Source organism: Acinetobacter oleivorans DR1, assembly GCF_000196795.1.
GTDB classification, from domain to species: Bacteria; Pseudomonadota; Gammaproteobacteria; order Pseudomonadales; family Moraxellaceae; genus Acinetobacter; species Acinetobacter oleivorans.
The window spans coordinates 1,268,775-1,326,445 of sequence record NC_014259.1 but is presented as its reverse complement, the minus strand read 5'-3'; the positions used below and the strand labels follow the sequence as shown (position 1 = coordinate 1,326,445).

General features: G+C 38.0%; 53 protein-coding genes and 4 tRNA genes (2 of these 57 cut by a window edge). 20 read left to right on the top strand and 37 right to left on the bottom strand.

The window, feature by feature from the left end; translation table 11 throughout:
- From AOLE_RS06215 to AOLE_RS06170, 10 genes are all read right to left on the bottom strand, one after another.
- On the bottom strand, positions 1 to 1,037 hold the 5' portion of the coding sequence (locus tag AOLE_RS06215; RefSeq protein WP_013197298.1) for a sensor histidine kinase. The gene continues 292 nt to the left of window position 1, outside the view; the window shows 1,037 of its 1,329 coding nt (coding positions 1-1,037); the start codon lies at positions 1,035 to 1,037; its stop codon lies off the left edge, out of view.
- A 29-nt stretch (positions 1,038 to 1,066) separates the two neighbouring features.
- Complete coding sequence (locus AOLE_RS06210; protein ID WP_013197297.1) at positions 1,067 to 2,116, bottom strand: SAM-dependent methyltransferase; 1,050 nt, start codon at positions 2,114 to 2,116, stop codon at positions 1,067 to 1,069.
- Positions 2,117 to 2,124: 8 nt separating this feature from the next.
- On the bottom strand, positions 2,125 to 2,904 hold the full coding sequence (locus AOLE_RS06205) for a DUF1295 domain-containing protein (protein WP_013197296.1): 780 nt from the start codon (positions 2,902 to 2,904) through the stop codon (positions 2,125 to 2,127).
- A 29-nt stretch (positions 2,905 to 2,933) separates the two neighbouring features.
- Entirely contained in the window at positions 2,934 to 4,133 is a 1,200-nt protein-coding gene (locus AOLE_RS06200; protein ID WP_013197295.1) for an SAM-dependent methyltransferase, read from the bottom strand.
- Positions 4,130 to 4,921 (bottom strand): DUF1365 domain-containing protein, encoded by a 792-nt coding sequence (locus tag AOLE_RS06195; RefSeq protein ID WP_013197294.1) that lies wholly within the window; start codon positions 4,919 to 4,921, stop codon positions 4,130 to 4,132. Before AOLE_RS06195 ends, AOLE_RS06200 begins: the two co-directional genes overlap by 4 nt.
- A gap of 21 nt (positions 4,922 to 4,942) precedes the next feature.
- The gene (locus tag AOLE_RS06190) at positions 4,943 to 6,205 is read right to left on the bottom strand and encodes an NAD(P)/FAD-dependent oxidoreductase (RefSeq protein WP_013197293.1); all 1,263 of its coding nucleotides are present in this window, start codon (positions 6,203 to 6,205) and stop codon (positions 4,943 to 4,945) included.
- Positions 6,202 to 7,173 carry an acyl-CoA desaturase gene (locus AOLE_RS06185; RefSeq protein ID WP_013197292.1) on the bottom strand — a complete coding sequence of 324 codons (972 nt, stop codon included), beginning with the start codon at positions 7,171 to 7,173 and terminating at the stop codon, positions 6,202 to 6,204. The genes AOLE_RS06190 and AOLE_RS06185 overlap by 4 nt, the downstream gene beginning before the upstream one ends.
- A 119-nt stretch (positions 7,174 to 7,292) precedes the next feature.
- Positions 7,293 to 7,856 (bottom strand): lipocalin family protein, encoded by a 564-nt coding sequence (locus AOLE_RS06180; protein ID WP_013197291.1) that lies wholly within the window; start codon positions 7,854 to 7,856, stop codon positions 7,293 to 7,295.
- Between the two features lie 96 nt (positions 7,857 to 7,952).
- On the bottom strand, positions 7,953 to 9,356 hold the full coding sequence (locus AOLE_RS06175; protein WP_013197290.1) for a heavy metal sensor histidine kinase: 1,404 nt from the start codon (positions 9,354 to 9,356) through the stop codon (positions 7,953 to 7,955).
- Positions 9,353 to 10,024 carry a heavy metal response regulator transcription factor gene (locus tag AOLE_RS06170; protein ID WP_013197289.1) on the bottom strand — a complete coding sequence of 224 codons (672 nt, stop codon included), beginning with the start codon at positions 10,022 to 10,024 and terminating at the stop codon, positions 9,353 to 9,355. Before AOLE_RS06170 ends, AOLE_RS06175 begins: the two co-directional genes overlap by 4 nt.
- A gap of 125 nt (positions 10,025 to 10,149) precedes the next feature.
- Here AOLE_RS06170 and AOLE_RS06165 point away from each other — a divergent pair, with 125 nt between their 5' ends.
- Positions 10,150 to 10,617, top strand: coding sequence for a GlcG/HbpS family heme-binding protein (locus AOLE_RS06165; protein WP_081399285.1), 468 nt, complete (start codon positions 10,150 to 10,152; stop codon positions 10,615 to 10,617).
- 11 nt (positions 10,618 to 10,628) lie between these two features.
- Complete coding sequence (gene uraH / locus AOLE_RS06160) at positions 10,629 to 11,030, top strand: hydroxyisourate hydrolase (protein ID WP_005306885.1); 402 nt, start codon at positions 10,629 to 10,631, stop codon at positions 11,028 to 11,030.
- 60 nt (positions 11,031 to 11,090) lie between these two features.
- Here uraH and AOLE_RS06155 read toward each other — a convergent pair whose 3' ends face one another.
- From AOLE_RS06155 to AOLE_RS06140, 4 genes are read right to left on the bottom strand one after another with little or no spacing between them, the layout of a single operon-like run.
- Positions 11,091 to 11,798, bottom strand: a complete 708-nt coding sequence (locus AOLE_RS06155; protein WP_023274172.1) for a PqiC family protein — start codon at positions 11,796 to 11,798, stop codon at positions 11,091 to 11,093.
- Complete coding sequence (locus tag AOLE_RS06150) at positions 11,788 to 13,455, bottom strand: PqiB family protein (protein ID WP_035331522.1); 1,668 nt, start codon at positions 13,453 to 13,455, stop codon at positions 11,788 to 11,790. Before AOLE_RS06150 ends, AOLE_RS06155 begins: the two co-directional genes overlap by 11 nt.
- A 7-nt stretch (positions 13,456 to 13,462) precedes the next feature.
- Positions 13,463 to 14,272 carry a paraquat-inducible protein A gene (locus tag AOLE_RS06145; protein ID WP_013197285.1) on the bottom strand — a complete coding sequence of 270 codons (810 nt, stop codon included), beginning with the start codon at positions 14,270 to 14,272 and terminating at the stop codon, positions 13,463 to 13,465.
- Positions 14,269 to 14,877 carry a paraquat-inducible protein A gene (locus AOLE_RS06140; RefSeq protein WP_005306899.1) on the bottom strand — a complete coding sequence of 203 codons (609 nt, stop codon included), beginning with the start codon at positions 14,875 to 14,877 and terminating at the stop codon, positions 14,269 to 14,271. The genes AOLE_RS06145 and AOLE_RS06140 overlap by 4 nt, the downstream gene beginning before the upstream one ends.
- A gap of 1,065 nt (positions 14,878 to 15,942) precedes the next feature.
- On the opposite strand from AOLE_RS06140, the gene aspT reads away from it, so the two are divergent.
- Together aspT and AOLE_RS06130 are read left to right on the top strand one after the other, a co-directional pair.
- Entirely contained in the window at positions 15,943 to 17,628 is a 1,686-nt protein-coding gene (gene aspT, locus AOLE_RS06135) for an aspartate-alanine antiporter (protein WP_013197284.1), read from the top strand.
- A gap of 56 nt (positions 17,629 to 17,684) precedes the next feature.
- A complete protein-coding gene (locus tag AOLE_RS06130; RefSeq protein WP_013197283.1) occupies positions 17,685 to 19,283 on the top strand; it encodes a bifunctional aspartate transaminase/aspartate 4-decarboxylase in 1,599 nt (532 codons plus the stop codon).
- A gap of 83 nt (positions 19,284 to 19,366) precedes the next feature.
- Here AOLE_RS06130 and AOLE_RS06125 read toward each other — a convergent pair whose 3' ends face one another.
- Both AOLE_RS06125 and AOLE_RS06120 read right to left on the bottom strand, forming a co-directional pair.
- On the bottom strand, positions 19,367 to 19,921 hold the full coding sequence (locus tag AOLE_RS06125; protein ID WP_013197282.1) for a TetR/AcrR family transcriptional regulator: 555 nt from the start codon (positions 19,919 to 19,921) through the stop codon (positions 19,367 to 19,369).
- Positions 19,922 to 20,588: 667 nt separating this feature from the next.
- Positions 20,589 to 21,107: a hypothetical protein gene (locus AOLE_RS06120; RefSeq protein WP_013197281.1), complete on the bottom strand. Its 519-nt coding sequence runs from the start codon at positions 21,105 to 21,107 to the stop codon at positions 20,589 to 20,591.
- Between the two features lie 197 nt (positions 21,108 to 21,304).
- On the opposite strand from AOLE_RS06120, the gene AOLE_RS06115 reads away from it, so the two are divergent.
- Both AOLE_RS06115 and AOLE_RS06110 read left to right on the top strand, forming a co-directional pair.
- Complete coding sequence (locus tag AOLE_RS06115; RefSeq protein WP_013197280.1) at positions 21,305 to 21,682, top strand: DoxX-like family protein; 378 nt, start codon at positions 21,305 to 21,307, stop codon at positions 21,680 to 21,682.
- A gap of 50 nt (positions 21,683 to 21,732) precedes the next feature.
- Positions 21,733 to 22,566, top strand: coding sequence for an SDR family NAD(P)-dependent oxidoreductase (locus AOLE_RS06110; RefSeq protein ID WP_013197279.1), 834 nt, complete (start codon positions 21,733 to 21,735; stop codon positions 22,564 to 22,566).
- Between the two features lie 85 nt (positions 22,567 to 22,651).
- Here AOLE_RS06110 and AOLE_RS06105 read toward each other — a convergent pair whose 3' ends face one another.
- Complete coding sequence (locus AOLE_RS06105) at positions 22,652 to 24,481, bottom strand: monovalent cation:proton antiporter-2 (CPA2) family protein (protein WP_013197278.1); 1,830 nt, start codon at positions 24,479 to 24,481, stop codon at positions 22,652 to 22,654.
- Positions 24,482 to 24,690: 209 nt separating this feature from the next.
- Positions 24,691 to 25,926: a sodium/glutamate symporter gene (gene gltS / locus AOLE_RS06100; protein WP_013197277.1), complete on the bottom strand. Its 1,236-nt coding sequence runs from the start codon at positions 25,924 to 25,926 to the stop codon at positions 24,691 to 24,693.
- A gap of 359 nt (positions 25,927 to 26,285) precedes the next feature.
- Here gltS and AOLE_RS06095 point away from each other — a divergent pair, with 359 nt between their 5' ends.
- Positions 26,286 to 27,437 carry an alpha/beta fold hydrolase gene (locus AOLE_RS06095; RefSeq protein WP_013197276.1) on the top strand — a complete coding sequence of 384 codons (1,152 nt, stop codon included), beginning with the start codon at positions 26,286 to 26,288 and terminating at the stop codon, positions 27,435 to 27,437.
- Between the two features lie 114 nt (positions 27,438 to 27,551).
- Here AOLE_RS06095 and AOLE_RS06090 read toward each other — a convergent pair whose 3' ends face one another.
- On the bottom strand, positions 27,552 to 29,792 hold the full coding sequence (locus AOLE_RS06090; RefSeq protein WP_013197275.1) for a fatty acid desaturase: 2,241 nt from the start codon (positions 29,790 to 29,792) through the stop codon (positions 27,552 to 27,554).
- 107 nt (positions 29,793 to 29,899) lie between these two features.
- On the opposite strand from AOLE_RS06090, the gene AOLE_RS06085 reads away from it, so the two are divergent.
- Positions 29,900 to 30,919 (top strand): AraC family transcriptional regulator, encoded by a 1,020-nt coding sequence (locus AOLE_RS06085; protein ID WP_023274169.1) that lies wholly within the window; start codon positions 29,900 to 29,902, stop codon positions 30,917 to 30,919.
- Positions 30,920 to 30,935: 16 nt separating this feature from the next.
- Here the strand turns inward: AOLE_RS06085 and AOLE_RS06080 are convergent, their stop codons facing one another.
- On the bottom strand, positions 30,936 to 31,559 hold the full coding sequence (locus AOLE_RS06080) for a TetR/AcrR family transcriptional regulator (protein ID WP_013197273.1): 624 nt from the start codon (positions 31,557 to 31,559) through the stop codon (positions 30,936 to 30,938).
- A 242-nt stretch (positions 31,560 to 31,801) separates the two neighbouring features.
- Between AOLE_RS06080 and AOLE_RS06075 the strand changes: the two genes are divergently transcribed.
- Positions 31,802 to 32,887, top strand: a complete 1,086-nt coding sequence (locus tag AOLE_RS06075; protein ID WP_013197272.1) for a hypothetical protein — start codon at positions 31,802 to 31,804, stop codon at positions 32,885 to 32,887.
- A gap of 118 nt (positions 32,888 to 33,005) precedes the next feature.
- Positions 33,006 to 33,479 carry a hypothetical protein gene (locus AOLE_RS06070; protein WP_013197271.1) on the top strand — a complete coding sequence of 158 codons (474 nt, stop codon included), beginning with the start codon at positions 33,006 to 33,008 and terminating at the stop codon, positions 33,477 to 33,479.
- A 124-nt stretch (positions 33,480 to 33,603) separates the two neighbouring features.
- On the opposite strand, the gene AOLE_RS06065 is transcribed toward AOLE_RS06070, so the two are convergent.
- Positions 33,604 to 34,353 (bottom strand): NADPH-dependent F420 reductase, encoded by a 750-nt coding sequence (locus tag AOLE_RS06065; RefSeq protein WP_013197270.1) that lies wholly within the window; start codon positions 34,351 to 34,353, stop codon positions 33,604 to 33,606.
- 109 nt (positions 34,354 to 34,462) lie between these two features.
- Here AOLE_RS06065 and AOLE_RS06060 point away from each other — a divergent pair, with 109 nt between their 5' ends.
- Positions 34,463 to 34,837 carry a winged helix-turn-helix transcriptional regulator gene (locus tag AOLE_RS06060; protein ID WP_013197269.1) on the top strand — a complete coding sequence of 125 codons (375 nt, stop codon included), beginning with the start codon at positions 34,463 to 34,465 and terminating at the stop codon, positions 34,835 to 34,837.
- A gap of 58 nt (positions 34,838 to 34,895) precedes the next feature.
- On the opposite strand, the gene AOLE_RS06055 is transcribed toward AOLE_RS06060, so the two are convergent.
- The 4 genes from AOLE_RS06055 to AOLE_RS06040 form a co-directional block, all read right to left on the bottom strand.
- On the bottom strand, positions 34,896 to 35,702 hold the full coding sequence (locus AOLE_RS06055) for an oxidoreductase (protein ID WP_013197268.1): 807 nt from the start codon (positions 35,700 to 35,702) through the stop codon (positions 34,896 to 34,898).
- 39 nt (positions 35,703 to 35,741) lie between these two features.
- Positions 35,742 to 38,807, bottom strand: a complete 3,066-nt coding sequence (locus AOLE_RS06050; RefSeq protein WP_013197267.1) for an efflux RND transporter permease subunit — start codon at positions 38,805 to 38,807, stop codon at positions 35,742 to 35,744.
- Complete coding sequence (locus AOLE_RS06045) at positions 38,804 to 39,928, bottom strand: efflux RND transporter periplasmic adaptor subunit (protein WP_013197266.1); 1,125 nt, start codon at positions 39,926 to 39,928, stop codon at positions 38,804 to 38,806. The genes AOLE_RS06050 and AOLE_RS06045 overlap by 4 nt, the downstream gene beginning before the upstream one ends.
- A gap of 82 nt (positions 39,929 to 40,010) precedes the next feature.
- Complete coding sequence (locus tag AOLE_RS06040) at positions 40,011 to 40,631, bottom strand: TetR/AcrR family transcriptional regulator (RefSeq protein WP_013197265.1); 621 nt, start codon at positions 40,629 to 40,631, stop codon at positions 40,011 to 40,013.
- Positions 40,632 to 40,758: 127 nt separating this feature from the next.
- Between AOLE_RS06040 and AOLE_RS06035 the strand changes: the two genes are divergently transcribed.
- From AOLE_RS06035 to AOLE_RS20255, 5 genes are all read left to right on the top strand, one after another.
- A complete protein-coding gene (locus AOLE_RS06035) occupies positions 40,759 to 42,195 on the top strand; it encodes an efflux transporter outer membrane subunit (protein ID WP_013197264.1) in 1,437 nt (478 codons plus the stop codon).
- Between the two features lie 49 nt (positions 42,196 to 42,244).
- Positions 42,245 to 43,606: an MATE family efflux transporter gene (locus AOLE_RS06030; protein WP_013197263.1), complete on the top strand. Its 1,362-nt coding sequence runs from the start codon at positions 42,245 to 42,247 to the stop codon at positions 43,604 to 43,606.
- Between the two features lie 124 nt (positions 43,607 to 43,730).
- The gene (locus AOLE_RS06025) at positions 43,731 to 44,564 is read left to right on the top strand and encodes an AraC family transcriptional regulator (RefSeq protein WP_013197262.1); all 834 of its coding nucleotides are present in this window, start codon (positions 43,731 to 43,733) and stop codon (positions 44,562 to 44,564) included.
- A gap of 50 nt (positions 44,565 to 44,614) precedes the next feature.
- Positions 44,615 to 45,220 carry a LysE family translocator gene (locus AOLE_RS06020; protein ID WP_013197261.1) on the top strand — a complete coding sequence of 202 codons (606 nt, stop codon included), beginning with the start codon at positions 44,615 to 44,617 and terminating at the stop codon, positions 45,218 to 45,220.
- 534 nt (positions 45,221 to 45,754) lie between these two features.
- On the top strand, positions 45,755 to 46,096 hold the full coding sequence (locus tag AOLE_RS20255; protein ID WP_013197260.1) for a hypothetical protein: 342 nt from the start codon (positions 45,755 to 45,757) through the stop codon (positions 46,094 to 46,096).
- On the opposite strand, the gene AOLE_RS06010 is transcribed toward AOLE_RS20255, so the two are convergent.
- The 8 genes from AOLE_RS06010 to AOLE_RS05975 all read right to left on the bottom strand — a co-directional run bounded on the left by AOLE_RS06010 (position 46,071) and on the right by AOLE_RS05975 (position 50,360).
- Positions 46,071 to 46,541 (bottom strand): AnBLUF65 family BLUF photoreceptors, encoded by a 471-nt coding sequence (locus tag AOLE_RS06010; protein ID WP_013197259.1) that lies wholly within the window; start codon positions 46,539 to 46,541, stop codon positions 46,071 to 46,073. The genes AOLE_RS20255 and AOLE_RS06010 overlap by 26 nt on opposite strands.
- A gap of 280 nt (positions 46,542 to 46,821) precedes the next feature.
- The gene (locus AOLE_RS06005) at positions 46,822 to 47,031 is read right to left on the bottom strand and encodes a cold-shock protein (RefSeq protein ID WP_003650775.1); all 210 of its coding nucleotides are present in this window, start codon (positions 47,029 to 47,031) and stop codon (positions 46,822 to 46,824) included.
- Between the two features lie 459 nt (positions 47,032 to 47,490).
- Positions 47,491 to 47,564 (bottom strand) — tRNA-Trp (locus AOLE_RS06000).
- A 68-nt stretch (positions 47,565 to 47,632) separates the two neighbouring features.
- Positions 47,633 to 47,717, bottom strand: a tRNA-Leu gene (locus tag AOLE_RS05995).
- Between the two features lie 27 nt (positions 47,718 to 47,744).
- Positions 47,745 to 47,818 (bottom strand) — tRNA-Trp (locus AOLE_RS05990).
- Positions 47,819 to 47,871: 53 nt separating this feature from the next.
- A tRNA-Leu gene (locus AOLE_RS05985) sits at positions 47,872 to 47,956 on the bottom strand.
- 102 nt (positions 47,957 to 48,058) lie between these two features.
- On the bottom strand, positions 48,059 to 48,865 hold the full coding sequence (locus AOLE_RS05980) for a protein kinase domain-containing protein (RefSeq protein WP_013197258.1): 807 nt from the start codon (positions 48,863 to 48,865) through the stop codon (positions 48,059 to 48,061).
- Positions 48,852 to 50,360 carry a DUF3336 domain-containing protein gene (locus AOLE_RS05975; protein ID WP_005306944.1) on the bottom strand — a complete coding sequence of 503 codons (1,509 nt, stop codon included), beginning with the start codon at positions 50,358 to 50,360 and terminating at the stop codon, positions 48,852 to 48,854. The genes AOLE_RS05980 and AOLE_RS05975 overlap by 14 nt, the downstream gene beginning before the upstream one ends.
- Positions 50,361 to 50,538: 178 nt before the next feature.
- Here AOLE_RS05975 and AOLE_RS05970 point away from each other — a divergent pair, with 178 nt between their 5' ends.
- Positions 50,539 to 51,420, top strand: coding sequence for an ATP-binding protein (locus tag AOLE_RS05970; protein ID WP_013197257.1), 882 nt, complete (start codon positions 50,539 to 50,541; stop codon positions 51,418 to 51,420).
- Positions 51,421 to 51,528: 108 nt separating this feature from the next.
- A complete protein-coding gene (locus tag AOLE_RS05965) occupies positions 51,529 to 52,632 on the top strand; it encodes a DUF6670 family protein (protein ID WP_013197256.1) in 1,104 nt (367 codons plus the stop codon).
- 2 nt (positions 52,633 to 52,634) lie between these two features.
- On the opposite strand, the gene tsaD is transcribed toward AOLE_RS05965, so the two are convergent.
- Positions 52,635 to 53,645, bottom strand: a complete 1,011-nt coding sequence (tsaD, locus tag AOLE_RS05960) for a tRNA (adenosine(37)-N6)-threonylcarbamoyltransferase complex transferase subunit TsaD (RefSeq protein ID WP_005306952.1) — start codon at positions 53,643 to 53,645, stop codon at positions 52,635 to 52,637.
- Between the two features lie 145 nt (positions 53,646 to 53,790).
- Here tsaD and rpsU point away from each other — a divergent pair, with 145 nt between their 5' ends.
- Positions 53,791 to 54,006, top strand: coding sequence for a 30S ribosomal protein S21 (gene rpsU, locus AOLE_RS05955; protein ID WP_001136722.1), 216 nt, complete (start codon positions 53,791 to 53,793; stop codon positions 54,004 to 54,006).
- A gap of 25 nt (positions 54,007 to 54,031) precedes the next feature.
- Entirely contained in the window at positions 54,032 to 54,478 is a 447-nt protein-coding gene (locus tag AOLE_RS05950; protein WP_004791284.1) for a GatB/YqeY domain-containing protein, read from the top strand.
- Between the two features lie 89 nt (positions 54,479 to 54,567).
- On the opposite strand, the gene AOLE_RS05945 is transcribed toward AOLE_RS05950, so the two are convergent.
- The 3 genes from AOLE_RS05945 to AOLE_RS05935 all read right to left on the bottom strand — a co-directional run.
- Positions 54,568 to 55,995, bottom strand: coding sequence for a M48 family metalloprotease (locus tag AOLE_RS05945; protein WP_081399123.1), 1,428 nt, complete (start codon positions 55,993 to 55,995; stop codon positions 54,568 to 54,570).
- A 142-nt stretch (positions 55,996 to 56,137) separates the two neighbouring features.
- Complete coding sequence (locus tag AOLE_RS05940) at positions 56,138 to 57,103, bottom strand: 2-hydroxyacid dehydrogenase (RefSeq protein WP_013197255.1); 966 nt, start codon at positions 57,101 to 57,103, stop codon at positions 56,138 to 56,140.
- A gap of 11 nt (positions 57,104 to 57,114) precedes the next feature.
- Positions 57,115 to 57,671, bottom strand: the 3' portion of a protein-coding gene (locus tag AOLE_RS05935; protein WP_013197254.1) for a hypothetical protein. It continues 91 nt past the right edge of the window; 557 of the gene's 648 nt are visible here — the last part of the coding sequence; its start codon lies off the right edge, out of view; its stop codon occupies positions 57,115 to 57,117.

Genomic DNA, 57,671 nt, shown 5'->3' with positions numbered 1-57,671 from the left:
TTCAGCGCATTACGTAAAATATTGCTTAACACCATTTGTGTCATAGAGGGATATAACCAACGCGGCTGTTCAGAAAGATCGGGTTGAATATGAATATGTATCCCCTTACTCTCGCTGACCGCATCTAAACTTTCGACTAAATCTCTCACAATTCTGGATAAAAAATTCTTTTCAGACGGTAAGCTTTTTACTGTATTACGTGCGATTGCCAGCAAGGTGTCGACTAATAACTGCATATCTTCAATTGTATTATGAAGTCGAACTAGGGCTTTATCTTCTCCATACTTCGCCTGACAAAGTTGCACATTACCCTTTAAGATTGTGAGCGGAGTGCGTAACTCATGGCTCACATCTCCTGTAAATTCCCTTTCGCGTCGAATAAAATCACTTAAAACCTGATGATATTTTTCCAAGGCTTGTTTGAGATATTCTGCTTCCATATTGCCATTGGTATTAATATCTTTAAAAGGAGATGCTTGAGTATCTTGATGTGCCCAATCAATATTTTCTAAAGCATTCGCTAAACGCGTAATTGGGGAAAAATAGCGTCTTGCTCTTCGGTTTGACCACCACAAAAAGCTATATAGAACAGATAAACTGAACATGAGTGGAGCAAGGCCAAATAACCAGATCAGTTTATTGACATTACTTTCGCCAAATACCAATAGAACATGCTGACCGTTATGCTCACCATAGACTGTCATCCGTTCTTTACCATCAACAAATACTCGATGCACGCCACTTTCTAAACGCATGTCTTTAAAAGGTTGAGGTGCGACCTCTGTATTCCACCGATATCCATATAAATTTTTGGTATCAGGTAAATCTGCATTTGGGTTACGTTCGATACGTAACCAGTAATGTTCCATTTCCTGCTCTAAAGCAGTTTTAAGTAAAGAGCCTTTAATCACCCAAGCACTACACGCCAACCCGACCACGATCGATAATGCAATCAGACCAATCTGCAACCAATAATATCGATTGAACATTTGGGCTAATGGATGACTCGCTTTGCCATCGTTTCGAGTTCTTATCATATCTTTATCGCCGGGATAGGCTGTAGAAATTACAATGCTCTCTTTTTAAATAAAAAGTGACCAATGACCCATTCTTGTCCTTGCTCAAAACCGAATAGCTCAGCACAAGCCATGAAGAAAATACGCCAGCGTTGCCACCAAATATTGGCATCTTTTCCATAGATTTTTTTAAACAATGGTTTCAGTTCGACTTCTTGGTTATCCATATTCTCAAGCCAAGCGTTTGCTGTTCTCATATAGTGCTCACCCGACCATTGCCACTGTTGAGCCAACTCTAAATGCTCTTGAAAATGCAAAAAAGTGGAAGTCGACGGCATTAAACCGCCAGTAAAGAAATACTTGGACATCCAATCATAATCTGATTTTACTTCAAAAGGATAATGTAAAAAGCGATGGCAAAAAATATGACACCAAAGTAAGCCATCTGCCTTTAACCAGCCCTGAATTTTTTCAAAAAGACGTTGATAGTTACGAACGTGTTCAAACATTTCAACCGATACAACACGATCAAACTGGGCTTGGTCTAATTCAAGTACATTCACATCACAGGTGAGCACTTCAATATTGTTTAAACCTCTCAATTCTGCTTGCCCGAGAATATGCTTTTTCTGAGTGGCAGAATTTGAAACAGCTGTAATCTGTGAGCGTGGATAGTTTTCTGCCATCCACAAAGTTAAAGAACCCCAACCACAGCCTAATTCTAAAATGTGTTGACCATTTTTGAGTTGTGCTCTTTCACAATAAAGCTGAAGTGCGAGCTCTTCTGCCTGATCTAAAGTTGTCGTTTTAGTCGGAAAATAACAGGCACTATATTTGAGTCTTTTTCCAAGCACCGCCTGAAAAAACTCGGTCGGTAATTCATAGTGCTGCTCGTTTGCCTTGTCCGTTTCAACGGCGATTTCACTCCGTTTTAGCATATTAAGCACATCAATGTATCGCTGCGCCCCTTGTTCAGGGTCATAACGGCCTTCTTGAATTAAGCGTTTTTTGCTTAAAGCACGGATTGCAGTTCGAATTGCATGATCTGGAAGCACACCACTTTCAACAATTCTCAAAGACTGATGAACAATAAAATCCATATGCGCACCTATTTTTTGGGTTTTCGCGGAATAAACATTGATGTTTTTTGCTGATAATCACGATAATTTTGACCGCGACTTTTAATTGCTTGTTTTTCACTAAATGGAATACCCGTGACGTAATATAAAAACAGCCACATCAGTAACGGATAAATCCACAATAAATATTGGCCTGCCGCTAAACCAATAATTGGATAGGCAAACCAATGTAACCATTCAAAAAAATAATTAGGGTGACGTGAATAACGCCATAAACCCTGATCCATGGTTTTGCCATGATGATCTGGATTTAATTTAAACCGATATAACTGCTGATCAGCGAGCTGCTCTCCAATAAAGGCAATCGCCATGATGACGGCCGCAATCACTAAATTGACTTTATATCCACTACTCCATTCAGTTGCTTCTACATTGAGTAGCGTCCACATTGGTAAGAAGAACAAAAGCACTAAAAGTGTTTGAAAGATAAAAAATAAGAAGAAGCCAAAATGCTGAAACTTTCCCATCGACTTACGCATGTTCGCGTAACGGCCATCTTCTTTTTGTTCAGATTGATAACGTCTTAAGAGATGCCAAAATAATCTTAGAAACCATAAGCCGCTAAAAATACCAATAAACAGACGCACTTCAACAGGAGCAACTGAAATGAGTAAAGAAGACACAATAATGTTTACTGCCAGACAGAAACTCCATGCAGCATCTACAATTCCAGCTCGGCCATTTAGAGTGGCAAGTAGCCAGCTCAGCAACATGATCATTAAATCTAGAATCAGTAAATTCCAAAACATGAGCAGTCTCCTTGCTTGATGTGTTTGAGTTAGTAACTGGTACTTTCAAACAACAAGTGAACATTGCTTATCACTCCTTCTTTAAAACCACCCTCGCAATAACATAAATAGAAATCCCACATGCGAATGAAGTTTTCATCGAAACCCAGAGCCAATACTTCTTCTCGTGCGGTTAAAAACCGTGCTCGCCAGTGATGAATTGTTTGTGCATAACTTAAACCGATATCATTTAAATACTTTAGCCTTAAACCACTTTCAGAGGCGGTTTGAGTCAATACACTTATGCTAGGAATGAAGCTACCAGGGAAAATATAGCGCTTAATATAATCAACAGTATTTAATGCTTTTTTATAGCGGAAATCTTCAATGGTAATGGCTTGAATAAATGCCAAACCTTTTGGTTTTAATAGCGCTTTACACTGATCAAAGTATGTCGATAAATATTGCGCACCAACGGCCTCAACCATTTCAATTGAAACCAGCTTATCAAACTTACCTTCGAGCAAGCGATAGTCTTTCAGTTGCACATCAATTCGATGAGCTAAGCCTGCGTCATTTACACGAGTAACGGCTTCATCGTATTGAGCTTGTGAAATGGTAATGGTGGTCACTCTACAGCCGTAATGTTGAGCTGCATAAATGGCAAAACCGCCCCAACCACTTCCGATTTCAACCAAATGATCCATTGGTTTTAAATCTAACTTTTTACAGATCAGCTCTTTCTTAAAATCAGATGCGTCTTCGAGTGTCATATTTTCATTTTCAAAAACGGCACTCGAATACATTAAAGATGGATCTAGAAATAATTTAAAAAAGTCATTGCTTAAGTCGTAATGTTCAGCAATATTTTTACGGCTACCGCTTAAAGAATTCTTTCTATTTTTATACCAAGCTTTAAGAAAAAGCTGGCTTGCTTGTGCAATAACATTCTGGTTGAACTGGTCTAGTACATCTCGATTACGTGCCAAGATCTGCACCAACTCTACAAGTTGCTCGCTGCTCCAGTCACCACGGATATAGCCTTCCGCTGCCCCTAAAACCCCATTTTTTAAAATCAGATCCATCAACAAAGGATTGCGGACTTCAATCACAGCATGTAAGTCTGAAACCTCGCCAACCGTACCACTCCACGCGCCCTGAAAAGTAATCTGTCCATGACGTAGTTTAAGAAGACTCTTGAGCAGTAACGGTAGTGAGTCATCTTCACCATAAAGAAATGTTTTTATCATGTCTTATCTACCTTTATCTTTTTAGGATGGCGATAAAATGGAACTTTTTTTCGCCACAACTTAAATGCCTCTAAATATATTGAAAACAACATTTTAAAAGGCGCTAGGCTGTTTATAAGAGCATATCGATATTGCTGTGAAGGAAATGTGATGGGCACAAGTTCAAAGCACATAGTGGCATCAAAGAGTTGTTTTTGTTCTTCAAAGAGCTGCATATGAATGACATTTTGCTGATCTGAAAAACTAAACCGCCAGTGGTAAGTCAACTGCATAGGCATGAACGGCGAAACATGAAATGATTTTTCAAAATGAAAATCAAAACTCTGATAATCACCCATATTTCTTTGTTGTTTTGAGCAGTCGTGTATATAAACTTTTCGTTCATTCCACGGGGTATTGGTAATTTCACTGACAATAAATACGGGTTTTCCAGTTTTATTTAAAACAAAATAAAATACGACCGAATTAAACCTAAAACCCAAACTACGAGGCAAAGCCAAGACTCTGATTTGCCAATCTGGCCGAAGATGTGAGTTGTTATTTTGCAGTATCGCTTTCTCGACTCGATCCTTTATAGAACCGCGATACATGTTTAAAAAATCTTTTTCAGATAGTTTTAAAACATTCCAATGATCAGTCGACCACAGTGAGCAATCTTTTGTAATATCATCTAATTGATCTGGATCGAACCATAAATAATTTAAGGTCGATGTGAATTGATGCGGTTTCGGGCTATAGCGTCTGTGACGAATAAGTGCAGGAGCGATAGCTAGTTTATTTAATAACATTTGAAAGCTCCTTACCTATTTTTATAACGCTAAGAGTTGCTCTACAACACGTGATGCACTGCGGGCACCATCTTCATGAAACCCCCAGCCCCAATATGCTCCACAAAACGAAGTACGATTTTGTCCATTAATTTCTTGCCAACGAGATTGAGCTTGAATCGCTTTTGCATCAAACACAGGATGACGATATTTACGCTCAACCAAGATGTCTTGAGCTTTAATTTTCATATTCGGATTTAACGTAGAAAAAATCTGAGTAGCGCAGGATAAATTCTGCAAATTGTTCATCCAGTAGGTAAAACCATAATGTATGTCGGATACTTCGTTTTGAACTTGAGATTTTGGTGTTACATGTACATGCCAGCTTGCCCACTGCAAACGGCTTTTAGGCATAATTGAAAGATCACGGTGAACCACCATTCGATTATCTTGATAACCAAATTTGCTTAAGATTTCCCGTTCAAGCAAAGAACTATCTTTTAAGAGACTTAGGCTATCGTCAGCGTGGCTTGCAAAAATCACCCAGTCGTATTGGGTTTGTCCTTCAACAGTTTCGATCAACACAGTTTCTGGTGAACGGCTCACAGCTTTTACTTCTGCAAACTTCCACTCAATGGATGGGCAATGCTTTTGAATGGCACGAATGTAACTTGCTGAACCGTGTTTAACCGTTTGCCATTGTGGCCGCTCTTTTAGCTGTAACATGCGGTGATGTTGAAAAAAGCTCACCACAAATCGATATGGAATTTGGCCTACCTGCTCAACGGGAGCTGACCATAAGGCTCCGCACATCGGATAAAGATGCTCATAACGGAACTCATGACTATATTTATGGAGGTCCAAATACTCTTCAATCGATAAATTTGGATCAATATCTGCCACATCTATATCTTTATTATCATCATAAAAACGTAGCAAATCTGAGAGCATTTGCAGGAATTTACGGTTTAAAAAGTTCTGCGGACGGGCAAAGAGCGACCATTTTTTTGAAGGATTATATTGAAGTCCACTGACCAAATTATTCACCGAAAAACTCATATCGCTGCTTTGAGTTTCTACGCCTAATTTTTTAAGCATGTTGGTAAATAACGGATAGTTATAGTCATTAAACACAATAAAACCACTATCTACCGCGACTTTAGTGCCTTCTATCTCTAGCTCGTGAGTGTCAGTATGACCGCCAAAATAGTTATTTTTTTCATACACAGTGACCTGATGTTGTTCTGACAATCTCCAAGCTGCGTAAAGTCCAGATATACCTGAACCAATAATGGCAATTTTCATAACACTTCACCGTTTTCAATTTTTTCTATCGATAGGTTTTTAATCTTTTTATATTGATAAACCTTGTCTGGTACGGGCTTTAGTCCCCACACTAAACCAAATAAAGACATCATTTTGAGTACATAAAAGGTGATATCAACCTGCCACCAATAAAAACCTTGACGCACACTGCCAGCGTAAAAGTGATGGTTGTTGTGCCATCCCTCACCCAAGGTAATTAAAGAAAGTAGGAAGTTATTACGACTATCATCTGGGGTATTAAACTCACGTGAGCCATAACGATGAGCGAGTGAATTAATACACAAGGTTGCATGCGTTAATAGAACTGTGGAAATCACAAAACCCCACACCAAAAGCTGTAAGCCATTAGTACCTAACTCAGGAAAATGTTGTGCAAGCCATGAACCGAAACCATAAATTGCTAAAGCCGTCAAAATCACAATAGGTAAACTAAATCGGTCCAGCCAAATCAGCTCAGGATATTTCAACCAGTCTTTAATGACTTTTTTTCGAGTGGCAAAATTCTGCTCATTTAAAAACCAGCCTACATGGGAATACCAAAAGCCTGCTTTCGCTGAATGCGGGTCCTGATCGGTGTCGGTAAAATGATGGTGATAACGGTGATGTGCTGCCCACCATAAAGGTCCGCGCTGCGCACTCATGGTTCCGATCAGTACAAAAATGAATTGAACAATACGTGATGTCTGAAAAGTTTTATGCGAAAGATAGCGGTGGAAAAAAGCAGTAATTGCAAACATGCGAAGAAAATAAAACCCCAGCATGAAGAACACAGCGAACCAAGATACGCCCACCCAAAACGCTGCTAAACAAGCGATATGTAATAAAATAAAAGGAATAATTCTTAACCATTGAATGTTCTTTTCAATGACATATTCGCTAGAAGCACCCACTTGCGCATTTTCTGAATCTGACCAGCTATCGATCCAGCGCAGAAAAAATTTAGACATTGATTCTTCCTGATCTAAAGCATTTCTTTTGGTTCTAATTTAGAAAATGCGCAATGAATTTTATGTGAAGTTCACTCGGTTACGAGATAAATATATGCATCTACGCAACCAGCACTTCGCTATTTAGTCTGTGTGGTCTTAACGAGTTTAGAAACATCGTAGCCATAGCTTTTTGCGGTTTGCAGATAAGATTGATATGTCGCCTCATCAAGTTGAGGGCTACGAGAAAGAATCCATAAATATTTTTGGCTTGGGCCACCCACTAAAGCGACCTGATAATTTGGGTCAACTCTTAAAACCCAATAATCGCCTTTTGTAAAAGGAATCCATCTTAGTCCAGAAGGTAGAAAGCTCACCTTCAATTTACTGTTGCCTTCATTTTGCGAATAAGCAACGCCTTCAGATGAGATCGTTTCTCCATTTTTATTCGTACAGCTATTTAAAACACCAACGGTTTTGTCCGCGTTAATAGAATAGTTTGCAGTTGTATTGGCTACACAATTACGCTGAAAAAACATGGGTAAATGCGCAATTTCATACCACTTACCCGCGTATTTATTAATATCGATAGAATCAACAGCGACAGGTTTAGTATTTGTGTCGGCAAAGGTGCTCAAAGGAAGCATTAAGCTGACCGCTGTAAGACTGCTGCTCATGACCAGTGACTTAAATAATAATTTCATAACTACCCTCTTCTGTTTATTTCATATGATTAAACATACGTCAGAGGGCTGTGAACAAAGTGTGAATTTTAAAAATTAAGGAACATTAATAAGGATTTAATTGTATTTCTTTGCAGCATCTGCAACTGGAAAATTAAGCTCAAAGCACACACCCTCGACCGTGTTATAAACTCGATAAAGGCCATGATGTAGATCCATAATTGAAGCGACAATCGACAAACCTAATCCACCTGTCTGGTTCTCATCACTTCGACTTGAGTGGCATTGGTAGAATCTTTCAAAAAGATGCTCAAGTTGTTGTTCAGCAATTGAAACATCTCCCGTTACCACAGTCAGACTCACCCATTGCCTATGTTCAATCATTTTATGTTTAGTTGCGATATAAATAGTCCGCTTGTCACCACCGTGAACCAGCGCATTTAAAATCAGGTTATAAACAGCTCTTTGAAATAGCGCAGGATCTGCAAATAAAGTTTGAGCTTCTAAGTTAAAACTAAAATGACAGTCTTGATCTTCAGCTTGATATTCAAAAATCTGGCATAGGCCATCTATAACGTCTTGGACGTTTATTTCCTGTTTATTTACAAGCACCATTTTCTGATCGGCTCTTGCCAAGAAAAGCATGCTATCAATCATACGTTTTAATCTGTGGTAGTCCTCTAAATGAGACACCAGTAAATCTTCATATTGCTCAACCGAGCGATCGCCAGTTAAAGCAATCTCAGTTTGCCCAATCAGATTATTTAAAGGTGTGCGGAACTCATGAGCGATATCTTCAGAAAAACGGTTGAGCTGGGTATAGCCCTTTTCAATACGCTCAAGCATGTGGTTTATATCTTTTGAAAGCAGCTCAACTTCTAAAGGTGAATTAGATAGGTTTAATCTTTTCTGGAGCTGATTTACGTTAATAGAATGAGTTTGCTTACGAAGCTGTTGTAGCGACCGTAAACCTAAATGACACGCTAAAATACAAAGCACAAAGATTGCAAACACGCCCCCAACCACATACATCAAGAGACTTTCTTGAAAAGGTAAAAGAATATTGATGCGTTCCGACCACTGTTTACCTGCAATGAGCACATAAGGCTCGTTATTAATTTTTATGGTTTTCCAAGCAATGCGTGTTGGATATGAGTTGTTCGCTAAATCTTGAAATTGAAGACTGTTGCGCTGTGCAAGTTCAGGCAGTTGAATGTGAAGCGGATTGATATTAATTAAAGTTTTATCTTTATGAATAAGCAGAAACAAGTTGTCTTGATTGCCAAGCATGTTTTGATATAGCTTAGGACGCGCAATGATTTGCTCTACATTTTCGCTATCTTGCAGCAAAATTTCCAAACGGTTAATTCGCTCTGCTAAAGCTTTATCTTGCTGCTTTAATAAAATCTGGTTAATGCCTAAATAGGTCATAAAGCCGACGGAACATAAAATTAAGGCAGAACAAAGCGTGACCAATAATGTAATACGGACTTCAAGCGAACGCAGAAATTTAAAGTTCATAAGCTAACCGAAATTTTATAGCCCAAGCCACGTATGGTATGAATGAGTTTTAAGTCATAGCCCTCATCAATTTTGCTTCGTAAACGGCGTACAGCGACATCAATAAAGTTTGTATCAGTATCAAAGTTAATATTCCAAACTTCTGAACCAATTTGTCTGCGTGTCACAATTTGCTCTTTGTTGAGCAATAGATAGCGCAACAAATTAAATTCGGTTTTACTCAGCTCAATTAAGTTTCCATTACGCCATACTTTATGAGCAACCAAATCCATTTTTAAATCACTAATAGACAATTCGTTTTCTTGCAGATATTGCTGTCGTCTTAACAGACTTTTAATGCGTGCCAACAGTTCAATATAGGAAAATGGTTTAGCCAAGTAATCATCTGCACCCAACTCTAAACCTTTGACTCTATCCATCACCTGATCTTTGGCCGTTAAGAAAATCACTGGAATTTTTGAAAACTGGCGTAGGACCTGTAATACGCTCCAGCCGTCTATGTCCGGCAACATCACATCAAGAATAAGCAAGTCATATTGATCTCTCTTTAGCATTTCCAAACCTTGCATCCCTAAGTGAACACACTCCGCTTGATATCCAGACTCTTTCAATCCTTTGACCAAATAAGTGGCGATCTTGATCTCGTCTTCAATAATAAGGATACGCATTTTGTAGAGACTCATTTGAAAGATGACAACTTCGTAATGTGATTGTCACGCTTGAAGTTAAGCAATTTGTTTAAGATTTTCAAAGCGACATAGAGGCAATCAACATGAAAAAATTGAACTGGCTGATGTTAGCAGCCGTGCTATTCGGTAATAGTACTTTTGCACAGCCCCCTGCTTTGAATCAAGTTTATTCGTTAGATCTAAAAACTGCCCACCTGCTAGCCGACAGTGCAAAAGAGGCATGCAAAAAATTAAATCAAAATATTGCGGTTGTTGTTGTAGATCGCGGCGGTAATCCATTAACTGCCGAACGGCATGAGTTGGTGGGCCCGCATAACTTAATGGCTGCCGAGAAAAAAGCATATACCGCGTTATCTACCAAAACATCGACCTTAGTTTTAAGCCAAAATAGTAACCAAAACCCCGATGCAAAAAATTTAACCACACTGGCAAATTTATTGTTGTTAGGAGGCGGCGTACCTGTCCGTTTTGAGAACCAAGTGATCGGCGCGATTGGCGTTGCGGGTGCTGGCGGCGCACAAAATGACAATCAATGCGCAAGCAAAGCCATTGAAACCGTTTTTCATTCATAAGGAGCTTCAACATGCCTAAATCATTTATTGCTTTATCTTCGTTATTTATTGCTTCGGCTACATTTGCACAAACTAATCCGCTAAGTGTGCATGTGTTAAATCTAGAGACGGGTTTGCCCTCTTCTCAGGTTGAAGTGGTTTTAGAAAAAAACACCAATAACCAGTGGATTAAACTTAATCAGCAAGTGACCGATTCAAATGGACGTATTACTGCGCTCTATCCAGAAAATAAAAAATTAGAGCAAGGGGTTTATAAAGTTACTTTTAAAACTGAAGACTGGTTTAAAAAGAATAAACAACAAACTTTTTTTGCCGAAGTACCTGTAATTTTTAAAGTCGATGGAAGCGTAAACCACTACCATATTCCTTTATTACTCAGCCCTTACGGTTACTCAACCTATCGAGGCAACTAAAATAGAAAACCCCTTTATCTGTTGTACACAAATAAAGGGGTTGGTTAAAAGCGATATGTTTTACGAACAAACACCATTGCTAATCACCGATTTTTTGTTTGAATCTAATGCCACAATTGAAGAAGAAACCGTATTAATTATTTGAGTCATTGCCTCACTTGAAGCATTCACAATCGCATCCATCTTTTTAGCTTTTTGATCAATCGGCTGCTGAAAAGCAATTCGACAATTTAACTGAGATCCTGCATTCGTGATGACTTTTGCATTGTTTGACTCTAATTGACTAGGCGGTATTTGACGCTTCACCACCCAAGACACTGCAATATTAATATAGCTTTTATCTACAATATCAAAATGAGAAAAGTCTGTAGAAACTCGATATAAAGGCTGATTATTTCCAGCTAGGCCGCTGCTATAACTGTCAATTGCGCCTAATTTTTGTTGCAAACCCGCCGACAAAGTATCGCGTAATTGCGTACTCATGGTTGATGTCCAGCGCTCATTGTTTAACACCGTAGACTTGCCACTACTGTCTTGCAGCACCAAAGGCGCACGGTCTAAACGGTCAGGGAGTCCAACTGGTAAAACTTCAATGACTCGAATACTCGAGCTAACTGCCGGAGTAATTTTAGGGGAAATCGTATAATAGTTTGGCGTTGGCGAACTCGAACATGCCGTCATGGCAACTGCCGTTAAAAACAGGCCGCTCCCAAGCAGCCATTTGGCTGCTTTAGGATGTTGAAAAGATAGAGTGTTTTTATTTTTCATCATCGGCCTCTGGTGTCTTACCACGAATAATTGATTCGGGATGTTGCTCAATATAATCTGCCATTAACTGTAGTGAAGCTGCCGCACGTGTCATTTGCTGCAATGCTTTACGTACGTCTTGTTGTAACGGCGCATCGCTCGACAAAATAGACTCAGACGATCTTACAGTTTTACGAACATCATCTAAAGTTGCTTGTAAACCAGGTGCAACTTTTCCATCTAACTGTTTAACAAGTTTGTCTGTAGAGGCAATGGCGGTGTTCATATTATTGAGCGTTTTACGTACATCTTGCCCAATCTCAACTAACGGGAATTTCGTTAACTTATCAGCAATCTGAGAAACTTGAGCTTGTAAGCCACTCAGCTCGGTTGGTGTAGTCGGAATTACTACACGGTTATCACTCAAAATTTGTAATGTCGCTGGTTTCGCTTTAGGGAACTTATCTAGTGCAATGTAATTTTGACCCGTGAGCAGATTGCCTGTTCTCATTTGAGCACGCCAGCCATGTTCAACAAAATCTTTGAAAATTTCACTATTTGGATTAAGCGCTTGACCATTTTCAACACGTGAAGGATAGATAACCGCCTCAACACGCATACGAATCTGTTTATAGTGGTCATAAAACTCTGCATTAATCGATTTAACATTACCAATTTCAATACCCATGAAATCAATTGGCGCTCCAACAGAAAGCCCACGCAATGAATGATCAAAATACATAATCACACCACGAGGTTGTCCGTCAGGCTCTTTTAATGCTTCAGATTTTGAGTCCCAAAGATTAAAGCGACTCTGATTCGCTGCCATTGTGGCATGTGAACTTTCAGGGAATCCAAATGCAATACCACCTGCGACAATACTTGCCAAAGATTGAGTATCTAAATTAAAGCCTGAAGCGTTTAAGGTCACATCGATCCCGCTGGCCTGCCAAAAACGTGCATCGGTAGTGACAAACTTGTCATACGGCGCACGAATAAAAGTTTGCAGCTCTACAGATTTACCATCATCAGATAATTTATAGGCTGTAATTTGCCCTACATTAATTCGACGATAATAAATTGGAGAACCTATATCTAAAGATCCCAAATCATCTGCATTTAAGAAAAATACTTTTCCGGGAACATCTGAAGAAATCACTGGTGGTACTTCTAAGCCAGTAAATTCAAACTTATCCTCTTCTGATTTACCGCCATCCACTTCAATGTATGAACCTGACAATAAGGTGTCTATTCCTGAAACTCCACTCGTCCCAATACGCGGTCGCACGACCCAAAATCGTGAATCTTTTGCTGCAAAGTTACTGGCGCCTTTACGTAAATCAATTCTAGCAATAACATGTGAACGATCATCTGAAAGATCAATCTGCCTTACTACACCAATATCGACCTGCTTATAGCGAACTGTTGTTTTACCGGCAACCAACCCTTCAGCTGTGCGAAAAGACACATCAATGCTAGGACCATGAGACAGTAACGCCTTTATAGCCAACGAAAGCGCGATTAAAAGAGCAATTAATGGAATGAGCCAGATTAATAAAGGCTTCCATCGACTTTTCTTTTCTTGGGGTTCTGGCAAATCATTCATGTTATCCAGTTCAACTTCCGGATCACGATGATCTGAGTTACCAGTGGTTATTTCATTTTCAGACATACTCATTGTTCTTTTATTGACTGGGATTAATGGAATCATTATTCAACGGCGGATGTTCTGCGTGAATAATCTTTGGTTTTTCTGAAGCAAAAGAAGAAGGTTTATTTGTATTTTGAGATACGTAGAAATTATCCCAAATAATACGTGGGTCAAAACTTAACGATGCAAACATGGTTAACACCACGACCGCGCCAAAAGCAATCGAACCTGGCCCTGCTAAAATGGTAGCAAGCGATTGAATCTGAATGAGTGCTGTTAATAATGCCACAACAAATACATCAATCATTGACCAACGGCCAATAAACTCAACAATTCGATATAATTTTACGCACTGCTCGGGTAAAAATTTCCAACCTGCCGATTGTTGAAGATAGACCGCCACTAATAAAAAATACAAAATCAGTAGCTTCAACATGGGAATAAAAATACTGGCCATGAAAATAACCACTGAAACCAGATAGTCCCCACTTTGCCAAAAGTAAATGACCCCACTCATGATGGTATCTTGCTGACTTCCCAAAAGTGAGTCAGTCACCGTCATGGGAAGTACATTGGCCGGAATATAGAGAATAGTCGCAGCCACCACTAAAGCAAAAGTTCGATTTAAACTCGCTGGTTTACGTGAATGCAGCACGCTATTACATCGAATACAACGTAAAACTTGAGGGCTTTGCTTGAGTCCTCTTTTCTCATTTTGAGCAGAATTTACAACACCACAGCAGTGACACACAATTAATGAAAGATCTTTGGCTCTTGGATATTGCTTAAGCACTGACCCTTGCTGCGAGCTTCGGGTTTGGGTCACATTTTTTATCGTTTTCATGGCAGTGACCTATCAATTTCATTCCATATATCACTCACCTTTATGGAAGTAATATAGACCAACAATACACTTAAGATCGCAAACGCCCATAACGCAATCTCAGGAATCACCAAGACCATTCCCATTAACTTTACAAGCGTGACCAAAATTCCGATTAAAAACACCTCAACCATTCCCCACACTCTCATAAAAAAAAGTGTGCGTAAGGCAATCACCAAAAATGTTGGTCTTTTCTTCAATACGCTTACTGTACCCAATACATAAGAAAGTAAGAGAAGATAGGAAAGCGGCACAACAAAGGTAGTGATTAAGATGAGTACGCCAACGAATGCCCGATCATAATGAAACATCACCCAAACTGCTCCAAGTAAGGTGGTTTCAGATATGTTTCCCTGTAATTCAATTTTTACAATCGGAAAGCTATTGGCAATAACAAATACGATTAATGCCGTTAAGATCAAAGCCAATAATGTCGAAAAAGGTTTGGTGTGCCGATAGAGTTCAGCACCGCAGCATACGCAATAAGCTCTTTTTCCATAAGCAAGCGGGGTTCTACGATAGACAGTATCGCACTCCTCACAACCTGCTAATTCTTTAAGCTTCATAGTTATACTCTAAGGTTTATCGTTTTACTGTGTCACACAAAGCTCTTTTTATTACTAAGATAAATTAAAATATAAATCAATCTAAAAGCTATATCAGACAATGGAAATTACCATAAGTACTGTTCAATATATTGTTGAAACTGCTAAATAATCTGTACACATTCGGTGATCAAATAAAAATAGTTTTATAAAGTCATAAGCTTAAGCTCAGATAACACACTTTTTGCCCCAAGTAGCTGAGCGTCAAATGAGTAAACCCTAACTATTGCTTAACATCTTTCCCTATTGAAAAGTTCATGTTGCTCTAGATCACTTTTATCCCGTGAACGTCGCAACAAGAATCAGATTTAATGCAGCATGTGACAGAACAGTTCCTGCAAAAAATTTAGCATTCCTAAGCAGGATGTCATGTTTGTGATTGGGCAAAATAGAGCAGAAGATTGGTACTTTGGTCATGCAAACGAGTAAATGTTTTATTAAAAAAGTTAGTATCGATAAACTAGCTCTCAAATTCAAAATCACAATAAAGCTCTCTTTTTAATATGATAAATTTATTTAAATATAAAAATTAAATACCAACAAAACCTCACTTAAATATAAGCAGATTTAAAAACTTAAATATTATTATGAAGATTAAATTAAATATAAAAAATAAATTATGCGACACAATTAACAAAAATTTAATTTTAAGTAGATTATTTTTTAATTTTTTACAAATTAACATCCCCAATAACAATAAAAAAATAATTAATTATAAAAATCAATACTTTAATAAAAATTTTAAATCAAAAATTAGTATGTGTGCTCTTTTACATTATGAAACATTCTTTATATTATTGTAATTAAATTTTACTCCAAGTTAAAAACGAAAGTTGATTTAATCACTCAGAATTACCGATATATCTGGATCACAAGCATTTTAAATATATTATTTATACAATTAAACTTAAGAAATTCACCAGAATTGAAGGTTTGCTTAAGCAATTTTCATACTGTATTTTAAAAAAGGAAAAATAAATAATTTCATATATTAAAGATAGATCTAATAATAAAAGTGAGATCAAAATGATTGAATGGTTACAAAGTGTCTTAAAGCACAGCCCCGAAATATTATTGTTCTTATCACTCGCAATCGGCTTCTGGATTGGACAGTTCCAGTTTGGAAAATTTCAGTTTGGCGGAGTCGCAGGCTCCTTACTTGTCGCAGTTGTTTTAAGTCTTATTGGCGTACCTGTCGATAATGGCGTTAAAGCAATTTTATTTGCCCTTTTCATTTACGCGGTAGGCTTTGAAAGTGGCCCTCAGTTTTTTAAATCACTAGGACCACAGTCCATAAAAGAAATTCTTTTAGCAGTATTCATGGCGGTTTGTGGTTTAGTCACCGTCTTAGTAATGGCTAAAATTTTTCATCTCGATAAAGGCTTGGCCGCGGGTCTTGCTGCGGGTGGCATGACTCAATCAGCCATTATTGGGACTGCTGGAGATGCCATTTCCAGACTCGATCTCCCACTCGCAGAAATTCAAAGGCTTCAAGCCAATGTCGCGATTGGCTATGCAGTGACTTACATTTTCGGATCATTGGGAGCAATTATTGTCTGTGTGAATATTTTGCCTAAATTTATGGGTAAAGAAATTCACGACGATGCATTAAAAGCTCAAAGTGAACGACTCAAAGGTGCTTTTGAACTAGCACCGGGTCAGGAACTGGCAATGCCGGAAATTGTTGGCCGTATTTATAAAGTTAAACAAGCCAATGGACACACTATTGCGGAGATTGAAGCAAAAGAACCGAGTATTACGATTGAACGGTTAAAACGTAAAGATCAGTTTATTGATGTTGCTCCCGAACTGACTTTACAAACTGACGATGTCGTCTTGCTGGTTGGTCGCCGTGCCAATGTAGTTTCAGTTGCCGAGCAAATCGGTAGCGAATTACAGTCATCGCAAGGTATGGAAATGATTATGGATACCAGCGATGTCATCCTAAGAAACTCCAAATACATTAACCGTACCTTAGGAGATATTAAGGCCAATACGCCTGCGTATTTAAAGCACGGTATTTATGTACTTGCGATTAAGCATAACGATGAGCCACAACCTTTAAGTGACGACACTGTTTTACGACAAGGTGATGTAGTCACCGTCTACGGTACAAAAAGCGACCTCGATCGTTTAGTGAAAGAAGCTGGTAAAGCCTTACCTGAAAGCTTAAAAACAGACTGGATTTTCCATGGTGCAGGCCTTGTAGTCGGTTTAGTTATTGGTCTGTTTGTTATTCGTTTAGGTGATGTGCCCTTAACGCTTGGTGCGGGTGGCGGAGCTTTACTATCAGGACTGCTTTTTGGTTGGATTCGAAGTCGAAATCAGGTGCATGGCAATATGCCTCTAGCGGCTTCTCAGCTTCTGAAAGATTTGGGTCTGGCAGGTTTCGTTGCCGCCGTCGGCTTACAATCAGGATTACAAGCCATTCAAACCATTAAAGAAAGTGGCCTTTCACTCTTTATGATTGGGGTTGTGGTAACACTAGTTCCTCTGCTGCTTTCCATGCTCTTTGCTCGTTATGTTCTGCGTTATAACAACGTTGCAGTGATGGCAGGTGCACTATCTGGTTCACGCAGTGCAAACCCTGCATTTGGGGCAATCTTAGATAAAGCAGGAAACTCAATTCCGACCGTTCCATTTGCAATTACCTATGCCCTAGCAAATGTGTTCTTGACCTTACTCGGACCACTGATCGTAGGCTTGGCCTAACTTTGTACATTGAATTAGAAATTTTATTCATCTCACTATAATTAAGGAGACGTCCCATGGGGAAAGTCGATTATTCTAAATATGCAAAACTCAGCCCATTTGAACTAAAAGATAATTTAATAGAATTAGCTCAAAGCAGAACTGACCGAATGATGTTAAATGCTGGGCGTGGTAATCCGAACTTTCTTGCGACTATCCCACGTCGCGCATTCTTCCAACTGGGTCTATTTTCGGCGACCGAATCAGAGTTCTCGTTTTCATATATGCCAGAAGGTCTAGGTGGTTTCCCGCGCCCTGTTGGACTTCAGTCACGTTTTGATAACTTCATTTTGGAAAACCGCGACAAACCCGGTGTGGTCTTTTTAGGTAAAGCCGTGTCTTATGTTCGTGACCAGTTAGGTCTCGACCCAGATCTTTTTTTACTTGAAATGGTTGAAGGGATTTTAGGTTGTAACTACCCTGTGCCGGACCGAATGCTTAGAGTCAGTGAAACGATTATTAAAGAGTACGTCTTAAAAGAAATGGGCGTACAAGGCATGCAAAAAAGAGACTTAGATTTGTTCGCTGTTGAAGGCGGAACAGCAGCAATGGCCTACATTTTTAACTCATTAAAAGAAAATAAAATTATTAAAAACGGCGACCGTATTGCTATTGGTAGCCCAATTTTCACGCCATATCTGGAAATTCCAAAACTCAACGACTATCAGCTTGAAGAGGTACTCATTGAGGCAGACCCTAATCTCGGTTGGCAATATCCAGAATCGGAGCTTAGAAAGTTAGAAGATCCATCTATTAAAGCGTTCTTTTTAGTCAACCCAAGTAACCCCCCATCTGTAAAAATGAGTGATGAAGGGCTTGCGATTCTGGCAGATATCGTTAAAAAACGCCCTGATCTAATTATTTTGACCGATGACGTTTACGGTACGTTTGCAGATAACTTCAAATCGCTTTTTGCAATCTGTCCTGACAATACAATTTTGGTTTACTCATTCTCTAAATACTTCGGTGCGACTGGTTGGCGACTCGGTGTCATTGCACTTTCAAATAACAATGTGCTTGATAAACAAATTGCGAACTTATCAAAGAAAGAGAAGAAAGAGCTTGAAGAGCGCTACTCATCTTTAACTACCGACCCTGCAAGCATTAAGTTTATTGACCGCTTAGTTGCAGACAGCCGTAATGTTGCTTTAAACCACACTGCGGGTCTATCTACACCACAACAAGTTCAAATGGTTTTATTTGCCTTGTTTAATTTAATGGACTCACGCCAAAGCTACAAAAAAGCGGTTAAGTCTGTTGTGCGTGAACGCGATGCAGCACTTTATAGACAGCTTGGTGTCGAGGTTCCAACAGATCCAAATGCTGTGGACTACTACACCCTAGTCAACCTTGAAAACACATCACGTACTCTTTATGGAGATGAGTTTGCCGACTGGGTCATGAAAAATAAAAATCCGACAGAACTTTTATTTAGAGTAGCTGATGAAACAGGTGTGGTTTTATTACCGGGTTCTGGCTTCGGTGTGCAGCATCCTTCTGCTCGTGCATCTTTAGCTAACCTAAATGAATACCAATATGCTGCAATTGGTGATTCTCTAAGACGCTTTGCGGATGAAGCTTATGCAGAATATTTAAAAACCAAAAAAGGTAAATAAGCACCTATATAAAGTGAGGCTCTAGCAGCCTCACTTTTTCCTTTCTGCTCTTTAATTTTCTATTTCAATTTAATAAGTTCAACTTAATAAACCATATTTAAAAAGTAATCCAGTAACCTCTCAGGCTCTTCATTTTTACTTGAACTTAAACGCCCAAGAATTGCGCCATCAATCATAAATACAAAAATATCAGACTCCTCATACGAAACTGTTTTCTTATTTTCCATGAGCAGGCTGAAAATTTCATTTTTAAGCCATTGTCTATATCTCACCGCACTTTGATAAGCATTGGGATAAAGCTTTTCAATTTCAAAAATCGCTTTAAACAACAAATAATAAGCACTTTTTAAGTCAGCATGTAAAAGATAGATTTGTCTAAGCTTAAAAGACAAATCTGAATATTGGCAAGATTCACACACTGCTCTCACTTTTTCTTTTAGCTGGTCTTTTTGAAGGACCAGACACATTTCAATCAGCCTTTCTTTTGAGTGAAAGTAGTTGTAAAAGGTGGCTTTGGGAATTTTGGTCTCAATCATGATTCGGTCCACCCCGACCTTGTTGAAGCCATATTGTTTAAATAAGTCTGCTGCTATGTGAAGCGCTCGCGTCGCTCTAGATGAAGCCTCTAAATTTTTCATATGTACCGCATAAAATATTTTTTTGTTGTAAGTAAATGAGATAGAAATACCTTCACCAAAATATTAGGCGAGAAAACAGGCATGCCAAGGCAGCATAAAACCATGCCCTAGCGAATCTCAGACTTTATTGTTGCTATGAGTTTTTAGTCGTAACGAAGTACAGTTTAATCTACAAATATTTAAACCGTTTTAAAGACCAGTTAAGCGGTATGGATAGAGAGAGCTTGGCAAAGGCCAATAAATAAGAAAAATTAGTATGCATAGAGGACTCCTCATGTCTAAAGAAGTTCTACCGAATTACTGTCAAATAATTATGGTGGCAGAACGAGAGAAGGTTGACAGACTGGTTAGACGCCAGCACACCCGAAGGTGTCCCTCTCCCGTCCTACCGCAACGGGAGGAGACGAGAAGCTTACACACAAGAGTATTCCTCAGAAGGAATATTCTGATGCGGTCTAAAACAGCCTGTCAAAGCCGGCTGGCAATGTAGGCCAGCAGGCAAAGGATAATCCGCAGGGTTTAGAGTGTCAATGTATGGTTGAATAGAAAATGGTTAAATAATTATTGTTTTTCATTTAATTAGATACTTTAATTTAATATGTTAGCTAACTTTAAAAGCAAAATTATATATTTGTCCTTTATTATCCTAGATTTATTTTCCCCTAACTTAAAAATTGCTTTTTATAAGTTCTATTTCTTCAGTTGAGATATTAGTTAACTGTATTGATGATAGTTCATTGTTAGAGTTTACACCAAAATATATTCCTTCATTATCAAAGTAATACATTGATTTTTCAATATTTAAAAAAGTTAATTCTAAATAATCTAAACCTACAACCAATTGTAGTTCATAATTAAAATCATCTTTAAATATGCTTGAATAATCGTCATATATTACATTCCAACCTGAGATATCAAACTTAGGTAATAAATTTTCAACTGGAAATGAATTTTTAAAATTATAGGTAGTCTTCAATATATTATTAGAATTTATCGATACTAAAGTAATATTAATTACTTCCCCTTTATTACTTAGTCCTAGTTCAAATAAGGATGTTTGTCCATTTCCACATCGCCAATATATATCAGCCAACTTATTTTCATCAAAATCAATAGAAAAAGGAACATATTTATCGATACTAATCAATGCATGTTTAGGCTGTTGCTTATCAAGCATAACTAACATACTTCATCCTTATTGCTTTAATAGCTAATTTTTATCTCCAGATCTGTATAAAATATCATAAATTAAGCTGATATCTTTTTAAAATAATTAGAAAGTAGATTCCCTTTTATACCCCCTCTCTTGAAGAAATAAATAAACCTAAAGATAATAGTTCCAACCTAATCTAAAGAAAATTTTAAACTCTTAAAGTAATTTCAATGAAAAATCTTAATATCTTTAAATTTATAAACCTTGTGCTGGCCTTTTTATGGTTTTATCAAGGTCTCGTTCCAAAATTTCTATTTCTTAATTCTGATGAAATTTTTGTGTGGCAATGGGCAGGACTATCACTTGAACATGCAAAACTTGCAGGCCATGCAAGTGGTATTGCCGAAATGATTTTTGGTTTATGTTTTCTATTTACTGCACATAAATATATTCACTATTTAAGCATTTGGGGTTTGCTTGGCTTACTTCTTTTAATTGGTTTCTTAATACCTTCTACCCTGATCTTGCCCTATAACCCTATCGTAATGAATCTTTCAATGATAAGTTTATCTATTGTTTATCTCATCTTATTAAGTGAGCAAAATTAACTTACAACCATTCATTTAACTATTTTTAAAGATTTTATATAGAGCGTTCAATGAGTCTACCTAAAAGTGAAGTTTACTGTGTGGTTATTACAGGAAGTACAAAGGGTATTGGCTTAGCACTCGCCGAAGCTTTTTTAAAGCTGGAATGTTCAGTTGTGATTGCTGGACGTAACGCTGAGCACTTAAATCATGCCCTCACCCACTTAGAAACTCATTTCAATAAAGAAAAATTTATGGGTCTATGCTGCGATGTGACTCAAATTTCCGACGTACAAACCCTATGGAATAGTGCAATTGAGCGGTTTGGACATGTAAATATTTGGGTGAACAACGCAGGAAGCTGCCACCCAACCAAAGACTTTATTGACCTTCAACCTGATGAATTAAACGCAGCTGTTTCAACCAATATTTTAGGTACAATGCTAGGTTCGCAAGTCGCTTTAAAAGGCATGCTCAAACAAGGTTATGGCCAAATCTTTAATATGGAAGGTTGGGGAAGCAACGGCGAATGGAGTGCTGGCATGACTCCCTATGCAACCACCAAACGAGCAGTCAGTTACTTTAGTAAAGCACTTTATAAAGAGACAAAATCGACAGCAATTTTAACTGGCACACTAAGCCCAGGCATGGTGGCAACCGATTTATTAGTTTCGTCTTGGACCAATGGAAACGTCCAAAACTGGAAAAAAATGAAACGGTTATTTTTCTTTGTGATTGATTCACCAGAAGTCGTTTGTGCCTATTTAGCAAAGCAAATTATGCAAAACAAAAAAGCCAACCGACGCATCGCGTGGATCACGCCATGGAAGCTTTTTCTTAGATTTTTGCAACCTTATTACTGGCGCAGAAACCCAGTTAAAGGCACAGCATTAGAGCACTTATAGTCGAGCTTAGCACTTGAAGCTCTTTTCATCATAAAATTGTTCAGCAGAAGTTCTTCTAAAGAGAGCTTCTACTGAACTTTATATATTAAGAATCACTATCTGAGCTATCTTCTTTATTTAAAATCCGCCCTTCCCGTTTTGGTCGAATCAATGGAGCTGTCGGTCTTGGATGATGCGTATGTGTATATTGCATACCAACCCCTGCATTTACGTCATCTGCTGCGATTTCAGTTTCAAAACGCTCATTATCCAGATCTCGAATTTCCTCGGTAATTCGTTCTACTTCGTCTTCATCTACACCCAGTTCTTGCAAAATCACGCCACCAAACTTAATCGCCGATTCAAACGTTTCACGGATCATAAAGTCCACTTTTTGTTTAACTAAATGCAGTGAATGCTCACGGTCATATGAGCGCACTAATAATTTCGCTAAAGGAAATTCGTGAGTTACAAGTTCCACAATTCTATTTGTGGTTTCTTTACTGTCCACACACACCACAATCGCTTGTGCTGTTGCAGCACCAGAAGCATGTAAAATATCTAGGCGGCAGCCATCGCCATAATAAATTTTAAAACCAAATTTTTCCGCGTTTTGAATCATGTCCGTATTATTATCAATAATGGTGACATCGACACCTCTTGCCAACAATAATTGACTGGTGACCTGTCCAAAACGTCCGAATCCGATCATTAAAACACTACCGCTTAAACCCTCGGCAATATTGACGTTTTCTAATGAAACATCCGCTTTAGTTTGAGTAAAACGTTTAAAAATAATACCGACAATTGGGGTCAACACCATTGAAAGTACCACAATAGCAGTAAGATTAGATTTAACCGTACTATCAATAACTTGTGCACTTAGCGCGGCAGAGAAAAGTACAAAAGCAAATTCTCCACCCTGAGCCATGAGTAAGGCACGGTCCAACGCTTCAGTATGAGAGCTTTTCGTTACTCGGGCGACTATATAAATCATGAGCGCTTTGGCAAGCATCAGGGCAATTACCCCACTCACAATCAGTTGCCAATTCTGAGCGACAACTGATAAATCCAGTGACATGCCCACGCCAAGGAAAAACAGGCCTAACAAGATTCCTCGGAATGGTTCAATATCAGCTTCAATTTGATGTCTAAAGGTCGATTCAGATAAAAGTACACCCGCTAAGAAAGCACCCATTGCCATGGTCAAACCGCTGACTTGCATGAGTAACGCTGCCCCTAACACTACCAATAATGCCGCAGCAGTCATGACCTCTCGGGCTTTAGCGGCAGCCAAAAGCCTAAATAATGGGTTTAGCAACCAATACCCTGCTGCAATCAGACCTGCAATTGCGACTAATCCAATTCCTATATTTTCTAGGCGCACAGATGTGCTTTCGACCACATGATTTGGTGCCATAAAAGCAACAATAGCCAGCAAAGGTACAATTAGTAAATCTTCAAAAAGTAAGATGGCTACAATTTTTTGCCCACGAGGCTGAGTCAAGTCACCCCTATCACCCAACAACTGCATCACAATAGCAGTCGAGGTCAGTACGAAACCTGCCGCACCAATAAAAGCGACTTGCCACGTAAAACCAAATAATAATCCGACGCCAGTCAAAGCCAATGCACAAATGATGATTTGTAGCGTACCAAGGCCAAAAATTTCGCGTCTAAGACTCCATAAATGTGATGGTTGCATTTCCAAACCAATCACAAATAGATACATCACAATTCCTAACTCGGCAATATGCAAAATTGCGGTGGAATCTTGAAAAAAGGCAAAACCGAATGGGCCAATAATCAGACCAGCAATTAAATAACCTAATACCGAACCTAAACCAATACGTTTAAAAATAGGGACTGCAATGACAGCCGCTGCCAATAAAACTACGGGGGCAACCAAGCTAATTGAATGTGCTTCTGAGCTCATACATTTCTCATTTTATTTATCTGCAATTTATTCTATGTGAAACTAGGTTTAAGGGCGATTATTAGTTTTGTGAAAAAGTATCCTAAAAATAAAATGAGTTAAATCGTCCGAAAATGAAAATTTAGAGCATCTGTATGAACAAAATCTATCTCTATTTTAAGGTTCATAATTAAGCACTCGTAAAAAAAGCCCTTACGGGCTTTTTTTGATTAAACAACGAATTTCAACATGAGCTGAATAACCGTGGCATTAATTAAATCGACAAAGAACGCACCACAAAGCGGAACAATTAAAAATGCCTTATGCGATGGACCATACATGTTGGTAATCGCTTGCATATTTGCTACTGCTGTTGGCGTTGCGCCCATACCAAAACCACAATGCCCTGCTGACAACACCGCTGCATCATAGTTTTTGCCCATTACACGGAACGTCACAAATGCTGCATATAACGCCATCGTAATCGTTTGAGCACCTAAAATCACCACAAGTGGACCTGCTAAATCTGCAAGTTGCCAAAGCTTTAATGAAAGCAATGCCATTGCTAAATAAAGCGACAAAGACGCATTACCAAAAACATCAATCGCACGGTCAAAAATATCAATTTTCAACACGCTTTCTAAAATATTTCTTAAGATTACACCGCCACCAAGTGCCCAAACGAAAGTTGGTAACTCAAACCAAGTTCCCTTACTAAAGCCAGTCATAAATTCAGCAAACGCCAAACATGCTGCAAACATACCTAGTGTAGTAATTGCATTATCGGCAGTAATTAAACGAACTTGATGAGGGTTTTCAAACGGTGCGAGATCATCCGAATTTTGTTCAAGATGTGTGTCACGATTTTGAATTTCAGCATTGGTTTTCGGTTGAGCAAGGTTGTAACGATTGATAAGCAATTTCGCTAATGGGCCACCAATTACACCACCGATAATCAAACCAAAAGTCGCGCTCGCCATTCCTAAAGCTAAAGCACCCTGAATACCATGCTGAGTTTCTAAAATTTCACCCCAAGCTCCGGCTGTACCATGACCACCCGTTAAAGTAATTGAACCCGCAATTAAACCAATCAATGGGTCAAGGCCAAGCAAAGTTGCAAGGCTCATGCCGACCGCATTTTGCACAACAATGAAGGACGCTACACAAACTAAGAAAATAACCAAAGCCATACCGCCTTCTTTAAGCTTCATGAAATTGGCACTTAAACCAATAGAAGCAAAGAATACGAGCATAAAGCTGGTTTGTAATTCGCTACTAAAAACAATGCTATAGCCCCATATGGTATGGACAAGCAGCGAGACGACCGCGGCCACCAAACCACCTGCTACAGGTTCGGGAATATTGTAGCGTTTTAAAAAATCAATTCGATTAACAAGAAAGCGGCCCAACAATAAAACAATGACCGCCGAAATTAGCGTATAAAAACCATTAAAAACAAATTCCATATAAACTACTTTCTAATTACATTCCTAAAGGATTGTAAAATAATTATATTTTATTTTTTCATATGTAAAAAAAACACAAATAAACTTTACAAAACTACCCTACCAATAGATTTTTACTATTCTTAAAAAAAGCTTAAATTTTTAAAGGTTTTATACAAAAATATTAAATAAATTTATTTCATTATTAATTTCAAATATTTATTTCAAATTATTTTTAATTAAAAATAATTATTCCTTGACACCTTAAACAGAAAATACTGTCTTTTGGGTCACGGAACTTAGAACTCATTCCCTTTAATATCCCTGAAAAGACCAGCTCCTTATTGCTCTGGGCAACATCTTTATAGGTTTTATATTCAATGAGTTTATTGCTTAAAGTTCGTCAGAACGTTCCACAGCTACAGTCTATTAAAAAATCTCTTCAGACACGTGCTGGTCAAAAAATACCTCACATGCTGATCAATGCATCGGATCTATTTTTTAGAGGTCCTGAAATTGCCTTGTCAGGAAAAACACCTTTTGACGTGATCTATAAGCATGAAATTATTAGCTTACGCCATTATAGAAACGAAGCCGATATCTCTACACCTAAACACCGTGTTCCTTTAGTGATTGTTCCGCCATTAGCTGTGAACATGCTCATTTATGATTTGTTTCCTACTCGCAGTTTTGTACGCTACTTTTTGGCACACGGGTTTGATGTCTATTTAATTGACTGGGGTGTGCCAACCCGTCACCAAGCAAAATACAATTTCGGCACCTACATTAAAGTCTTTATGCCTCAAATGCTAAAGCAGGTTCGCGAGCATAGTGGTCAGCAACAGCTTTCTTTACATGGGTGGAGTTTAGGCGGTGCACTTTCACTCTGCTATACCGCATTATTTAAAGATAAAGATATTAAGAATCTAATTATTCTCGCTTCCCCTATCGATACTCACAAAGCGGGTTATATGGGGAAACTTTATGGCAGTCTGACTAAACCTGCCGAATGGGTTCGTAAACATACGCCATTTCGTATTCGCCACCACGTGCCAAGTAAGGCATTTCATATTCATGGTTGGCAAAACACGCTGGGCTTTAAATTAACGGACCCGATTGGAAATTTGAAAACATATTGGGAACTTTTTAAAAACCTCGATAACCGAGAATTTATTGTTGACCACGCAACTTCTAGTTCATTTATCGATAATATGCTGGCGTATCCCGGTGGAGTCATGCGCGACATCATCCTTCGTTTCTGGATTGATAATGAACTATCCAACGGTGTAGTGAAATTCGGTGAACTTACAGCCTATTTAAAAGATATTGAATGTTCAGTGTTAGCACTGGGTGGTAGTACGGATATTATTGTGACCGCTGATGCTGTTAAGCCACTCATGGATTTAATTAGCAGCCAAGATAAAACGTTTAAGGTCGTACCGGGTGGACACATGGGTGTCGTTTCCGGAAGCCAAGCACCTACGGCAGTCTGGCCTCAAATAAGTAATTGGTTAGTTGAGCGTTCAGGTTAGTTCGTTTAAACAATATTGGGAACCAGCGTAGCAAGCCATACGCTGGTTTTTATTATTGTGGTGATTAACTCTTAAGCTTTAAAGTAAAAATTAATAATTCCATATTCAAAGATGTTAAATATCTAGTACCAACTTATCCGAACGAGGCAAACTGTTGCAGGTGGTAATTCGTAAATCTGGTTGTGCCTTGTATTGATCTAAAGTAGTAACACCTTGTAGCTTATTACAGACACAAGCACGGCATAACCCTCTTTCACATCCCGATGGAATATTAACGCCAGCCAAACGTGCAGCTTCTAATAGCGTTGTCCCGCCATCAACCACAATCTCAATACCACTCCGTGCAAAGTGAATAACATGATCTTTACCATCAGTTGGATGCTCTACTACCGGAGGTGTAAAACTCTCTGTATGAAATTGTATTTCAGGTAATCCTAAATCCAGTAACATAGATTTTGAGGCAGTAATAAATCCTGGTGGAGCACAAACATACACTTCATGTGCTGTTATATCGGGAACAACTTTAGCTAGTAATTCAGCACTTAGTTTCGCCTGATACATCTGCCCTGTAATTGGATAATTAGGGTCTATCTCATTACATATAAAATGCACATCAAAACCAGATAAGTTGGCAACTTCACGTAATTCATGTTCAAAAATAATAGATCTCTCATTACGGTTAAAATAAAGTAACTTAACTTGGCTATGTGGAGCTTCACGTCGTGCCTTACGTAACATACTCAAAATTGGTGTAATACCAACACCGCCCGCAAGAAAAATGATCTGTTTAGGTACTTCTTTCATTATAAAATCGGGAGAGGCCTGCGGTACTCCTACCAAAATCATATGTGAATTTTTCTTAATATGATCATTGATATAATTCGAAACACGTCCGCCCTCTACACGTTTGACAGCAATTTCCAAACAATTATCAGCCTCGTGACTATCTCTTAACAAACTATATTGTCGAACCAGACTTTCATCTTCGACGTCAACCCGTACGGAAATAAATGCACCAGCTTCCCAAGTTACGCCCTCCCATCCTTGAGGTTTTTCAAAACGTATCATTAATGCCTGATTTCCTGCTTGCGGAAAAACAGCAAGGACCTTAACAGGTACATTATAAAAACGAGGCTTATTTAAATACGTCATGTTATCTGGCAGTTTATATTGGGCTCCATATACAACTCGACGTAATAACTCCTTAGGATTTTTTAGGATTTTAAAAAAATTTCCTCTTTCTTGCTCGCCTACAGGACTCGCCAATTTGAGTACATTGACCATCATATCTGGCACAACATCTTCAAGAGACATAACATTGTAAGGTAAGCCATGCTGCAAACAGATTTCTTTAACAAAGGGCTGGATTTCTCTTTGACGATTACATGGTAAGTCTGGAAATAAATGATGCTCTAAGTGGGTGTCCAATCCGCCATAAAACACATCAAATGTAGGTGGATTATCGAATTTAACTTCCTCTTCCAACAATGTTTTAAAATAATTATCAAGTTGGGCATAAGGCGTAAAATTACTTGTTGCTAAAATTTGACGGCGAAAATACTCTTCTTCTGTTTCACTCAATCCCGGGTCACTAAATAACTCAACATTGGGCGAATGGTGTTCCAGAAATAATACTGCAACAGTCAAATCATATCCTAAAACTGTACTCAGATAATTACCAAAAAATGTCGGCAATATCCGATGAGGAGAGACCGAAAGAGGATCTTTCCAAAAATGCTGAGCAATATATTTTTTTGTCAGTTTTAAGGTTTGTTCAATGGTGGTTCGACTAAGTACTTTACGCCCTTCTGTTTTAGCGGCTGATGCTCCAGTAAAAAGAGAAAATACAAGATTAGGTGTTGTTAATAATAAAACCCACAACAGTGGAAGTTGCAAAGTATGGTGACCATACCATGGCTGACCTGGCTTAATACGTAAAAAGGAATATCCCAAATCATGGTCTACGCCAACGATATTAGTAAAAGGATGGTGATTTTGATGATGCATCACACGCCATTCATAAGGATCCACCATAAAATTCCAAACCCACCGTTCAGAATGGAAAGAACCTGCATTTGGCAAATGATCATAACTACCATGCATGATGTTATGACCAAGTTCAGAAAACTCAAGTAATGTATGCAATGCACCTAATATCGCACCACGCATTATGGCATTAGGTTTTCCACCTTGTTGGATCAACTCATTACTACGCGCTTTAATAGCTTGAGAGTAAGCGGCAACATTTCTGATATGTTCCAGGTCTGCATCACCAACTTTTGCTTTAGTTTGATCATATAAAGCTTTTAAAGCTGCCGTTAAACTTTCGTGCTTGCCGTCTTTATTATTTAGCATTTTATATATCCCTATCGGATTTGATCCTATCCGAAAAGATATAAAGTTTTGAACATTAGCAGAATGACTTTATACTACCAAACTTGACATTTCATGACACATAAAGCATGTCTATACAATTATATTGGGATTTTCCTCGCAGTATCAGTGCTATTCGCATATTGCTTATGATAGGTCAGCAATATGGTTTAACACCTGAAAGTTGTATTGAAAACACGCATATTTCTTTGGATGATTTGTCGCAACCTAACTTTGAGGTAAAAGCAGAACAAGAATTTTTAGTTATTCGAAACTTACTTAAACTACTAGATCCTACACTTCCCTTAAGTATAGAAGCAGGTCTAAGGCACCATACAACCACATTTGGTGCATGGGGTTTTGCAATTCTTAGTAGTCAGACAATGAAAGAAGCCTTACATTTTGCTATGCGATACTTTCAACTTAGTTCTATTTTTTGCAATTTAGAAGTTATTCAGGAAGATATATATACATTACTGATTTTTGATCATAGTCAATTACCAGATGACTTAGCGTGTTTTCTGGTTGAAAGAGATCTTATAACTGTTATATCAATTCAACGAGATGTCTTGCCTATACAGTTTCCTGTAATGAGCATTAATATTGCTTTACCTGCACCTGTGTATGCCGATAAATTTCCCGAATTAACGGGATATCCAATTCAATTTAATCAACCACGTAGCTGTATTATCTTTGAAAGCAGTTTGCTTGATTTACCATTACCTCAAGCAGACCCATTTATTCGTGCACGATATGAAGAAGAATGCCAACAACTTTGGACGCGAAGAAGTTCTCTAGGCAGCTATAGCCAAAAAGTCAGAAATATTTTACTCCAACAACCCTCACAAATGCCCAGAATTGATGAAATGGCAGCCCATCTTCAGGTCAACCTCAGAACATTACAACGTCATCTCGCAATTGAAGAAGTTACCTATGAACAGCTTATAGATGACATTCGTAAAGACTTAGCCGAAGACTTACTCAAAACCACCAATTTAACAGTTGAAGAAGTTGCCATTCAATTGGGCTATTCCGAAGTTTCAGCATTTTCCAGAGCCTTTAAACGTTGGAAAGGCATTTCTCCCCGAAATTTTAGGTGGCAAAAATAAATTTATATTTAATATTTTAATGCTTATCCACACCAGCTCCAGTAAGCAAACTCGTAGCGTAATTCATAATTAATAAGACTAAATTATTCGCTTTTTCTTCTGATTCAGCCAAACGCCCTTCTAATAAAAGATGAGATAGGCCATGTACAAGGCTACAACTCAACATTGCTAATACTTCAACTTGAGCGTCATTTTCATCCACACCTAATATTGAAGCAGTTAGTTGATGTAACTGAGTATATGTATTACCCACTGCCTCTTTTAACTCAAGTGCTTCATTCTTTTGTAAGTCAGGATTAAACATCAAGGCAAAGAGATTTCGATTATTTTTTGCAAAGTTAATATAGGCTAAACCAAATAATTTTAACGCCTCTGGCTGAGAATTAGCATCTTGCAACGTTTGGCTTTGCTCCTCTTGCAAGAGCTGAAATCCTTTTGCTGCCAATGCTGCTAAAAAGCTCTCTTTATTTTCGAAATGCCGATATACCGCATTTCCGCTTACCCCAATTTGTCTCGCCATTTCTCGAAAGCTAAGGCTCTCAGCATCACTATTTTTTAGGTGAGCTAATCCTGCATCTAATAATTCTTCACGCACATTTCCATGATGATAATTTGATTTTTGAGATTGTATAGAAGACATGTTGACACCGCACACATATTATAAGCATAATGTGTGCACCGAACACATTATGCTTTATTGTTGTTTAATTCACACAAAAGAGCAAATCATAATTCCCGTTCAATAGAGCTGCTTATAAATATCCATATTGCCTAGGAAAGGACATTAATAATACTAGGCCTATGAAAACAAAAGAGTATTGAGCTTATAAAGAAATGCAAACTTTCCTTTGAGCTAAATCATCTTTAAGCAAAGGAACTGATATGAACAATTTTAGAAGTATAAAACAGGCTTTGTTATTTACAATACCATTGATGTTGGTCAGTTCACTTGTAAAAGCAGAACTCAACCTCTTAGATGATAAGAGTTTATCTGGTGTAACTGGTCAAGCATTATTTAATCTAACCAATATTGCAGCTAATCAAAATGGTAATCCAAATACAGATGTAGGTTTTTATCGTCTCGGAATGGAAGCACAAGTAGAGTTAAATGCAAATATTAAAAGTTTACAGTTAGGTTGCGGTGGGACTAAAGGAGTAGGTTGTGACATTGATATTGAAAATATTAGTTTAGCAGGTGTCCTCCCCGTAAATGGTAGCTATGCAGGATCAGATGCCGTTATTACTAATCCTTTTATCGAGTTTGCTATCAAATCGCCGAACAGTGCTTCTACTCGAGAAATTGTTGGCTTTCGACTTGGGGCATTAGGCATATTAGGCAAACTTGGATTGGGATCAAATACAGATTTAACAACATTAGCTGATGACACAGGAGGAATTAACTTTTTATCTGGTGATTTGAATTTAACACTTACGAATACTGTTCTTAAGAATGTAGTGATTGAAAATGGATTAATCACTACAGAAGCACATATTAATGATTATAACAAACCGCTTATTCTTAACCGCTCTACAACAGCAACGCTGGATAATGTAGTCGCTAAAACTGGTCCACTAAAACTATTAGGTATCTTAGATCTACCTTTAGGTTTAACTCTCAGTAATGCCACATTAAAAGATTATCCTCTGTCTGGTTTCCATGAAATTTTACTAGCCCAAGATGCAGCAGGAACAATTCCTACTAGTGACACATCACTATCCTTACAAAAACAAGCTATCCAGTGGCAAAAAATAAGTACAGGAACTTTCGACAATACTGTTGCCGCTCAACCTGGATGGTGGCTTTCCTTACCTAAAGTTTTACTCACGGATATCGAAACACAACAGCGGATTGATGTAGGACTTGGCGAGGCATTAGGAGGATTAGTGGGTAGAGAGTTAATTATTAATCCTATTGACTCTGGACAGATAGGCATCAAAAACTGCTACGGGAACTTAAAGTTTTGCTAAGTAGAAACTTTATACAAGCTTTTATATGACGCTTAAATTAAAACAACTCATGGTTTTCATACCACTATTAGCAGGGCTGAATACATCCCAAGCTACCACAGTCTATAGGTCAATAAATATGTGCTCAGCTTCTGTCAAACATATACCTGATAATATCCAAAGTTCTATTTCTAAACTTAAAGTGGGCTCAATAGACTCAAATACTTCAAACATTTCTTTTATTCTTGCTTCAGCAGTTGCTGCAAAACACAATAAACAAATAGATATAGAACGTATTACTGTTTATTTGCAAGCTCAACGAAATCAGCAAAATTTCTATTATTCATTACTTGATATCAAGAAAACTTTTGAAAATTTCAATATATCTGTTGAGGCCAAGAAAAATGCCTCACCTTTTGATATGTTAAAATTAACCAATGAAATTCTTATTGGTATTGATCAGCAAGATCAACTTTTTGCATTAGTTGGTTCATCGCAAGAGTATGTATATTTAATTTATGGAATCATGAATCGAAAAGCATTAATCTGCCCTCTTAAAAAATCTTTATTTATTCAAAACTTTACTACCAATAAATTTTTAATTCTTAGATAGTTACCACCAGACTCCATTAAATAGAGAATTTTTATTAATTCAAACAATTAGGCTTATTTAATCATTATAAAAAATAAGCCCTTTATATTTATAAAATTAAGTTTTAGAAAATAATCTTTAAAAGTTAATCGAGTATTGGATTTAAATCTCGATTCATTTGAACAATATCCTGATGCGTTGGATTAGCCCCTAAGCTTGAGAAGAGTTCAGGTAAACGATCACGCTTTTTTTGAGCCTCTCCTTTTTGAGCAATAGCGAGTCCTTTCCTCATCATTTGCTGATCATAATCACAGCAATATGCTGGCGTACATGGTTGTTGTCTCCAAGAATCTTCCAAACTTCCTGCATCTACAGGGTCAAAACCTATGTCATTAACAAGGCTCATAACAACATCTTTTGAAGGTACACTATCTCCAGCAACAGCTATCGCTAATCTATTTTTACTTCCTTCAACTTGGCCTAATTCTGCAAGTGAATAAGCTAAAATATTATTAAAAGCTTTAATAACAGGACGATTAATCTGCGTGGATACCCAAACACTTTCTGTCATTCCATCATCAATTTCTTTAATATGCGGATCACGGAAATCAGGATAATAATTACTGGTATCTATAATTACTTTGTCTGTAGCTGCTGAGTAAAATAAATCTGTTGGTAATTCTTTTATAGCTGGGAAAGGAATTGATAAAATAATAACATCTGAAGAATTAACAGCTCCATATATATCGACTGCTTCTACGTTTATTTCATCCGCAATTTTTCTTACCCCGTCCACACCTCTAGAATTCGCAACATATATAGTATGACCTGCTTCCTTTAAAAGACGTGCAAGGGTCTTTCCAATATTACCAACTCCAACAATACCTATTTTCATATATCAGCCTTTTGAGAAATTTAATACAGTTAACACTTTTAAGTTTAAAGACAAGCTGAGATAATAGGAAGTACACACAAAAAAGTAAGTATATTCCTAAAAGGTAAGTATGAAAGCAGCACGTGACTGGAATTGTGAAGATCCTCAACAGCGGATAGTATGGGCAAAAATCACCTCTGAAGCCCTTAAAGCTATTGAAGGAAAATGGAAAATAATTATCCTTTGTCAACTTTTTGCAGCTAAACAACCCCTACGTTTCTCTGCATTAGAAAAACTTATCGAAGGTGTTAATCAGAAAATGTTGATTCAGCAGCTTAAACAATTAGAACAAGATGGGATTATTAAACGTACTGTTTATCCACAAGTTCCCCCTAAAGTTGAATATGAGCTTAGTGAAATAGGATTAGCACTTGGTCCTTCAATGGAAGCACTTATTGAATGGGCAGAATTTAAAAATCAAAAATTAAATAGCGACTCAAAGTAATAAAATCTAAGCATAAAATTTATGCTTAGATTTTATAATATTAAAAATAATGAATAAGTTATTTCAACCCAAAAGTCTTTCTAATGCTCTTATCAACAGGGCCACTTGGCATGAAGCGACGTAACTTACTTAACAAAGACGCCTGTCCAGATGGTGTGCGACGCATTTGCCAATCATTCAATGCCGCTGTAACGATCGTATCTGCAACAGCATCTGGTTGGGATCCATGATTAATCTGATTCGATATAGCCTGTGTAGCTAAATTACGTTCATTGTCATATTCAGGAATTTTAGAACTTACTACAGGTGCGTTTTTATCTAGATTGGTTTTGGTGAAAGAAGGTTGCACCAATGTCACGCGAATCCCAAATTGACGAAGCTCGTGATCTAAAGATTCGGATAATCCTTCAACTGCATGTTTAGTTGCAGAATATACCCCCATATAAGGTGAAGGAAGAAAACCCAATACCGAGCTAATATTTATGATTCTTCCATAATGTTGTATTCGCATATATGGCAATACCGCTTGTATCGTACGAAGAATACTAAATACATTCGTATTAAATAAAAATTCTGCTTCTTTTATAGAGGTCTCTTCTATTGCCCCAGTCAGGCTTGCTCCAGCATTATTAATTAAGATATCAATACGCCCAGCCTTATCAATAATAGAATGAATCCCAAGTTGGACAGAGTCCTCATCAGACACATCCATTTCAATGAGCTCAACCCCTTCAATAGGTTGGGCTTTGACTTTATTTCTGACTGTTCCAAATACTTTATGGCCTTTTTTAGCAAATTTTTCTGCTGTGACTTGACCAATTCCTGATGAAACACCGGTAATTACCACTACTTGTGAGTTTGACATATGAACTCCGAATAATTTTTAAACTTAAGAATCTGATGGTTAAGCTGTTGGTTTGACTCTGATTTTGAACCAGATTGAGTACATAGCCGGCAAGAAAACCAAAGTTAAAATGGTTCCAGCCAGTGTTCCACCAATCAATGTATAAGCTAGCGTTCCCCAAAACACCGAATGAGTCAGAGGAATAAAAGCCAAAATAGCAGCCAAAGCCGTTAATATGACGGGTCTGGCACGTTGTACTGTTGCTTCCACAACAGCATCCAACGGATCGAGTCCAGCTTGCTTGTTTTGCTGAATTTGACCAATCAAGATGAGTGTGTTTCGCATTAAAATTCCAGACAATGCAATCAACCCAACTAAGGCATTGATACCAAAAGGCTGCTGGAATAATAGAAGCGTCGGTACCACACCGATTAATCCCAATGGACTGGTGAGAAACACCATAATCATTGCAGCTATAGATCTCACCTGAAGAATGATAATGAGCAAAGTCATTGCCAACATGATCGGGAAAATAGGAAGCATAGCTTTAGTGGCTTTACCCGACTCTTCAATAGAACCCGCTTCAACGATGCGATAGCCCTTTGGTAGATTTTTTATAACTGACTGAAGCTGTTTGGTAATTGCTGTAGATACATCTGGTGGTTGCAATCCTTCAGCAATATCTCCACGAACGGTTATTGTTGGTACGCGATCTCGACGGCGTATAACAGGCTCTTCCATCCGCACTTCAATCTTGCCAATTTGTGACAGAGGAATACGTTGTCCATTTGCCCCAGTGAGTGTGAAATCACCAATTTTTGCAGGATCCAGTCTTATATCACCCGCAGAACGAGCAACAACTTGTACTGTACGAATATCTTCGCGTACAGATGTTATCGGAATACCTGTTAACAAAAATTGTAGTTGCTGTGCCACTGAAGCTGAGGTGAGACCAACTGCTTGTAGGCGATCTTGCTGTAATGTGAAATGAAGGGCTGGTGTACGAGTTCCCCAATCGGTATTTACAGTTCTCATCATTGGGCTAGCATTCATAACGTGCTGAACCTGAGCTGCAATTACACGCAATTTTTCTGGGTCTGGCCCTGTCACACGGTAAGCCACTGGATAGGGTGAATATGGTCCAAAGACCAGTTGTGTAACACGCACCTGCGCTTCAGAAGCAAGCCCATTTGAAACAGCTTGTCTTAAGCGATGTTTTAAGGCTTCCCGCTCTTCTTGATTGTCAGTTCGTATCACAATCTTGGCAAAGGATGGGTCTGGTAACTCAGGTCCCATGGATAAATAAAACCGAGGAGCGCCTTGACCAATATACGATGTCACAATTTTTGCTTCATTTTGCTTAGATAACCAAGCTTCAACTTTGGCTGTAGTAGCGCTAGTTTGCGTAATCGATGTACCGTAAGGCATTTGTACTTCAACAAGTACTTCAGGTCGGTCAGAGATTGGAAAAAATTGTTTTTTCACCAATGTCATTCCGCCTATTGCCAAAACAAATAATCCGATAACACTACCAGCAACAAGCCATTTACGCGCAATCACACGTTCAAGAATTTGACGGAAACGGTTATATCGGGGGGTGTCATAAATTGCATGGTGTCCACCTTCGACTTTTTTAAAATCAGGTAACATCTTCACACCTAAATAAGGTGTAAAAACGACTGCAACAATCCATGAAGCAATAAGGGCTATGCCGACAATCCAAAACATATTGCTGGTATATTCACCAGCCGTAGATCGGGCAAAGCCATTTGGCATAAATCCAACAGCTGTGACTAATGTTCCAGAAAGCATAGGTGCTGCGGTGTGGCTCCATGCATAAGCAGATGCAGCTATTCGGCTAAAGCCTTCCTCCATTTTGACGACCATCATTTCAATGGCAATAATGGCATCATCAACCAAGAGTCCTAAGGCAAGAATAAGAGAGCCCAGTGTAATTCGGTCAAAGTTTTTGCCCGTTGCCAACATCGCCACAAAAACAATAGCCAATGTGAGAGGTACAGCCATAGCAACAACAAGTCCAACTCGCCATCCCATGCTGATAAAGCTTACAAACATCACCACAAGTAATGCTGCAAAGAACTTAATCATGAACTCATTTACCGACGAGCTAATATTTACCGCTTGATCGGTCACCTTATTTAAGCTGATACCAAGGGGTAAATCTTCATTGATTGAGCCAACTTCGTTCTCTAATGCTTTACCAAGATCTAATCCATTCCACCCTTCACGCATGACTACACCTAGCAATAAAGCAGGTTCTCCATCATTACGAATAATGAATGTTGCAGGATCTTCATAACCACGTTTAACAGTCGCAATATCTGACAATTTCAAGGTACGACCTTGAGCAGTTATAGGTGTGTCTCGAATTTTTTGTAACTTATCAAAAGCACCATCCAATCTGACAAAAACTTGAGGACCTTTGGTCTCAATAGAACCAGCTGGAGTAAGTACATTCTGATTATTAAGTGCAGCAAACACATCTTGTGGATTTACGCCTAGTGTTGCCAAGCGCTCATGTGAAAATTCAATATAGATACGTTCAGGTTGCTCGCCAATAATATTGACCTTTTTTACCCCAGGGACATGAAGTAGCTGCTGTCTAATCGTTTCTGCATCACGCACCAACAATCTTTGTGCTTCATTTTTTGCCTTCAAAGCATATAAAGTAAAAGTTACATCCGCATATTCATCATTAACAAGTGGCCCAATTACCCCTGAAGGTAAATTGCTTATTTCATCATTTGCTTTCTTCCTCGCTTGATAAAACTCCTCCTGAACTTGAGATGGAGGTGTGCTATCAAGTAAGGTTAGTGTCGTAAAAGCTAGCCCAGGCCTTGTATAGGTTTCTGTTCGATCATACCAACGCAGCTCTTGCATCCGTTTTTCGATTTTTTCAGCAACTTGATCTTGCATTTCTTGGGCAGTTGCACCGGGCCAAGCAGTCACAATGGTCATGACCTTAACTGTAAAGGCTGGGTCTTCAGCTCGACCTAATTTAAAAAATGCAACAATGCCTGCAATTGAAATTAGAAAAATCAGGAATAGAGTGATACCCCGTTCACGAACAGCAAGAGCTGACAGGTTAAAACCTTTCTCACTCATGAGTGTCCTCCTTCATTTTCAATTGAAGGATTATTTGCCTGTGATGCAATACGGACTAACTCGCCTTCTCGAAGTAAATGCGCACCTAGAGCAACAATTTGATCTCCACTCTGAATATTGCCAGTTACATACGCATATTCATCATCAACCTGTTTTACAACAACAGAACGCCACGTTACTTTCTGAGTTTTTCCATTAATTACCCATACTCCTGCTCCCTTTCCTTTATCAAGTAGTGAACCAATCGGTACTTGTAAAAAATGTTGTGAACTCTGATTTTGAGCTCCAATACGTACAGTAACGGTTGAACCTAAAGGAGCGTTTGCCAAATCTCCGTCTAATACAAAACGTGCTTCAAAAGTACGAGTGAGTTGATCTGCTGTATTTGATAACTGTCTAAGCTTAGCTGGGACACTGATATTTTCTTTACCAAAGAGAGTGGCTTGACCAATAGCTCCTATTGCAGGGCGTAAAGTCTCGGGAAGCTGAATAACTGCTTCTCTTTGACCAGAATGAGCTAAACGAATTACTGTTTGACCCGCGCTTACGACTTGCCCCGGTTCAACCAGTGTTTCCATAATTGTGCCATCACCATCGGCTGTTAAGTCGGCATAGTGACTGGCGTTTAATGCGACTTTAGCTTGAGCTTGCGTTGAACTTAGTTGTGCTCTCGCCGTATCTGCTGCTGCCTTAATCTGATCATAGGCGGAAGCAGATATAGCTCCACTTCCACGCAAATCACGATATCGAGCTTCATCTTTTTCTGCTTGTTCAGCACGTGCTTTGGCTGCGCCTACAGCTTCTTGCTGAGCTTTGGCAGCAAGTTCCAAATCAACCGGATCAATACGCATCAGTAACTGTCCGCGTTTTACCGTCTGACCGGCTTCAACAAACCGTTTGATTACTTTACCAGAGACACGAAAACCAAGATCACTTTCTACCCGTGCGCCTATCGTGCCTGTAAATGCTCTTGAGTCAGAAGTAATTTCTTCTTGCACAGTTGCGACTCGTACCAATGGTGCCGAAGTACGGGGGTCAGATTGTGTATTTTCAGCACAACCTAGCAAGAAAAAAGGAAATAAATATATTGCAGCAAATGGAATAAGGCGACGATAACGCATATTAGAGTCCCCCCCTTGAAGAAATTAATCAGGAGACTCATTTTTAATCAAGTGACTAATTTAGTCAATAGTCACAAATTTATTATGGCGATAAACTTCTCAGCACAAGACTAGAAAGCAACACTGGAGCATCAGCGTTATATGAAATGCTATGTTGTAAAAGTAATGGATGTAGATAAGGTCTCATAACTAAATAAATAGCCTTAACTGCTTCATCAATTGGTGTTTTTCTTTCAAAATCACCAGTTTGACGACCTTCTTGAATAATATTTTGTAGTACTTTAAGAATTCGATTTTCATAAGCAACCGTAGCATCCCATTTCTCAGAGGCTGCAGAAACTGCAATTTCATAGAGCTTACGATCTTGAGAAAATAAACGAAGGCTCCCTTCCACAATTACTTTAAAAAGCACTCTCAATTTTTCAGCAGGATATTCAGCTTCTTGAATGGTAGCATTAACTTCATCTTCAATTTCACGCAAACAATTGGCACAAATCATCTCGCCAATCGCCTGTTTAGATTCAAAAAATTTATAAATATAAGCTTTAGAAAAGCCTATAGATTTTGCAAGATCAGAAACTGTAGTTTTCTCATAACCATAGCGGCTGAAATGCTCTGTAGCAGCAACCACGATTTGGTCCCTTACCTCATGATCTTCCGGTCCTCGCTTTGAAACTGGATAACTACTTTTTTCTTTACTCATATTTTCAATTTAAACCTTTATGTGAAAGTTGTAGTTTAACTCTTGACCCCTGATATTGACAACAAGTGACTAAATTGTATTATAGTCACAATTAAGCCATTGTTCAAAATCTCGCCTTGGGGAAAATATGTTATCTAGATCTATCGTTCTCCTACCAATACTCACCAGCATTCTTGCTGCTTGTACCGTAGGTCCTAATTATAAACGTCCTAGTATATCTCTACCCGAGCAATATCTTGGCGCTCGCTTAAACTCACCAAGTGACGAAACCAAAGCAGATATTGAAGTATGGTGGAAAAGTTTTAATGACCCTCAACTTACTCGATATGTCACATTAGCATTAAAACAAAATCTGGATCTGACCCAAGCATATACCCGTGTGACTCAAGCTCAAGCAAGCTTATCGGCAGTCAATGCTTCTTTACGCCCAATAGGTAGTGTTGACGCACAAGCAGCTAAAGCTTACCAATCCGTTGAAACTCCACTGGGGCAAGTTTTAAATTCAATACCTAATTTTGACCGACATGGTAGTTCTTATGAGGCAAACCTAAGTGCCACTTGGGAATTAGATATTTTCGGAGGCCTTCGAAGAGACCGTGAAAGTGCTCTAGCAAACTATCAAGCTTCGAATGCAGGAGCATCAGCAGTTCGTTTAATGGTCGCAGCGCAAACAGCAAATCTTTATATTAATATTCGAGGATTACAATCTCGATTAGACATTGCCCAGCAACAATTACAAACGCAACAAAAACTTCTTTCAATTATTCAACTTTTATATAGCAAAGGATTGGCATCTGAATTTCAGGTCAAACAAGCTAAAGCGAATGTTGCTCAAGTTCAAGCTGTAGTTCCCGCACTTGGAATGAATCTAGACATTGCCATGAATGCACTCGACGTCATGCTTGGAACCGTACCAGGAACTCACCGAGCTGAACTAGCGGAAGTAAAACCAATTCCAGTTATTCCTAATATTACAGAAACAGGAACACCCCGCGATCTTTTACGTAGACGACCAGATCTCATCATGGCTGAAAGGCAACTGGCAGCTTCAAATGCACGCATTGGCAGTGCGATTGCAGAATATTACCCAAAGGTTTCTTTAGGCGGTTTGATAGGTAGCGCAGCCACAGTAAGTGGAAACTTATTTTCAAGTGGTGCCAATCAGGCTGCTGGCTTATTAGGCTTACGTTGGCGTTTATTTGATTTTGGTCGAATTAATTCAGAAATTCGCTTAGCTAAGGGACAAGAAGCCGAAAAGCTCGCAGCCTACCAATTAGCCGTCTTACATGCAGCGGAAGATGTAGAGAACTCATTATCAACTTTATCTAAAAGACAAGAACAACTCGTAGCACTTCAAGATGGTGAAAATGCGCTACACCTTGCACAGAAAATCGCTTTAATTGCCTATCAAAAAGGAATTAACAGTCGAATAGAAGTATTACAAGCAGATTCAAGTGCTTTGCAATTCACAGATAGAAAAGTACAGGCACAAACCGATTCAGCCCTTGCTGCTGTAGCAATTTATAAATCACTGGGTGGCGGCTGGCAACCTCAAAAATTTTGAAACACCCCTATTGCCTCTATAGCAAGCAGTTTATAAAGCGAGAATTATTATGCGGGAACAATCAGTACGCCAGCCGCTAAATACACATGATTTAAATCATGCGATCTTAAACGGACCAATTCCCCCAGTAATGCTAAAACTGGCGTTACCCACCATAGCTGTTTTGCTTGTACAAACCATGATTGGATTACTAGAAACATATTTCGTAAGTTCACTTGGAACTGATGTAATAGCTGGCGTAGCCGTAGTGTTCCCAATTCTTATGCTCATGCAAATGCTAGCGAATGGTGGATTTGGCGGAGGACTAGCTTCAGCAATTGCTCGGGCTTCTGGAGCAGGTCGATCAGAAGATGCTCAATCCCTTGTCTGGCATGGTGTAATTCTTGCTGGCATTTTGGGAGGAGTTTTTAGTATTGTTATGCTCACCTCAGCCCAGATGATATATCACTTAATGGGCGTTACTGGCTTAGCTTTAGATGCAGCCCTAAAATATTCCAATATTATTTTTATAGGTTCACCCCTTATATGGGCTGTAGCCCTACTCTCAGCCGCATTACGTGGTGCAGGTGATACAAAAACTCCAGCTCGCATAACACTTCTAGGTGGAGTACTACTTTTACCCCTATCACCTATTTTCATTTTTGGCTGGGGATTCATTCCCTCATTGGGTGTAGCTGGAGCTGGGCTCGCTGTCTTAAGTTATTATATTTTTGCCATCATATGCTTAATTAGGCACATGCGAACAACACATAGCATTATCAAATTATCGATCAAGCCTATCAACTTTCAGTTCTTCAAAGATATTCTTGGTATTGGTTCACTATCCGCTATTGGAATAATTCAACTCAATTTAACTGTTGTCATCGTAACAACCTTAGTTGGTCAATTTGGTTCTGATGCAATCGCGGGGTACGGTATTGCTTCCCGACTAGACTACGTGCAAGTTCCGCTTATGTTCGGTATCGGCTCAGCAATCATGACCATGGTAGGTATTAATTATGGAGCTGGGCAATTTCAAAGAGCACGTCGTATCACATGGATCGGGGTTTTTATTACATTCCTTATTACTGGCTCAATAGGACTTTTCTTTAGTATTTTCCCTTCCATTTGGCTTAGTTTTTTCAGTCATGATCCATCTGTCCTTCAGACTGGAACAAATTACTTGCAGCATGTTGCGCCTTTTTACGGAGCAATAGGTATAGGTATGGCTCTTTATTTTGCAGGCCAAGGTTCAAAACGATTATTAGGCCCTATCTTAGCTGGTACCATCAGAATGATTATTGCAGCCATTATCGGAAGTATCGCTGTTCTATATTTTGATGCAAGTTTATCAACTTTCTTTCAAGTTATTGGCCTGAGTGCTTTGATATTTGGTTTGGTGTCCTGCTTGGCAAATTTTATCCATAGATAAAATTGCATTGAGTTCAAAAAATTGCTCAATTTCCTTAAAGATTTTGCACAAATCTTCTAGAACTACATTCACCTCTTTTGTACCGTTCTAAGGGCTAAACTTAAAAATTTATGGGTGGATTGTTATGGGGAACTGGGTGGATATTTCAAAAGATACCAATACAGGTATTGAAACAATCCGTGCCCATTTTACTGGTCATGCTTATGATCCCCACTGGCACTCGAGCTATTTAATTGGTGTAACTGAATCCGGCATTCAACAATTTCACTGTCGTAAAAAGCAAATCAATAGTCATGCGGGACAAGTCTTTATGCTTGAACCAGAAGAAATCCATGATGGACATGCTCCTGCGTCTGATGGCTTTACCTACCAAATGCTCTACCTACATCCAGACTGGTTGAAACAACGTATCCAAGGTTTATTTCATAATAGCCCTGATCACTACGAGTTAGTGATTGATGCACCATTAAAGTCAGATGAACAGCTCGCTATTATTACTTCTCAAGCATTCCAGCATCTGCATTACAAAGAAATGAATATTGTCAAAGATAATAGTCTAGACCTACTTATTCATCATATCGCACAAGGGAAATGGTTAAAAAAAGCTCACCAATCATCTTCTACTCACACACCTCGAATCGCACACCAAATCCGAGATATTTTGCATGATCATCTATTTGAAGATATAGGGCTTGAAGACATCGCTCGCATGATAGGCTTAGACAGATACCATATTCACCGCATTTTTAAAGCAACTTTTCACTTAGCCCCTCATCAATATCTCATTCAACTCAGACTTACACGAGCGCGTGATTTACTCGCCAGAAGCATATCTCCCGCACAAGTTGCTTCAGATTTATGCTTTGCTGACCAAAGTCATTTAAGTCGCTGGTTTAAGCGCTGCTATGGTTTAACACCTGCTGCCTATAGAAAAATCTGCACAAATCTTCAAGATTAAAAATTTTAATTATTTCATCTTATCTCTCCCTATTAATTCAAGTAGACAAGATGGAAAACCTCACTGCATTTTCATTATTTGCTATTGTTGCCTCAATTACTCCCGGTCCAACTAATTTTATAATTTTAAATTTAAGTAGCCGTTATAAAATTTCTAAAACGTTTCCTGTCATTTTAGGTTCTTGCATCGGGGCTGCCCTACTTGTGCTCATCGTTGGCATTGGGCTGGGTTCAACCCTTCTGGCTTACCCAATTATTCAAAAAATAATGACACTCATTGGTTTAATCTGGCTCACCTCGCTGGCTTGGAAATTATATAACTACAATCCTATTATTCATTTCGAACAAGACAAAGAAAAAGGTCCGATTGGTTTCATTACTGGCTTTTTTATGCAAGCAATTAATCCTAAAACATGGATGATGGCTTTTGCAGTGATTAGTGTCTACACAAAACAAGGGCAAGATATCTGGATAAATGTCTCAATTTTATCCTTCATTTTTTTAGTTATAGCCATACCTTGCCTTTACATGTGGGCCTTAGCGGGTAGGCTAAGCAATCGATTATTTTCACAAACAAAGCATATAAACATTTTTAATAAAATGATGGCGCTAACACTACTCATCTCTGTATGGTTGCCAGTCCTATCTACTTTTTAATGTATAAATTAGGTCATATAAATTTTTATTATTAATTTTCTATATTAAAAACTACTTATTCTTATAATTTCATAAAATAACTTTTTAATGAATACTCATTTAATGACCTAATATTTTTTATTTTGAGAAACATGCTCCCTAAAACACATGTTACTTTTTGTTATTTATGTAAAAATCAACCTAAAAGCAAAACCAAATAAGCCATTGTTAAATATAAATTTATATTAAATATTATTCTGTAAATTTTGTATATTTTTTAAACAAATGTAGGTAATTTCTCACAATCATGTAAGTCAAAACTTACAACACAACTAATTGTTTTTCCTATAATTAATTTCAGTACATATAAGCACTCTTTACTATTAAATAGAAAGCTGAATATTAATGAAGAGATCTGGAGAAACGGTAACGTTATCTTTATTAATATAAAAACTCTTAATAATAGAAAAAGAATCTCAAAAAATTAATATGTACTATCTTTCCTCTGGAAACAGAGGAAAGATCTTTTTTTAATCATCAGATAGGGTATAGAAAATGTTTATTGCAAAAAATATATTTGTATATTTACTATCAATGTTAGCTTTATGCTTACTGATTATTTTCTTTAACTACCTTGGAATGAATGAGACGACTAACCTGCTGCTCTCTTCAGCAATTTTTGGAATATTTATTACTTGGTATTATAAAGGTAGCGGACTATGTCTCGCGTTATTTAGTTTTTTTTACTGGGCAATGTTTGTAATTAGTCAAAGTTTAGAAGTGATATGGATGCTCGCAAGTTCAGTGATTGTCTACCTAGTGATGACTAAAATGATTCCTAAATTCAAGGCCATCCATATCGGTGTTATAGCTAAAAAGGGTTCACCCCACGCTTAACCATACCTACTTTCTTAACTGTATTAATTTTGGTTTGTTCAGCACTTAATAATTCATTTAAGAAAATTTTTAAATTTTGCTCATCAAGACGAATGGGATTAAAACTAGTTTCTCCCATCTTTAAAAAGAAAGATTCAATATTTGTATTACGCTGTACATATTTCATTGACCAACGCTGAAAAGAGTTCTCCTCGATGGAATATGTACACAACCATTTAATATTGTAGTGCCTTTGATCATTTTGAATTTTTTCAAATAATCGTTCAACTACCTCCCGTTCACCTTCCAAGCATTGAAAGAAAGCATTATCTGCATAATAGAGCACACCACAAATTTGATTCAAATCATTGAAATCTCGTGCTTCTGTCAAAATATCACGTAAATCTTGCAATAAATCTTCATTTTTTTCGTTTCGTTGACTGGCATAACACAAGCGAACGTTCATTAGCAATTCCGTGAAATATAAAATTTCTTTATTTAAAGATTTTTTAATCTACCATATCTCTATTACTAATAATTTATATTTCACACATATTCTAAAGTTTAGGTTAAAAATACGTTCGATTATTAACTATAAGAGCTTAATAACTAATAATTTATATTAACAAGAAAATAAAAAGCCCTCTTGTAGAGGGCTTTTATAGCTTCTAAAAGAACAACGAAATTTCTTTTAAAAGACTAAAATAAAAAAAGCACTAAATAGTGCTTTTTTTCTTACTGAAATATTATTGTGGAATAATATTTACAGCATTTGGGCCTTTTTGACCTTGAGTAACAGTAAACGTTACACGTTGACCTTCGTGCAAAGTTTTGAAACCTGAACCAGAGATCTCTTTGAAGTGTGCAAACACATCTGGACCATTGTCTTGTTGAATGAAACCGAAACCTTTAGTTTCGTTAAACCATTTTACTGTACCGCTTACTGTATTAGACATGATATATCCTACTGATTTCTAATATTTTAGTATCATTTAATAATGACACTAACATAACTTTGAAAAAAGAATAACAAATTGAGTTAAGATCTTAAAAAACGAAGGATTATGACTAAAACTACGATACTTTAAAGAAGATTTACTAACAAGACTTTTTTCTAGTTAAGAGCATGATACATGAAATAAATTTCTATTCAAGCTTTTTATGAGAAAAATTTTATAAATTCTAATAAAAAACCAAAAAACAATAACTTAATAGCGCAACTAAAAACTTAGTATATTCCCTACTTAACCAACAACTTACAACCGATTGGATCAGTTGTTGAAGAATAGAAAGATCAGCACTTAAGACGCATGAGATGACTGAATAAAAAATATAAAAAAGACTTTAAATAATTTGAACTTTAGAAATTCAGGCAATAAAAAAACTCCTAAACAGGAGCTTCATTTTTAAATCATTGGCAGAGGATCAAGGACTCGAACCTTGACGAACGGTTTTGGAGACCGTCATGCTACCATTACACCAATCCTCTATATTTATGATTAAACAACTAATGATTTAATCATAAAAAAAGCAAGAACATCGTCTTGCTTCTTTTAATGGTGGGGGCGAAGAGACTCGAACTCTTACACCTTGCGGCGCTGGAACCTAAATCCAGTGCGTCTACCAATTTCGCCACGCCCCCATCTGGGACATTTATTCAAAATAAATGTGGCAGAGGATCAAGGACTCGAACCTTGACGAACGGTTTTGGAGACCGTCATGCTACCATTACACCAATCCTCTTCCAAAACATAGATGACTTAACATCTACATTAACTTTAAGTTTTAACTTAAAGTGGTGGGGGCGAAGAGACTCGAACTCTTACACCTTGCGGCGCTGGAACCTAAATCCAGTGCGTCTACCAATTTCGCCACGCCCCCGATGGCTGTGTATATTAGCGATAAGATCTAACAGTGACAAGTGTTTTTTTTCTAAAAAAAACTGACCGTGTAAATTGTATACAGATACTAGATCAATGATTTTTATAAGTTTGAATGTGCTTTTAAACAATTCATCGCTTCAAACACGTTTGCAAACCTATTTTTTTGTTGTTTTTGCAATAAACCCGAAAGTAATGGATAAAAAATCATAAGTTGTGTCGGTAATTGAATGGTTAAATTTTGGCAATGCAATACTGCCCACTTATAGTAACTCCCTGCTTCTAAGCGAGTTTGGGTTAACCATTCATATAGAACGATACCAAATGCGTATAAATCGCTTTGTATATCCTTAGAAGCGCCTCTAAACAGCTCTGGAGCCATATATCGTGGTGTAGCATCCATTCTTAAATCTGAGCTTGATATAAGTCGGGCTTTCTCAAAATCAATCAAATAAGCATTTTGCTCAAACTTTCGAAAATGTTCTTTCTTAATATCTCCATGAATCCAGCCAAATCTATGGAGTTCTGCGAGCTTATCTAGTGCGGACCAAATCTTATGATATACATCAGTTAAATCTGCTTCATGAGACAATGAACCAAACCACAAATCAGTATTGGGTAAAATTAAAACTTTACCTAAAGAATGGTTTAATTGAGGAATGGCACTAACTTCGATTAAGTTATGAGGTAAAAGCCACGCAGGTTTCTTACGAGTAATTTCTTCGTAAAACAATTGTTCATGGATGAAATCTTGCTCACTTTGAACATTTGTTTCAGGTAAATGATATTTTAACCAATAGTCTTTGTTATCTATACTGCATGTCCATAGATACCGCCCTAAAGCGGCACTCGCAGGTTTTGTCACACTTTTTAAGTTTTGTATATGCGAAGCAAAATCATGCTTCAGCATAGTAAGACTCTGGCTGTTGTTGCTTTTCTTCAAAACGCAAAACTTCTAAACAATGTTGAATCGTCTTGCCAATACGAGCATGGGTTTCAATCGAAGAAATTTTTGGCCAAGTCGCACGTTCCCCTTCTCGCTGTAAGCGTTTAAACAAATGTGGACGTGGGTTTTGCAAAGTATAGGTATAGTGACTCAAGCCATATTTAGCAATGATGTTCACATCACCATAATAACGCTGCCCCATTACTCCATAGCCGTGATCGAGTAATCGTCTAATCGGAGAAATAGAACCGAGTCTTTGACGTGTAAAGTCCATAAGTCCCATGGATAACACTTTACCTTGACGTCTTAAAATCCGTTCAGGCCAACTTAAAACGTCTTTACGAAAGCGGTCTGCATCATTTTGCATAAATGGAACAATATGTGGGTTCACCTGACTGGCGATGGTGTAATTTAAATTATAAAGTCGGGCCATTCTTTCTTGCGGAAAATCATTTCTTACACTGCCATCTACCCACTTTGTGTTTGCCATGTAAGGCGTGTGTTCACCGTCATAACGTTTGCTGGTTAAACGCACGGGTGGAAATAACACAGGTACAGCACATGAAGCCAACACAGCACTCCACACTAAAACATTAGGCGTCATAATCGCATTCATGATGCGCGGGTTTTCTGTTGCATCATATGGCGCAACTGCCACATTAATGTTTAAACCAGATTTTTTGAAAGCCTCTTCAAACGTGAGATCACCCAGATTTTCAACAAGGAACTTTTTCAAATAGTGCACATCGGCAATTCCACCATTTCCTTTAATGAGTTCACGAAGTTTCCTAAAATGAAAAGCATCACTAAAGAATTGTTCTCCATTTAATAAATTTTGAACATCTTCACTGGCAGAAGTTCCGAGCATGCCCGTCATAATTGCTCCTGCACTTGAGCCAGACAACACTTTAGGCATTAAATCTTGTTCAATTAAAGCTTTACAGACTCCAGTGTGAAAAAGACCTAAAGTTGCTCCACCTGAGAACATAAGGGCTGGTTGTCCATAAGCTTTTTCACAATTTTCAAAAAACTCAATTTTTTCTTTTCTTTGGAAAGTAATACATTCACTTGAAGCAATATAGGCCAAGCTTTGGCTAACTTCTTCAATATAATCTTCAATTAACTTTTTTGTTCCCACATGCGTTGCAGCAAACAACATAGGGTGACCAATATTTGCAATATCGTAAGTTAGACCTTCTTTGAGTAAATAAATAAGATCGAGCGTTCGATGTTGCTGGCGATATCTTTTCAGTAAAGTGTATCTATAAGAAATGAGTTCTGCATCGAAGTAAGGCGAACTATTATCAAATTTCCACTCTTGCACCCCTGTTTCTTCATCTAGTTTTAATGCAAAAGACTTCCACTCTTCATAAGATTCAGCCATGTCTAACTGACGTTGTAATTTTTTGATACGGTAGGCCTGATGCGGATTCATATCACTGCGTATTTTTTCAAACATATTTCGTCCTCATCTTCACAGATGATTTTACTGAATAGACATAACAACACTATGCGCGGTCTGAAGATTTCAATCAATTGCAAAACCGATAAACTGTATAGACAATAACTTTTTTGTCAGCCTGTTAATTTCGGTGTTAGTATCCTAGTAAATTACTGTTTAACATGATTGACTTACCATGGCTACCATTGATTTACCAGATAATTTAGTTCAAACATTATCACTTGTATTAAATCAGTTACAGCAGGTCTTACCTGAACCTAAACAAGAAACAGATTTTAATGCACCTGCTTTTAGATGGGAAAATCAGCAACTTAAAGCCATCTATACACCCAAAAATATTTATCTGGATGACCTAAAAGGCATTGAACGTCAGAAAGAGAAAATCATTCAAAATACTTTGCAGTTTTTAAATGGTCTACCCGCAAATGATGTGCTTTTAACTGGCTCGCGTGGTACAGGAAAGTCATCTATTGTGCGTGCTTTATTGACTGAGTATGCCCCGCAAGGATTGCGTTTAATTGAAATTGAGCGTGATGACTTAGCAGATTTACCTAAAGTTCAGAAACTCATTCAAAACCGACCTGAAAAATACATCGTGTATTGTGATGACTTAGCGTTTAATGCTGAAGATGAAAATTACCGTAGTTTAAAAAGTGTATTGGATGGTTCATTACAGTCTGGTTCAAGTAATTTTATTATTTATGCAACCAGTAACCGCCGTCATTTGTTACCAGAATTCATGCATGAGAATACGCCTGTAACCAAGGTCGATGTACCACAATATACTGAGTTACACCCACAAGAAGCGATTGAAGAAAAGATCTCTTTGTCAGATCGTTTTGGTTTGTGGTTATCTTTTTACCCAATGGACCAGAATTTATATTTAGAAATTGTGGAGCATTACATTCATAAAGCAAACATGGTTTTTAACGATGAAGTTCGCGCTGAAAGTTTGCGTTGGTGTCAAATGCGTGGTCAACGTTCAGGACGTGCTGCATATCAGTTTTCTAAGCACTGGATTGGTTTAAATGGCTTAAAAGAGTTGTCTAACAATTAAACAAAATGTCCCGCAAAGCCTTAGCTTTGGCCTGAAAACCGCTTAGTTTTGATAGTTGTTTTTCATAACCTAAAACAAAGATAGTCCTATCCTCATTTAGGTTTATATATGAAAAAACAATTGCCCAAAATTTCTATAGGCAGCAAACTTTTAGGTCAAAGCTTATTGCTCGCGCAAAGTGTTATAGACAAAGCAGAAAAATATTCAACTCTTCCTTTTTCTCAGCCTCACATTATTCAACCCCGAGTTGATGAAAAATATTATAGCTGGACTCATTACGGTATCTTTTTCCCACTTTTGCCAGAGCCACATCGCTATTTAAATATTATGATTTTATTAGGCACACCTGGTGCTCTTGCATTTGATCATGATGACATAATTCATGAAGACCCAAGAAAAACAGCGACTTTCTTTTCAAGTACAGCCGCGGTAGAGAAAGCTTTGCTTAAGGCTTATATCATTCCTAAAGATACAAAAATTAATAAAGATGGGAGCTTAATCGAACTAGGTCAAGAAATTTCAATTCAAGGAAAATTCCCAAAAATTCATATTAATGGACACTACGAGGGTCTTGATTTCGACTTTGATATTGATGTTACCTCACATGTTTCATGGTTTATAAAAACACCGATTTATGATCATTTTAGCTTGTTGGCAAAGTTTAAAGGTTTCTTAAGCTATCAAGCAGAACGTATTGAAAGTGAGGGACTCTGTACTTATGAATATGCTCGAGCAGTTGGGGCTCATTCCATCGCAAATAAACTTATTCCTGAAGCCTATAAACTGCCGCTTGATTTTTTTACTTATCAAATTATCAATTTAAATGAGACCACTCAACTTCTTCTTACCAAAGCAGATATTGCAGGTCAGACAGCAGCTTATACTTTGCATATTAGATCTCTTGATCGACCTGCAGAAGTTTATACAGATGTCAGTTTTGATATTATTTCTCACCAAGTTGATGATTACATCTCACCGACTGGACAAAAGATGCGACTTCCTAAATTCTTTTCGTGGATTGCTCGAAATGAAGCTAAACAAATTATTTTAAATATTCAGGCAGAAATTGACTGCCCACTCCGCTATGGTCATGGGCGAGGTTATGCAAGTAGTTATATATTTACCGGTAATTATTTCGGCAATGAAGTTCAAGGCCGTGGCTATATCGAATACATTGATGTCGAAAACCAACAGACCTTTGAAGATGAATAGTTTTACTCAGGAATAGACAACTCAGTCATTGGCCAACGTGGTGTTGTGGTTACAGCCAAACCATCATGTTGGCCTGCTTTTAAGCGTTGATAGCCTGCAAAAGCAATCATTGCCCCATTATCAGTACAAAGAGCAGGTTCTGCGTAATAAACTTGTGCCTTAATTTTAGCTAATGAAGTTTCCAACTGTTCACGTAACCGTAAATTTGCGCTTACTCCACCTGCAATAACTAGACGCTTAAGCCCAGTTTGCTTTAAGGCTTTTACTGATTTTTTCACCAAGGTATCTACAATTGCTTCTTGGAATGAAGCAGCAATGTCAGCATCTCTGTTTTCACCATTCAATTTTTTCAATTGCACAGAAACGGCTGTTTTCAAACCACTAAAAGAAAAATCTAGACCTTGGTGAAGCATTGGTCGCGGAAATTCAAACGCTAATGGATTACCACTTAAAGCCAGTTTCGCAATATTAGGACCGCCCGGGTATGGTAAACTCATCATTTTTGCAACTTTATCAAAGGCTTCCCCAGCTGCATCATCAATAGATTCACCTAAAAGCTCATATTGACCAATACCGTGAGCTGCCATTAATTGTGTATGCCCACCTGAAACTAATAAAGCAACAAATGGAAATTCAGGCGGTTGACTTGAGAGTAAAGGCGCCAACATATGCCCTTCCATATGGTGAACACCAATGGCAGGTTTATTTAAAGAAAAAGCTAAAGTTCTTCCAAATAAAGCCCCTGTCATTAAGGCTCCCATTAAGCCAGGACCACGTGTATAAGCAACAGCATCAATCTCTTGTTTTGTTACACCACTTTGCTCAAGCAATTGATTCATTAAAGGAATTAATTTTCGAACATGGTCTCGAGAAGCAAGTTCAGGTACTACTCCACCATATTCGGCATGAAGTTTAATTTGGCTATAAAGAACCTGTCCCCGCAAGCCGAGTTCGCTATCATAAAGTGCCAACCCTGTTTCATCACAAGAAGTTTCCAAGCCTAAAACAATCATCAAAACTGCCTTTTATATGAGTCAAAATATTGCAATCGCTATTATAGACTTGTGATATGAGTTGTAAATGAGTAAAATACTGACCTTCACTTGTGATCCGGCACAATAGTGTGCTTGATCTTATCCATAATCTAGAGGATTTTACATGCCACAAGTTAAGTTGAAAGAAGGCGAACCAGTTGACGTAGCTATCCGTCGTTTCAAACGTTCATGCGAAAAAGCTGGTGTTTTAGCTGACGTTCGTAAACGTGAATTCTACGAAAAACCAACTCAAGAACGTAAGCGCAAAAAAGCTGCTGCAGTTAAACGCTACCAAAAGAAATTGGCTCGCGAATCTGTACGTACTACTCGCCTTTACTAATTAATTTGTGATTGACTGCTGAATTATGACTACTTTAAAAAACCAAATTACTGATGCATTAAAAACTTCTATGCGTGCCAAAGATATGGCAACAGTGACGGTTTTGCGTAGTCTACAAGCAGCAATTAAGCAAATCGAAGTCGATGAGCGCATAGAGCTTGGCGACGCTCAGGTTCTTGCGGTCATTGAAAAGCAAATTAAACAACGTAAAGAATCGATCAAAGCCTTTGAAGGTGCTGGTCGTGATGATTTAGCTAGTAAAGAACAAGCCGAAGCTGAGATTTTATCTCAGTTTCTACCAGAAGCTATGACTGAGGAAGAGCTTGATTCTCTCATTGAGCAAACGATTTCTGCTCAAGAAGCAACTAGCATGAAAGATATGGGTAAGGTGATGAATTCTCTACGTCCGATCATAGCCGGGCGTGCCGATCCTTCTGTAGTTTCAGCAAAAATTAAAGCTAAATTAGCTTAATCTCTTCTCTTAAATTTTATATTCCCTCAAACCAAAGCTTCTTTTAGTTTGGGCGTGTTTATATATTTAAATTTTTTGAAAGATATATTTCAAATTTTCATTCTTCGCTCATCTTGCATTTGTTTCAATCTACTGTCTATTCTAGCCGACATTGCTTGATTGTCTTTTGCTAATCGCTGAGCATGCAACATCGATTTAATCGCATTCTCTTCACTCCCCGACCAATATTCAGCTTCTGCTCGATAGCGTAAAACATTGACTGCTCTCAATGGTCCTGTCTTGTCCAAATTAGCAGCCTGCTGCAAAAATTGCCAACCTTGGATATCTCTTGGGTTTTTATTGATAAACCGTTGAATAAGAGTTTGAACCTGTGAAAATTTTCCTTGCCGCAGCAACACTTCAGCCAACTTATAACTAAAAGCCCTATTTTCAGGCATAGTCATTTGTGTAGAAGCAATTGAAGTATAGGCTTGATCTAACTTGTTTTGCCCCAGATAAATATCGGTCTGCAAGAGTGTAACAAGAGGTTTTCCACTAGATTTGACTTGATCTAAAGTAGACTGCGCCTGTGCATAATCACCTTGTTTTACATAAAAAGCTGCCAAAGCAATAAGACCCGCAATATTTTTTTGTGAGGCTAAACTCTGTAGTTGGTTTTCGGTAGCCTGATTTGAAACTACCATTGTGTACCATTTTAAAATTTCAAAATCAGCATCATATATGCGATTTTTGACTTTAGGCATCTGGTTCGCACGAAGTCGGGCCTCACTCATGCGCTCAGTCGTTAATGGATGGGTCAGCCAGAAATCTGGTAAAAAACTTACCCGACTAGTCGCACGATGCATTGTTTCAAAATAGTCTGCCATACTTTGCGGGTTATAACCCGCTGCATACATATATTGCATGCCAATACGGTCAGCTTCACGCTCCTGATTTCGACTGTATGTTAACTGGCTATCCATTAATGCAGCCTGCGTTCCCAACATCACTGCTGCTCCTGCATCTCCGCCACCCTGTGCAGCTATGGCCACACCTGCTAAAAGCCCAGCTAAACTTAATAACGTTTGTCCCTTAAAGGCTTCCTCTGAACGACTAAAATGTCTTTGTGATACGTGTGCAATTTCATGCGCCATCACCCCAGCAATTTCATCAATATTGCGAGCTGAAGCAATAAGTCCTGTATTAAGCGCAAATAGACCGCCCGGCACGGCAAACGCATTGATTTGTGGATCTTTAATAACAACTAAACCAATAGGCTGACCCAGTTGAGTCTCACTCAAAATACTTGAAAATACTTGAAAAAATTGATCTTCGAGCCAGATATCTTGGATAACGGGCATTTGTTTATGAACTTCACGGAAAACTTTTTCACCAATAAATTTTTCTTTTTGTTGATCAAGCAAACCTATTCCACTTCCGATATTTGGAATTTCCACCTGATTCGCAGATGGCTGTGGGTCGAAAGACTGTGCATACGAAGCATTTGCTATAAAAGTCGCACTTAAAATAACTGGCAAAAATCTCAAAAGTTTTTCTCTATTAAAATTAAACCATAAAAAAAGCCTATTGATGTAAACCACAAAAATTGGTTTTCAATCAACAGACTTTTACTATATCACTCGAAATCGACTAGTTTTGCAATGAAGTGTTATTAATCACTTATATAAAGTTTTGGTTTACCAGATATCTAGGTGTTTTATCCTCTAAAGCTTCAACCAAATTTTTATAGGCCAGATTTGCCATTTTTTTACGGGTTTCAGCAGTAGCCGACCCCACATGAGGCAAAGTCACTACATTCGGCAATTTAAAAAGTCCCGAATCTTGTAAAGGCTCTTTTTCATACACATCTAAGCCAGCAGCAAAGATCTGATTTTGCTGTAAAGCTTCAATTAAAGCTTGCTCATCAACCACTGAACCACGGGCAATATTAATAAAAATAGCATGCTTTTGCATAAGCTCAAACTGAGCTTTGCCCATTAAGGCTTTCGATTCATTATTTAAATCAACTGCAGTGACTACAAAATCAGACTGCTGTAGCAATTGATCCAGACCAAGATATTCTGCATTTAATGGTTCAGCCAATTCAGGCTTTTCACGACGATTATGGTAAACAATATTCATGTTAAATCCATAAAAACCACGACGTGCAATTGCAGCACCAATATTACCAAGTCCAATAATACCTAATGTCTTTCCAAAAACATCTAAACCGAACTGCTGAGGCCCTACCGTTCTTTTCCATTCACCTTGTTTAGTCCAATGATCCAGAAAAGGTACTTTTCTAGCAGCACTTAGTAATAATGTAAAAGCAAGATCAGCTGTTGTTTCAGTTAAAACATGGGGTGTATTTGCTAACCAGATTTTTCTTTGGTTTAAATAAGCCACATCATAATTGTCATAGCCCACTGTTACAGATGAAATAATTTTTAGTTTTTGGGCAGGTGCAAGGTTATTTTCATTCAGTACTCGCCCCGCACCAATCATCCCATCAGCATCTACAACGTGTTGTCGTATTTGTTCATTAATATCACCCAATTTTGGGTTAAGAACTACAACATGATAATCCTGTTGTAATCGAGACAAAATTTCTTCATCAATTTGGCTAAAAACTACAACTTTTTTCATGTAAATCCCTACTACTCGTTGTTATCTTGCATTAATTTCCACAACCTTTTTTTAAGGAGTGGTTTCTCCAGCATTTCTTTTAAACTTGCCAAATGGATAATATTGGCATGCTGAATATAAGAACATTCACCAAGACATAAGATCTTTTTATCTGCTGCAACAGCATCCAAGAAGCCTTGTATATATGAACCAGCTCCCCGCTGATCTTGATACGCAGCTAAAGGAAAAGGCCATTTTAGTTCAGCATACTGCCCTATTTTCGCTTTTTGTATGTTATTCCAAAGCTGTTTTTCTTCTTCACTTAAATTTGTAACATCTAAAAAAATAACACATTTTTCAAGAGAAAAAGCCTGCAACTCAAATGATGCAATTTTAATGACAGGTGCTTGCACTTGATTATGAGGTTCTATAACGGGTTGAGCCTGTATTGAAACAGGCGCCACAATTTCAGGTTCAACTTTTGGAATATCGTTAATTTGTGGCTTTTTAGGCTGCTCAAGAACTATGGGTTCTACAGAGGGTAATATGATCGGTTCTGGTTCTTCTACAACATGATCTCGCCAAAGGC

Coding starts and splice junctions, on each gene's coding strand:
- AOLE_RS06050 (WP_013197267.1), bottom strand. CDS start 38,807: ATGAGTGAGAAAGGTTTTAACCTGTCAGCTCTTGCTGTTCGTGAACGG.
- AOLE_RS06120 (WP_013197281.1), bottom strand. CDS start 21,107: ATGTTAGTTATGCTTGATAAGCAACAGCCTAAACATGCATTGATTAGT.
- AOLE_RS05940 (WP_013197255.1), bottom strand. CDS start 57,103: ATGAAAAAAGTTGTAGTTTTTAGCCAAATTGATGAAGAAATTTTGTCT.
- AOLE_RS06155 (WP_023274172.1), bottom strand. CDS start 11,798: ATGAAAAATAAAAACACTCTATCTTTTCAACATCCTAAAGCAGCCAAA.
- AOLE_RS06165 (WP_081399285.1), top strand. CDS start 10,150: ATGTTAGCAGCCGTGCTATTCGGTAATAGTACTTTTGCACAGCCCCCT.
- AOLE_RS06070 (WP_013197271.1), top strand. CDS start 33,006: ATGTGCTCAGCTTCTGTCAAACATATACCTGATAATATCCAAAGTTCT.
- AOLE_RS06090 (WP_013197275.1), bottom strand. CDS start 29,792: ATGCTAAATAATAAAGACGGCAAGCACGAAAGTTTAACGGCAGCTTTA.
- AOLE_RS06175 (WP_013197290.1), bottom strand. CDS start 9,356: ATGAACTTTAAATTTCTGCGTTCGCTTGAAGTCCGTATTACATTATTG.
- AOLE_RS06110 (WP_013197279.1), top strand. CDS start 21,733: ATGAGTCTACCTAAAAGTGAAGTTTACTGTGTGGTTATTACAGGAAGT.
- AOLE_RS06010 (WP_013197259.1), bottom strand. CDS start 46,541: ATGAACGTTCGCTTGTGTTATGCCAGTCAACGAAACGAAAAAAATGAA.
- AOLE_RS06085 (WP_023274169.1), top strand. CDS start 29,900: ATGTCTATACAATTATATTGGGATTTTCCTCGCAGTATCAGTGCTATT.
- AOLE_RS06095 (WP_013197276.1), top strand. CDS start 26,286: ATGAGTTTATTGCTTAAAGTTCGTCAGAACGTTCCACAGCTACAGTCT.
- uraH (WP_005306885.1), top strand. CDS start 10,629: ATGCCTAAATCATTTATTGCTTTATCTTCGTTATTTATTGCTTCGGCT.
- AOLE_RS06080 (WP_013197273.1), bottom strand. CDS start 31,559: ATGTCTTCTATACAATCTCAAAAATCAAATTATCATCATGGAAATGTG.
- AOLE_RS06060 (WP_013197269.1), top strand. CDS start 34,463: ATGAAAGCAGCACGTGACTGGAATTGTGAAGATCCTCAACAGCGGATA.
- AOLE_RS06035 (WP_013197264.1), top strand. CDS start 40,759: ATGTTATCTAGATCTATCGTTCTCCTACCAATACTCACCAGCATTCTT.
- AOLE_RS06170 (WP_013197289.1), bottom strand. CDS start 10,024: ATGCGTATCCTTATTATTGAAGACGAGATCAAGATCGCCACTTATTTG.
- AOLE_RS06030 (WP_013197263.1), top strand. CDS start 42,245: ATGCGGGAACAATCAGTACGCCAGCCGCTAAATACACATGATTTAAAT.
- AOLE_RS06180 (WP_013197291.1), bottom strand. CDS start 7,856: ATGAAATTATTATTTAAGTCACTGGTCATGAGCAGCAGTCTTACAGCG.
- AOLE_RS06075 (WP_013197272.1), top strand. CDS start 31,802: ATGAACAATTTTAGAAGTATAAAACAGGCTTTGTTATTTACAATACCA.
- AOLE_RS06140 (WP_005306899.1), bottom strand. CDS start 14,877: ATGAAGCTTAAAGAATTAGCAGGTTGTGAGGAGTGCGATACTGTCTAT.
- AOLE_RS06040 (WP_013197265.1), bottom strand. CDS start 40,631: ATGAGTAAAGAAAAAAGTAGTTATCCAGTTTCAAAGCGAGGACCGGAA.
- rpsU (WP_001136722.1), top strand. CDS start 53,791: ATGCCACAAGTTAAGTTGAAAGAAGGCGAACCAGTTGACGTAGCTATC.
- AOLE_RS06195 (WP_013197294.1), bottom strand. CDS start 4,921: ATGTTATTAAATAAACTAGCTATCGCTCCTGCACTTATTCGTCACAGA.
- AOLE_RS05980 (WP_013197258.1), bottom strand. CDS start 48,865: ATGCTGAAGCATGATTTTGCTTCGCATATACAAAACTTAAAAAGTGTG.
- AOLE_RS06045 (WP_013197266.1), bottom strand. CDS start 39,928: ATGCGTTATCGTCGCCTTATTCCATTTGCTGCAATATATTTATTTCCT.
- AOLE_RS05965 (WP_013197256.1), top strand. CDS start 51,529: ATGAAAAAACAATTGCCCAAAATTTCTATAGGCAGCAAACTTTTAGGT.
- AOLE_RS06115 (WP_013197280.1), top strand. CDS start 21,305: ATGAAAAATCTTAATATCTTTAAATTTATAAACCTTGTGCTGGCCTTT.
- AOLE_RS05950 (WP_004791284.1), top strand. CDS start 54,032: ATGACTACTTTAAAAAACCAAATTACTGATGCATTAAAAACTTCTATG.
- AOLE_RS06205 (WP_013197296.1), bottom strand. CDS start 2,904: ATGTTTTGGAATTTACTGATTCTAGATTTAATGATCATGTTGCTGAGC.
- AOLE_RS06210 (WP_013197297.1), bottom strand. CDS start 2,116: ATGGATTTTATTGTTCATCAGTCTTTGAGAATTGTTGAAAGTGGTGTG.
- AOLE_RS06065 (WP_013197270.1), bottom strand. CDS start 34,353: ATGAAAATAGGTATTGTTGGAGTTGGTAATATTGGAAAGACCCTTGCA.
- AOLE_RS06145 (WP_013197285.1), bottom strand. CDS start 14,272: ATGAAAACGATAAAAAATGTGACCCAAACCCGAAGCTCGCAGCAAGGG.
- AOLE_RS06150 (WP_035331522.1), bottom strand. CDS start 13,455: ATGAGTATGTCTGAAAATGAAATAACCACTGGTAACTCAGATCATCGT.
- AOLE_RS06025 (WP_013197262.1), top strand. CDS start 43,731: ATGGGGAACTGGGTGGATATTTCAAAAGATACCAATACAGGTATTGAA.
- aspT (WP_013197284.1), top strand. CDS start 15,943: ATGATTGAATGGTTACAAAGTGTCTTAAAGCACAGCCCCGAAATATTA.
- AOLE_RS06130 (WP_013197283.1), top strand. CDS start 17,685: ATGGGGAAAGTCGATTATTCTAAATATGCAAAACTCAGCCCATTTGAA.
- AOLE_RS05975 (WP_005306944.1), bottom strand. CDS start 50,360: ATGTTTGAAAAAATACGCAGTGATATGAATCCGCATCAGGCCTACCGT.
- AOLE_RS06185 (WP_013197292.1), bottom strand. CDS start 7,173: ATGTCTAAATTTTTTCTGCGCTGGATCGATAGCTGGTCAGATTCAGAA.
- AOLE_RS06190 (WP_013197293.1), bottom strand. CDS start 6,205: ATGAAAATTGCCATTATTGGTTCAGGTATATCTGGACTTTACGCAGCT.
- gltS (WP_013197277.1), bottom strand. CDS start 25,926: ATGGAATTTGTTTTTAATGGTTTTTATACGCTAATTTCGGCGGTCATT.
- AOLE_RS06055 (WP_013197268.1), bottom strand. CDS start 35,702: ATGTCAAACTCACAAGTAGTGGTAATTACCGGTGTTTCATCAGGAATT.
- tsaD (WP_005306952.1), bottom strand. CDS start 53,645: ATGATTGTTTTAGGCTTGGAAACTTCTTGTGATGAAACAGGGTTGGCA.
- AOLE_RS20255 (WP_013197260.1), top strand. CDS start 45,755: ATGTTTATTGCAAAAAATATATTTGTATATTTACTATCAATGTTAGCT.
- AOLE_RS06005 (WP_003650775.1), bottom strand. CDS start 47,031: ATGTCTAATACAGTAAGCGGTACAGTAAAATGGTTTAACGAAACTAAA.
- AOLE_RS06125 (WP_013197282.1), bottom strand. CDS start 19,921: ATGAAAAATTTAGAGGCTTCATCTAGAGCGACGCGAGCGCTTCACATA.
- AOLE_RS06200 (WP_013197295.1), bottom strand. CDS start 4,133: ATGATAAAAACATTTCTTTATGGTGAAGATGACTCACTACCGTTACTG.
- AOLE_RS06105 (WP_013197278.1), bottom strand. CDS start 24,481: ATGAGCTCAGAAGCACATTCAATTAGCTTGGTTGCCCCCGTAGTTTTA.
- AOLE_RS05970 (WP_013197257.1), top strand. CDS start 50,539: ATGGCTACCATTGATTTACCAGATAATTTAGTTCAAACATTATCACTT.
- AOLE_RS06020 (WP_013197261.1), top strand. CDS start 44,615: ATGGAAAACCTCACTGCATTTTCATTATTTGCTATTGTTGCCTCAATT.